Here is a 57,671-nt window from a genome sequence, read left to right on the forward strand (position 1 = left end):
ATCGTCGCAAACGGCTACTGGCTGGTCCTGGCATTACGGTTACGGCTCCGGCAACAAAAAATTGCGGACGCCAAGCGATTCGCTGCGAAAAAATAGAGGTGTAAGGCATGAAACGAGAAATTCAAGCATTTATTGACGCGGTCGAAGCCGATGAAATTCAACATTTCACGGCGGACACCACCGAAAAAGACTTTTTCAAGGATCCGGATGGCCTCATGGCACCCTTAGCGGCCTTCATCCGTGAACAAATTGGTCAGGATCAACTGGCCCAAGCCACGCTCAACGTGACCGACACGGACGTCTCCGTGCGGCTGGAGATGAGTGTAATCAATTTGCCAATGCAAGATAGTAAAACTATTGGTAAAATTATGGAAACCACTGATGAAGCCGACCTGAACGTGTACGCCGTCATCGAAACGCCAGATATCAACGTTTCTGGGCTACGCATCGACGCTTTGGCGCCTGCCACGACCTACGTGGATCAGGCCAAAGTCGCTGATCAAAGCCTCCATGACTGGTTAGGGCTTCAGATTGAAAAGCTCCAGGCAGCGGCGACCAACGAGGCCGCTACCGACGTGCCGAATGCGGACGTCACTAAACCGGCAGCTAAGAAAACGACGACTAAGAAGCCAGCCGCTAAGAAGACCACGCGCAAAGCAACCACGAAGCGCACGACCACTGCCAAGAAGCCCGCAACCAAGCGGACTACGACGAAGCGGGCAACGACGCGGAAGACCGCGACTAAGAAGTAGCCTTGTCTTTTGGGAGTAAGTGTGCTAGTATAGCTTCTATGCGATGAGTCGAGAAATCACGCGTCCCTTGCTTGCAAGGAGCGTCCGCACAAGCGGCTAGGTGAATTTGTCAGCAGGGCACATATGTCACCGTATTGTGACGTGTCTGATCTTGAGGGAATGTGGATTCCGAGACGGATCCGTTCGGGAGACTGAACGCTGTGTGAAAAACGTCCAATCAGTCTTGTACTGGTTGGGCGTTTTTTTTTGCGCTAAATTTGTGAAGTCAAATTACTTTGGTTTACAGACCATTCTGCCCAGTTAGTGACTTCCCCCTTGAATTCGTTAAGGGGGGCTTGCTATACTTAGCCCAGCACATTGGTGAGGGGCACTGACATATGGCAAAGAATACGAAACAAGAATTGTCGGCGGCACTGTTGACGCAGCTCCGGACAACGCCGGTTGATAAGATTACCATCAAATCCATCGTGACGGCCTGTGACCTGACGCGGCAGACCTTTTACAACCATTTCAGCGACATTTACGAACTGGTTGAGTGGACCGCCAAGCAGGCGACCGCCGAGTCACTGCAAAACGTGGCGGACTATGACAATTGGCAACAGGGATTCTGTAACGTGATGACCACGATTAAAGAGAACCGGTATCTGGTGCAGAACACCTACGAGTCAGCCTACCGTGACCTTTTAGAAAAATACATATATACGGTGCTGTACCAGTACATCATCGCCGTGGTTGAGCGCCAGGCGATGGGGATGCGAGTCGCTCAGAAGCACAAGGATTTTATCGCCCATTTCTACAGCCTGGCCTTTATCGCGCTCATTTTTGAGTGGGTCAAGGATGGGATGCAAGAGGACCCAGCCGACATCGTCGAACAAACGGGCGTGCTGGTGCAGGGAGATTTTCAGAAGGCCTTACAGAACTATGCCGAGTAATTGACAAAATCGGGGAGCTGTCAAAATTTTGACGGTTCTCTTTTTTTGTCAATTGTCTTGTTGGTGGGTGGGCCTTATCTTAAAGACAAGCACCTAATCCCAAACAAAGAAGGTCATCTTCATGAATATCTATCAGACGATGTATCATCCACTCAAACCCGCTGGCATCGACGACCGTCGGGCCAACATTGTTGGTGGTGGGATTGCTGGGTTAGCCACCGCGGTCTTTCTTATTGACGACGCGCAGATGCCTGCCCAAAACGTCACCATTTATGAAAAGAAACCGGTGATGGGCGGTTCCATGGACGGTACCAAGGGTAATCAAGGTTATCTGTGCCGGGCCGAACGGGAGCTGGAACCCTACATGGAATGTTTGTGGTACCTGTGCAGCAAGATTCCATCGCTCGAGAATCCCGGGCGCACGGTGCTAGATGACGTGGTCGACTTCAACCGCGATGAACCCATTCACAGCGAGGCACGGGTCATCGTGAACCAGGGTGAGATCGACAGTCATTATCATGATTATAAAATGAAACCCGAATACGCGGCCGCCATGGAAACGATTATCAATTCCACGGAAGAAGAATTGGCCAACAAACGGATCGATGAATTTTTCGACAAGGATTTCTTTAAAACCAACTTCTGGACCTGCTTCCACAGTCAATTAGCCTTCAAACACTACCACAGTGCCATCGAATGCCGGCGTTATTGGCAACGGTTCACCTTCATTTCCCGGCATGAATACCTGGAAGGGTTCGTCCACACTAAATATAACGAATACGATGCCATCATTTTACCAATCGAACGCTGGCTGATCGACCAAGGAGTCCACTTTGAAAACAACTTCAACGTGACCGACCTGGGCTTCTCCGATGCCAACAACACGGTCGATGAAATTATCGCGACTCAAAATGGTAGCGCTGCCAATGTGGCTGTGCAACGCCAGGACCTGGTCTTCGTCACCACGGGGTCCATCAGTGAAAACAGTACCTTCGGCGACAATCACACGGTGGCCGAAACCAACCGCGACACGCAGGACATGGGGACGTTTACCATCTGGCAGAACCTGGCCAAGAAGGACGCCAAGTTTGGTCATCCAGAGAAGTTCCTGGGACAGATCGACCAGACCAAGTGGATTTCCTTCTTCCCAACGGTCAAGAACTATCCGGAATTCTTCAAGCGCATCGAGGAACTCTCTGGCAGTCCAGCCGGGACCGGTGGCCTCATGACGTTCAAGGATTCCAACTGGGATCTTTCCTTTGAAATTCACCACAAGCCATTCTTCCCTTACCAAGCCGATGATGAAGAAGTGGGTTGGGGTTACGGCCTGTATGGCGAAAATGAAGGGAATTATATTAAGAAACGCATGTGGGACTGCACCGGCGATGAAATTTTGACGGAACTGCTGTACCACTTGGGCATGTTAGACATCAAGGACGAGGTACTGGCCCACACCTATATGTCGACGACCATGATGCCGTACTGTACCAGTCAGTTCATGCCACGGCAAGCCGGCGACCGGCCACTGGGTGTTCCAGAAGGTTGCACCAACCTTGGCCTGCTCGGGCAGTTCGTGGAAATTGACGATGACGTGGTCTTCACGGTTGAAACCTCCGTTCGGACTGGGTTAGAAGCCGTTTACAAGCTGCTTAATTTTGACAAACGGCCAATCGAGGTCAACCCGTCACGTTACGACGTCCGCTACCTGCTGCAACGGATCAAGCGGTTCCAAGGCATCACCGGTGACGTGACCGCCGCTGATTTGCCACAGGTTGATCCTGCCCAATTACCAGCACTGACGGCCAAGCTGTTGAAGCTGGTCAACGCCGTCCCACCGTACTATCAGATGTACCTGGGTCGCGACCAAACCATCCCCCAAAAGGCCGCGGTGTTGCATCCTAAGGCCCCGCACAGTAAGTAAAAACACACCTCCGCTGTAGATGCTGTGCGGACCTGTCTGAAAGTCGTCCCTTGTGGACGGCTTTTTTGTCGAGAAAACCAAGCCCCGACTAGTGCAGAACTGTGCTATCCTAAAACTATCTTGAATTTTGAGGGGACTTACAAATGGATAAAGGACGGGTGGCGGCCTTCACGGATGCCGTGGTGGCCATTGTGTTAACGATTATGGTATTGGAGTTCAAGACGCCAGAGGAGCCGACGTTTGCGGCGTTGGCCAGTGAGTGGAGTTATTTTGTGGCTTACTTGATTAGTTTCTTGTTTATTGGCGTGGCCTGGTACAATCATCACTACATGTTTGCGCTGACCAAGCGGGTGACCAAGAGTCTTTACTGGGTCAACAATCTCTGGATCTTGGTGATGGCAATGTTACCGGTGACCACGGCTTGGGCCGGGCGCTTTATCATGGACGTACAGCCGGAACTATTTTACTTCATCATCTTTACGTGCTGGACGCTGGCCTACGCCGCACTATCCTACACGGTGATGCGGGTCAATCATGAGCGGCATCCCGAGGTTGCGCGGAAAATTCGGTGTATGCCGGCCTACCGGGTTCACGTCAGTGTGTGGTTTTGGCTAGTTTGGGTCATCGTACTGGGCCTGATTTTTGTTTGGCCGCCAATCTCACTGCTCTTTACCTTAGCTGATCTTAGCATGATGGCGATTCGCACGTCGGATGATAGCGACAAATTGTTTTAGAGGGGTTTAACGACATGCAAGATGAAGTTTTTAATATTCCGGCCTATTTTTATTTGGGCTGGCTGATTCCGCTGTTCTTTGGCGGGGTCTTTACCATTAGTTACCGGATTGAAAAACGCCGACTGGGCAATGGTATTTGGTTTTCGCTCTTTTTCTATTCGTTTTTGGCGTTACTGGCGATGACGATTCTGGGAACCAATAACAAATGGCTGATTGTCATCAGTCTGGCCTTATTCGTGATTCTCCTGCTCCTGATTGGGGTGGTCTTTGCCCTCCAAGCCTTCCTGTTGCTGTGGAATGCCTGGATCGTTTGGAAACGGGAGAGCCACACGTTGGCCAACATGCTGACGTTGTTTCTGGGCATCGCCATTTTACTGGCGCCGTTTCTGACGTCACTGATGACGCGCTATCTGCCCGTGCCAGTGGCCTCAGGCATCAGTCTCTTTGCCGCGATGGTGATTTTCTACGTCTTATTCTGGTTCTACAATTACCTGACGATGCTGGTGATTTATCAATTTAATCATCCCCGGTATAAGCAGGATTATTTAATCGTGCTGGGAGCGGGCCTGTTAAATGGCAACGAGGTTTCCCCGCTGTTGGGCCAACGAATCAATCGCGCTTTGAAATTTTACCGCAAGCAATTGCGTAAGATTGGCCAAGGTCCCGTGATTATTTTCTCCGGCGGCCAGGGTGGCGACGAAACGGTTCCCGAGGGTGTGGCCATGCGCCAATATGCCATTGACCATGGCTTGCCACCTGAACGGGCGATTGCCGAGGATCAATCGAAGACCACCTACGAGAATATGGTCTTTTCCAAGAAAATCATTACTGACCGGGGGACTGTTCAGCCACGGGTGACTTTTGTGACCAACGGGTACCATACGTTCCGGGCGGGAATGATTGCGCGCAAGGCTGGTCTCAAGGCCAACGGGATTGGCGCACACACCGCGAAGTTCTTTCTGCCAAACGCTATTCTGCGCGAATACATTGCGATTTTCGTGGGAAATAAGCGCTGGCATACGGTGGCAGTTGGGCTGATGTTGGCGTTGACGCTGGTTCTCACCTGGGCCGAATACCACGGGTGAAACTGAGACTAGGTTGCGGTAGGGTTCGTTCCCGGCGGCGGGCTCAAGAAGGCCTGCTATGGGGTCGGTTCCAGCCTGAGACCCAGGCTTCCACCTCAACTTTGTGCCTGAGAAGCGGTCACAAAGGTTGTCCCGTGGTCTAGGTTGGGACAGAACCCCAACCAAGTCCACCGACACAGCTGGCCGTCTTGGCCCACCTCTGGTCACTGACACTGACCGCGCTGGTTCATTTTCACCAATTCTGTGATTGACGTTGGTAGCTAATCTGCATGGGGGTAACTTCTGTGCAGTGGGGGCAGTGTCATTTTAAATAGATGAACAGAAAATTCTTAAAAATTAGTCTAAAAAATATCGACCAGTCCAACCGGACCAGTCGATATTTTTTATTCGTCGCGATGTGCTTGGTAACTGGCAAATGCTGCGTAGCCGAGTGCGACTAGCAGGATGCTCCCCAAACCGTAAAATAAAATATTCCCCAATGCTACCATGACAGCATTCCTCTCTGTGTGACTTAACTTGTCATATCATAGCAAAACTTTATGGTAGGGTAAATAGTCTTAGGGGCAATGTAATATTACAATTTGTGAAACCGGGTTAACTCAGAGTTGTTATCCCAGGAAGGCACTGGGTTCGCCTATTTGACCAAATAAACGTGGTCCTGAACCAGGTCAATCTGGGTATAGTGACGGTTCAGGTCACGCGATTCCTTATTCTCTAACAAGTGGGCATGGTTCCAGAAGTCTTCGGACCCGGTGGCGCCGTGGGGTTCGCCCAGAACCACGAAGTCCACGTCCTTATCCGTGGCGCGAATCGCCTGCAACAGGTCCCAATCCAGTGGCAAGCCGTCTGGTGACCAGGACATGACAACCACGCCGACCTGGTCCTGGTATTTCTGCCAGGCATCCGTGGCGGACAGGGCCTCAATCGCAGTCAGGGGATGACGCCCAGTTTCATTTTCCGCGGTCCACGCCTGACTATCCGTGGCGTACACGGTCTTGTGCGCGTCACGCAGACCTTTTGAAATGTAGCCGTTACCCGCCATGACTTCCAGCACGGCCCGGTTACCGACAAACTTGGCCAGGTCACTCACGAACGGCGCCGGCGTGTAGGCCCACATGCCGTAGTGCGTTTCCAAATAATCCCGGAAGGAGCGCAAATCGTGGTCTAACTTTGGCAGCGCGTCGGATAGCGCGTTCCAAATCTTATCGCCGGTCGCGTCGCCAGCCGGGTAACGGGTATTGAGCTTTTGAAAAATCTGATCCTGACTGTCATCGGGCAGTTGAAGCAGGGGCATCTGTTGGGGCAGGTCGCCCGCCGCCAACATCTTGTCCGCTAAGAGCACGTTGCTGATTAAAATTTTAATGGACGGGTAGTCATTAAATTGGTGATAGTAGGCCGTCATGCGTTCAATGTAGCTGGTTTTCCGTTCGCTCAGTGGGGCGTGACGGACTTTTTTCTTGAGTTTTTGCAATTTCTTGGGATTCACTAGTGAGGTCCTTTCTGGTGCCTAACACCGATAGAAAAGGCCGGCTGATTAGCGTTCGCTGACCAACCGACCCGATAATTAATGGTCGTCTAAATGAAGATCCAATTCTTCTTGCTGGTTCGGTTCCGGCGTGGTGGCGCGGTTTTCACGGCCATGCAGGTAACCGTCGATCAACTGGTAAATTTCGTAGCGGTCACGGCCACTTAACAGTTCGCGGTTGAAGCTCAACTGCTTACCAGACAGGAAGAGGCGGCCGAGGTCGTACTCATCTCGTTCGGCTTTCCCCGTTAAGTAGTCCATGGTCACGTCAAAATACTCCGCAAGCTTCCGGACTTCCAGGAAGGAAGGGGTCCGAATACCCCGTTCCCAGTTGCCAATTTGTGACGCTGTGTTGGCATGCTCTTCCGGCTCGCCCGCTTGCGCATTGAGCGCCGTTGCCAGTTGTTCTAGTGTAATGTGTTGGCCTCTGCGCAAGGCCCGCAGTCGTTCTGAAAACATCCAACTCACCCGTTTCTTTCTAGTTTATGATAACTCTCATTATACCACTCTCTGTGGTTTTTAAGGGAAACTTGTCTGACTGGGTTAGGTCGTTGTTGGCCGCCTCCGGGCTGGTGAAAACTGGGTCTGGCCGCGTCCGTTCCCGGCGGCGAGCTCAAGACGCCCTGCTGTGGGGCCGGTTCCAGCCTGTGAAGCGGGCTTCCACCTCAACTTTGAGCCTGAAAAGCGGTCTCAAAGGTTGTCCCGTGGGCTAGGCTGAGAAAATACCTCAGCCAAGGCCACCGACACAGCCGGGCATCTTGGCTCGCCTCTGGTCACTTCCACGACCGGCCCAGTTTTCCCAGCCCTGCGGCTGACAGCGACGTACCCCCGTCCGACAGGTGTTATGCTGGTTTTTGTGAGTTGGCAGGTTAATTTGACTGGTGTTTGCGTTTCCGGCGGTGAGCTCAAGACGCCCTGCTGTGGGGCCGGTTCCAGCCGAAGGGCGGGCTTCCACCTCAACTTTGAGCCTGAAAAGCGGTCTCAAAGGTTGTCCCGTGGGCTAGGCTGAGAAAATACCTCAGCCAAGGCCACCGACACAGCCGGGCATCTTGGCTCGCCTCTGGTCACTCCTGCGACCGGCCCAGTTTTCCCAGCCCTGCGGCTGACAGCGACGCACCCTCGTCCGACAGGTGTTCTGCTGGTTTTGGTGAGCTGGCAGGTTGCTTCACTCTCATTTGTCGTGCGGGTGATAGTTTTTACCCACTAGATACTTGGCGGTTAATTTTTACTGTCAATAACTAGTTTAGTTCAAGCTCCTACTTCACCAATGGGTCCGTCAAACGCATGAACTCTGCGACGTCGCGCTTGATTAGCTTGACGCCGGCTTGCCAGAAGTCTGGTTGGGTCAGGTCGACACCCAAGTGCTTTTGGGCCAGTTCTTCGCTGGTCATGTTGGCCGTGTCCCGCAGTAGCGCGATGTAGTGGTTCTCGAAGTTGCCTTCCTGTTGGGCTTTGGCGTAGATGCCCAGGCTGAATAGGTAGCCGAAGACGTAAGGGAAGTTGTAGAAAGCTGGTTCGTCGATGTAGAAATGCAGCTTGCTGGCCCACAGGTGTGGCGAGTAGGTCGACAGGTCGTGACCGAAGGCTTCCTTTTGGGCGTTGAGCATCAGTTCGTTTAACTCGGCTGGCGTGACCAGTTTTTGTTGGCGTAACTGATAGAAGCGCGTTTCAAACAGGTAACGGGCACGGATGTTTAGGAACATCGCAACCGGGTTATCCATCTTGGCGTTCAACAGGGCAATCTTTTCGGCGTCGGTCTTGGCCGCCTTAACGTTGGCATCGGCGACAATCAGTTCGCCAAAGGTCGAGGCCGTTTCCGCCACGTTCATCGCGTAATCCTGGCGAAGCTGGGGCAGGTCGTCGATGACGCTGGAGTGAAAGGCGTGGCCCAGTTCATGAGCCAGGGTGGCCACGTCGTTCGGTGAGCCGGTGAAGGTCATGAAGATGCGGGACTCGTGGGTCTCTGGGGCACTTTCCATCCAGCCACCGGGCGCCTTACCAGCACGGTCTTCGGCCTCAATCCAGTTATTTTCAAACGCCCGTTGAGCCAGCGCTGCCATTTTCGGGGAGAACTCGCCGTAGTGTTTGATAATGAAGGCCGCCGCCTCGTCAAAGGTGAAGTGGTGTTCGGCACTGCCGGGCAGGTTGAGTGGCGCTTCCACGTCCTGCCAACCGGCGTGCTTCTTGCCTAACAAGGCCGCCTTACGGTCGAGGTAGTCCAGCAAAAATTGCTTGTTGTCGTCCACGACCTGCCACATGGTGTTCAGGGTCGCCGCGCTCATCCGGTTATCCTTTAACGGTTCGCGGAGAAAATCAGTGGTGCCATGAGCGGCGTATTCGGTCAACCGGAAGCCGGCCAAATGGTTCAGCGTGTCGGCAAAGAGTTGTTCCTTATCCGTCCAGGCCTGTTCCCAAGCTGGGAGGAGGGCCGCCCGGTAATCGGGGTCGGCGTTGCCCAGCAGATTGTTGTCGGCTTGACCGGCAGACAGGGTCGTCGGGTTACCATCGGCATCGTGAAACGGCACGTTAACGGTCGAGACCAGGGAGTCGTAATGACTGCTCCAAGCGGCCTTGCCGTCGAGGTTCAAGCGACTGATCAAGGCCTCAGTCTTGTCATCGAGTAGTTCCTTGCCGTCGTCGCGCATTTCTTTTAAGTTAAACGCGATGGGTTTCAGGTCGGGGGTGGCTAACATGGCCGTGAAATTGGCGTCGGGCACTTGAACCAACACCTTTTTCAACTTGCCACTAACGTTTTCCGCCTGGTTGGCTAGACCGCGGAGTTCGGCCTCCATGGGCGCCACGTCAGGGTTCGCGCTGTCCGCAGAACCGACCGCCGTGATGAACAGGCCGGCTTGGCCAATGGCTGCGCTAATTTCCTGTAGTTGCGTGATGAGTTTAACAAATTGTTGGTACTGGGGTGCATCGCTCGCGGCGTCCCAGCGGTCCAAGAGATCGCCCAACGACGCAATGGCCGTCTTGGTTTCGGTCAATTTCGTTTTCAACTGGGTGGAGTTGATACCGCCCGTAAACAGTGAGTCTAAATCCCAATTTAACGCATATTTCATGGCGAGGCCTCCCTATGTAAGTTGTGACCATTATAGCAAACTTCAAAACGATTGCGCTCACCGAAAGAACTTCGTATACTTACCAGAGGGAGAAATCTGGCAGCGGGCCGCGACTCACCAGTTACTGGCGGTCGGCTGGCAGGTGTTATTGCGGGGAAAGTTAACCGCAGTGCGTTGAGAATTGAGAAATTGGGAGGAAATGAACGTGAGTAAACGACTAAAGGGGTGGCTGATTGCCCTCGTGGTACTAGTAGTGCTGGTGTGTGGCGGTTTAGTCGGTGCCAGCCTGTACTTCTACAACATGACGGTGGCCAGCGGCAAGAAGGCGTTTGTGGCAACTAGCACCAAGCTGAAACGCACGGATCCGATGTACGACGCGAAAAAATGGTATCAAACGGTGCCCAAGCAACGGTGGACCGAAAAGGCTGCCGGCGCCAATTTAAACTTAGTGGCGGACTATGTGCCGGCCGCCAAGACCACCAAGAAGACGGTCGTGCTGGTTCACGGCTTCGGGTCTGATAAGGAAGCCATGGGTGGGTACGTTGCCATGTTCCATAAATTAGGGTATAACACGCTGATTCCCGACACCCGTGGGCAGGGTCAAAGCCAGGGGAAGGTCATCAGCTACGGGTATTACGAAAGCAAGGATTATTTGAAATGGGTCAACCAGGTCATCGCCAAGCAAGGCCAACAGTCCCAAGTCGTCCTGTTCGGGGTGTCCATGGGGGGCGCCACGACCATGATGACCAGTGGCTTGAAGACGCCGAGCCAGCTGAAGGCCTACATTGAAGATTGTGGGTACACGGATGCCCAGGCGGAGATCACGTATCAGGCTAAGCAGATGTACAACATTCCATACTGGCCGTTGGTGCCAATGACCAGCACCGTGGCGCGGCTCAAGGCCGGCTTCCATTTCAGGGACGCCAACGCCTTAGCTGCGGTCAAACGGAACCATAAACCGATGCTGTTTATTCACGGTGGTGCGGATACCTTTGTGCCAACGCGGATGGTCTACCAGGTTTACCGCGCGGATGCCGGGCCGAAGGAGTTGTTGGTGGTGCCGGGGGCCAAGCATGCGGCAGCGCTGTCGCACGCCCCCGCCCTTTACACCAAGACAGTCAAAGCCTACTTGGCAAAATACATTCACTAGGCCTGGTTATACTGGTCGTTGGTAGCGCCTCCGGGCTGGTGAAAACTGGGCCTGGTCGTGTCCGTTCCCGCCGGCGAGCTCAAGGAGCCCTGCTGTGGGGCCGGTTCCAGCCGAAGTGCGGGCTTCCACCTCAACTTTGAGCCGAAGTGCGGTCTCAAAGGTTGTCCCATGGGCTAGGCTGGGAGAATACCCCAGCCAAGGCCATCGACACAGCTGGGCACCTTGGCTCGCCTCTGGTCACTTCCACGACCGGCCCAGTTTTCCCAGCCCTGCGGCTGACGTTAGTGTAACCAGCAGTGAAAGTGGTTTGATGGAGGGATTGACTGTCGCCGGTGTGTTGGGGTGAAGTCCTGATATCAGTGGGTCTCAAAGGTTGTCCCATGGGCTAGGCTTGGAGAATACTCCAGCTCCAGCCAAGGCCATCGACACAGCGGTCGCCTTGGCTCGCCTCTGGTCACTGCCACGACTGGCCCGGTTTTCCCAGCCCTGCGGCTGACGTTAGTGTAACCAGCAGTGAAAGTGGTTTGATGGAGGGATTGACTGTCGCCGGTGTGTTGGGGTGAAGTCCTGATATCAGTGGGTCTCAAAGGTTGTCCCATGGGCTAGGCTGGGAGAATACTCCAGCTCCAGCCAAGGCCATCGACACAGCGGTCGCCTTGGCTCGCCTCTGGTCACTGCCACGACTGGCCCATTTTCACCAGCCCTGCGGCTAACGTTAGTGTCACCGGCAGTGAAAGTAGTTTACCGGTGGGCTGAATGTATTTGTTATGAATTAAAAGCTTGCGAGTGGACTGGGTTACCCGTACGTTGGGTACCCGGTCCACTTTTTATGTAGCTGAAAATAATGGGTCTAATCATCCCCGAACAACTGGCCAGGGCGTTATAATTGACGTTGTAAATGGATTCTTTACCCAATAACAACTTCACTCAAAGACGAGTGAAAGAAAAGAATAAGTCGCTTGCTAACGGGAAACAGCCTGTCAGCACCAAGCGATAGTGAAAATACGAGCACCACGGTGAGTGACCAGAGGCGGGTCAAAAATGCCCGGTTGTGTCGATGGTCTTGGCTAGGGTTCTTGCCTAGCCTAGTCCATGGGGCGACCTTTGAGACCGTCCCCCAGGCTCAAAGTCGAGGTGGAAGCCCGCCCCACAGGCTGGAACTGACCCCACAACAGGGCGGTTTGAACCCGCCGCCGGGAACGGACAGCCGATCACACGCCCCAAACTCATTTTCACTATCGTATCAGAGCTGACAAAAGGCGATTCCAAGCAAGCGGAAGGAGATGATTGGATGGAGCCGGAAATTTCGCACCAATATCGGCCCGTCACCGAAACCATCCTGACGCTGGGGGCGACCCTGGTCATGGGGATGATCGATGCGGACACCTTTCTGAATCATGGCGCCGTTTTCGTTAGCGCACAGACCGGGAACCTGGTTGTGTTTGTCGTGAAACTCGTCGAACATGGCTGGGGCGCCGCCTGGGTCAACGTGCCCGTTTGGATTGGGTACTTCCTGGGGTGTTTTGGCGCGCAGGGGCTAACGGAACACTTGGGCAAGGCCAACAAGCGCCAGCAGATGCGGTGGCTGATGCTACTGGACGTGGTGGCGTATATGTTACTGGCCAGCCTGCAGCACGTCATGCCAACGATGTGGCTGATTTTTCTACTGGGCATCATGGCCGGCTATGAGCTGACCGTCTTCCGCCAGGTCGGCGGTATCGGTATCAACAATGGCATCATGACGGGAAATACGAAGAATTTAGCCACCAACGCCTACCGTGCTTGGTTTGACGGCGACAAGGCTGCCCGTGCTAAGCAAAATAGATTGGCGTTAGTTCTGCTAACGTTTATTCTCGGCTGTGCCGTGGGCGCCCGTTTGGCCAACCTCACGCCACTGGGTGTGCTATGGATTGCCTCCGCTTTAAAATTAATTTTATTGGCGTGGCTCTTTGTTCCCGCCGCGATGGAGAAACCGGACGCATGATTGGTTTGGGTTGTGGCCGCAAATAGCGTATAATTAACGAGATAAGTGACCAACCCACCCGGCGCCTCGTCGGGACTGAAAACTAAGGAGCACGAATAAATTGTTAATCACAGGACTCGTTATCGGTTTCCTGCTGATTGGGCTGGTAGCCGGCTATCTGGTGCGCCAGCATAAACATCGTCAGGAACTTCTGGCGGTGCAGGAACAGGCCCGAGACATCATTGCTCAGGCCAACGCACAGACCCAGCAGCGTGTACAAAAGCTGCACGAAAAGAGTCGGCGCGAGACCTTAGCCTATCAGCAGTCTGTTAAAGATGAATTAACCGAACAAAAAAGTGACATTGCCGTTAGAGAACAGCGTCGTCAGCAGCGTGAACAACTGTTAGGCCAAATGGCCGTGCGGTTGGATGATCAAACCGCGATGCTCGACGAACGCAGCCAAGCCAACCGTGACCAGCGTCAAGCCATTCATGGATTGAAAGACCAAGCCACGGAATTAAGCACCAAGCGAGACGACACGTTGGCAGAACGGGCGGGGATGGATGAAAAGGCCGCACAAGACCACGTCATCCAACACACCGAAGAAGAATTGACCCGCGACCGCGACGTGGAGGTCAAGGCGTTGAACGATAACGCCGTGGCCAACGCCGAGAAATGGGCCAAGGACGTCGTGTTATCCGCCACCGAAAGTGGGCCACAAGACCTGCCGAAGGAACACATGGAACACACGGTGACCGTGCCCAACGGCGAGATTCGCAGTAAGATCATCGGCCGCGATGGCCAGCATATCCGCTTGCTGGAAACGCTGACTGGGACGGACCTGATTTTTGTGCCGGATGACAACACCACGTTGTTCATCAGCACGCATGACCCGATTCGCCGGGAAGTGGCCCGGGTGGCGCTCACCAACTTGGTGGCCAGTCGGCGAATTTCTGCCAACCAGATTGAAACCCAGGTGGAAAACGCCCAGCGTGACGTCAACCACAGCCTGTGGGAGGCCGGGGAACAGACCGTCAGCCTGCTACACGTGGGTTGGATGCACCCCGATTTGATGAAACTGATCGGTCGGCTCAAGTACCGGACCAGCTACGGTCAAAATGTCCTCTTACACTCGATCGAAGTGGCCCAGTTGACTGGCGCCATGGCCGCGCGGCTGGGATACAATACCCGTTTAGCACGGCGGGCCGGCCTGCTCCATGACTTGGGAAAGGCCATCGACCACGAAGTCGAAGGCACCCACGTGGAAATCGGGACGGAGTTTGCCCAGAAATATGGTGAAGAAGACGTGGTCATCAACGCGATTGCTGCGCACCATGGTGACGTCGAGAAGACCTCACCACTGTCCGACCTGGTTGCCGCAGCCGACGCCGTTTCCGGTGCCCGGCCTGGTGCCCGGAGTGAATCCGTTGAAGACTACATCAACCGTCTGCGGGCGTTGGAGAAGATTGCCAACGACCAAGAAGGTGTGGCCGAAAGCTATGCCATCCAAGCTGGTCGTGAGTTGCGGATCATTGTGAAGCCCAAGGAATTGGACGACACGGCCGCAGCCAACCTGACCCAAGAAGTGGCCAAGCAGATTGAGGCGACGTTGACTTACCCAGGTAAGATCAAGGTCACCACGATTCGCAAGTCCACGGCGGTCGAGTACGTCGGTGACGAAAAGAAAAAAGCCAAAAAGAAGAAAAAGAAAAAGGCCGCTAGCGCTAGTTAGTTGCCAAAGAAAAAGGGTTATCCGTAGCCAGCCACAATTGTGGTGGCGTACGGATAACCCTTTTTGTATGTAGCGTGTTTTTGAAATGTCTATTTGTCTAGTCAGAATGGACGCAATCCTCACCAACAGCAACGCACAGCGGGGTAAGCCAGTGTCAGCCGTGAAGGCGGCGCAAATGAGCTCAGCCGTGGGAGTTGCCTTAGCAGTTTACCGCATAGGCAACTGATAGCTTTGAGACGCGTTTCTTGCGGCTCAAAGTAAGCGCGGAGACCGTCCTTTGGCTCCGAGCGTTCGCCCACAGCGTACCGGCTCATTTGCACCGCCCGGTAAGGCGAATACAAGGCGCTACCCCCGAGGTTCGTTGATGATGGTGAAGTTGGCGTTGGCCGTGGCGTCGATGGTGGGGTGTTCTTGCAGATAATCCGCAATGATTTCACTCATCGCACCCTGACTCTCAGCAATGATCTTGTCGGCGCCAAACATGGCGTAGTGGCCCCCACCGACTGCGCGGTATTGGTTGAGCACGATGCGCAGGGGTTGGTCCGGCGTCACGGGTTTCCCGTGGTAGGTCAGCTGTTCCACACGTTGACCAGCGGGGTTTGCCACGTTCAACGTGTAATCGATGCCTTCGTACATATCGTAATTATATTGCCGGTGTTTCGGGTGGATAAAGGCCGGGTTCACAATGATTTGACCGTCCTTCACACTAAAGTAGCGCGCACTGACCTCTAAGGCCGCCCGCAAGTCTGCTCCGGTAATTTTCAGGAGGGACAGGCCGTTGGGGTACACGTAATTGGTCATGATATTGCGCATGGTGATGGGGTTTTCAAAGCCACGGGCCTCGTTGTTAAAGAGGGCAGTAGCGGAAATATCCGCGCCCATCGTTGCCATTTGAACTTTTTGAATAAATTCAATGTAGGGGGTCTCGTGAATCCGCGCGTCAAACGGGTCGTCAAAGGTCATATCGCCCTTGATGTGGCCGAGCGGTTGGTCCAACCAGTGGCCGACGGCATCGTTTAAGCCATTCGCAGCGGTCAGGACTTTTTTGTCGAGCGGCGCTTCCTGAGCGGAGACCAATTCAGAGTGGTGCTGGGTCACCGTGACCTTGCCCGTAGCGTCGCGGTCGAGGTCCAGGGTGATCTTACCCACGGCTTGGCCCCGAAAACCGGGTTGGGTCGTGGGAATATCAAAGACGTCGGTGGCGAGCTGGCGATGTTGATGGCCGGTGACCAAAGCATCGATGCCCGGAATGGCCTCTAAGATGTGGTAGGCTTCGTTTTCACCGACATGAATGTCATTGGGCTGGCCAGTGGTTAAATCGCGCTCAAAGCCACCGTGGTAGCACACAACGACCACGTCAGCCTGTTCCCGGATAATGGGCACGTATTTCTTGGCGGCGATGAAGGCCGACTCGAACTGCAGACCACTGATATTGGTGGCCTTTTCCCATTTGTACACGGCCTGAGTGGTTAAACCCAGCACGCCAATTTTAATACCGTCTTTTTCAATAATTTTGTAGGGCTGACCGTATTCGGGGTCGCCATTTTTATCCAAAATGTTGGCGCAGAGAATCGTGCGTTTGGCATCCCGAATGGCGGCCTGTAGGTAAGCCTGGCCATAATTAAATTCATGATTGCCGAGAATTCCGCAGTCATAATCAATCTGGTTATAAATGTTGAGCAGGGGCTGCGGGTCGCGGTCGGGTTGGACGCGCGCCACGTAGTAGGCCAACGGGGATCCCTCAAGGAAATCGCCATTTTCAATGGTTACAACGGGTCCCTGTTCCTTGGCAGCGGCTTGCTCGCGGGCGATGACCGTGGCCGCGCGGGCCAGGCCAAACCCCTGGTGGCTCCCCTTTTTCACGTAGTTCGTGGGGAAGACGTACCCGTGGGTATCACTTGTCGATAAAATTGTCAGCTTCATTAATTGTCACCCTCCAATAGGAAGTCTGGCTGGCCACGGGTCACGTAGACCAGTTGCTGGCAGACCGTTCGCGAAAAGACGCCGAAATCTTTAACGTGTTAAAGAAATTATAAGCTAGTTTGGGTTGCGTGTAAATTTTAGCTGGCCAAAATCGTAAATTTTTCCAATTTTCTCCCGCCGAAACGATTTGCAGGGGGCTGAATTTGCTTTTTGACACTCGCCTCCGGGATGGTGAAAATGGGCCTGGTCGTATCCGTTCCCGGCGGTGGATTCAAAGTGCCCTGCTGTGGGGTCGGTTCCAGCCTGAGAAGCGGGCTTCCACCTCAACTTTGAGCCAAAGTGCGGTCTCAAAGGTTGTCCCATGGTCTAAGCTGAGTGAAAAACCTCAGCTTAGACCATCGACACAGCTGGTCACTTTGATCCACCTCTGGTCACTCCCACGACCAGGCCCAGTTTTCCCATCCCTGTGGCTGAGACTGGTTTGGGGCCCGCCCCCTGAAAATCATTTCGTGGTGTTTGTCTGTATTCTGAGACTGCCAACTGGGGAGGGGTAGCCGGTTAAATAAGACGACGCGCTGTCACTTGAATTGGGTCCAGAGCAGTTTTCGGGTAACAAAAAACGGCGGCCAGACCTTAATCGTCTGCGTCGTCGCTTTGAGAATAACGTATCTTACGTTTGGAGTGGGCTGGTTGCAGTAGCAGTGCCGCCCTTTTTTTACTTGGAGGAGTAAAATTGGTAACTTATTCGTTTGTTTAGTCGTAAGTTATGCAATTACTATACCAACAATTTGTGAAGAAAATGTGACGGAAATATTACAAAGAGGCCGGAGCCACCGAAATCAGCGTGAAAACAAACGTCAAAGCCTATGATACCGGGCTAGACCAGTAGAAATTAAGAAACGGCAAAACGAAAGCAAAGCCCGTCACTTTCCCATTTCAATTTCACAAGCGATGGCAATACCAATGTATATTGAACGGCATCGAGAAATTAAATCACTGATTCAGGAATATTCTTAGACAAATTTGCAGTAGCAGAGGACAAATGGAGATTCCGGTTATTGCAAAGAGCAATTGATCAGTGCAGAACGAACTGCGGTCCAAACCGGTGTAAGCCGCAGGCGGATGCAAATGGGCTAGCGCGGTCAGTGTCAGTGACCAGAGGCGGATCAAAGTGCCCAGCTGTGTCGGTGGTCTTGGCTGGCGGTTGAAATTCAGACGTCCGTAAAAATTTAGGTGGATAGTGCGGGGCGAACGGCGGTCCAAACCGGTGTAAGCCGCAGGGCGGGTGTAAATGGGTTAAGCCGTGGGAGTTGCCTTAGCGGTTTACCGCTTAGGCAACTGCTATCTTTGAGACTCGGTTTATGAGGCTCAAAGTAAGTCTGGAGACCGCTCTTCGGCTCCGGACGTGCGCCCACAGCGTCACGGCCCATTTGCACCCGCCCGGAGGCGATGGTAACACACAAAGATTTTAGTCTGCAGCTGAGCTTTCTTGCATGTAGAGCATCTGGTCCGTCGACACCTGCTGGTACATCTCTTCAGCCAGCGCAGGCGAAACTTCCTTAGCACTCCGACGTTGCCGAATATAAGTGTATTCATACTGGAAGGCCTGGATGAACAATTCGTTTTGCTGGTCGGAGATTTCCTTGGAAGCAAAGCGCCGGTGCCGGGCATTGTAGTAGTTCCGCACGGCGTTGACTTCCGTTTGGTTGTCGACGCTGGAAATGTCCGTCAGGTAAGCGATGACGTCGTTGTACACGTCCTGTTCAATCTTGAGGTAGTTTTCTCGCCGGCGTTCATCGGCCGCGGGATCACGGCGGCGACGGAAGCGGCGTGGTTGGCGTTCTTGCTTGATGCGTTCGGCGCGTAACCGTTCTTGTTCCGCCGTTTGCGGATGTTGTTTCAACCACTTTTCCTGTTGCGCAATTCGCTGTTCACGGTGCTGTCGCCGGCTAAAGGCATGGGTCAGACGGTGCCAGACGAAGCGAATCCACAGCGTGGAATTGACGAAGGGATTGTTGTGACTCATTTGTGATTTCATCAGGAGAATCCGCACGTAACGGTTGGCAAATCCTTGGGAAATGGTGCCATTATCGGCGAGTCCTTGGACAGTATGAACTTCAATCTGAGTTGCGTGATTGAGAATTTCACTCATTTTCTGTCGGTCGGGACGTTCCGTGGTTGCCTGGCTGTTTAGCGTTTCAATCACGGCCTGTGTGGCACTAGGGGTATCCGGATTTTCTTGCGCTAAGCGTTCCGTCGCATAGGCTACCAAGGCTTTGCGTTCGCGTAGGGCCTCGGCTGGGTCGACGGCCACTTTCTTACTTGGTAGCAGCATTGGCATGATAAAGGTGGGCACGAGTAAACTTAAAATAATGACGACGGCCGCGATGAAAATCATGGAATTTCGGAACGGGAAGGCGTGACCGTTTAACGTGAGTGGTAGCGAGAAGGCCATGGCTAACGTAATGGTTCCGTGCACACCGGAGAGGGCACCAATGAGGGCGTTGTGCCGGCGGTCCTTATTTTCCGAACGAATCAGGGCCCAGTCGAAGCGAATCCACAGGTAACGCATTGCCAGCATCACCGCGTAGAGGATGACGGCCAGGAGCACGTAGGTGGGAATGGATTTGGTGCTGTCTCGTTGAATATTTACCCAGACGGTTGGCAGCGAAACGCCCAGCAGGACGAAGACGAAGCCGTTTAAAATGCTGGTGAGAATGTGCCAGGTAGAACGCGAAACCAGTTGGAGTTGGGTACTGGATAGGCGCAGTTGGTCGGTCGATATACTGAACATCAAGCCGGCAGCGACGACCGCTAAGATACCGGATAAGCCAATGTGTTCAGCGGCTAAATAGATAACGAAGGGGACTAAAATGTCATAAGGAACGATGACACTGGAGGAGTCCATCCCGCCACGGACCAGGTAGACCCGCAGCCAGACGGCAATCACCCCGAGAATCAAGCCAATCAGGAGTCCGCCGAAGAAGACGATGAGAAAGTGTTTGATCCCGCCGCCCAGGGAGAATTTCCCAGTGGTAAAGGCGGTCAGGGCCAGGCTGAAGGCAACCAAGCCGGAAGCGTCGTTGAACAGCGATTCCCGTTCCAGCATGCCCATGACTCGCTCGGGCACGGCCATATTGGCGGTGATGGAACCCACAGCGACGGCATCCGTTGGCGTCACGATAGCAGCCAGGGCGAAGGCCAACGCTAATGGCAGGGTACTGAGGACAGCGTGACTGAGGTAGCCTAGGAGGACGACGGTCAGGATGGCCAGTACCACGGCCATGGACATCACTGAGCCCATATTTTTCCGGAGCTCACCGGCGTTGGCATTGCGGCCGTCGTAGAACATTAACGGCGCAATGATCAGGAGCATGAAGACTTCAGGCTCGAGGATAAAATGATGATACAGGGGCACTAACGAGAGTAAGCCCCCCACAAAGATTTGGTAGAACGCCTGCGGAATGGCCGGAAAATAAGGGTAGATCGTATTGGCCACAATCGTCGCAAGGACTAGAAGCAGGACGGCATAGAAAATTTCCAAGTGAATCCCTCCAAATGAATAGAATCGTTGGTTCTTATTTTACGCCACTCGGTCCGGAAATAATGGAATAATTGTCTGCGAGTTTGGAAAAACTAATGTATAACCAATTTCCAGCGAATGGCTAGGCGGTCTAAAGCGATTAAATTGTGCGATATGAATAATAATGCTGATAAAATGAATATACATACAATTAGGCGAAAAAGAGACGCCCGGTAAGTATGTTCGTAAAAGTCCGTAACCTATCGGTGGATAATTGGTTGACTTGCAAAACTTTGTGCCCCCGTTACAGGCCGATATTTCGGGAATTAGCCCAGTTTATCACAAAGTAACGGGGGTGAACGGAAATGGTTGGGAATCCCAACCAACCCACTAAAAAATGTCGTCCCTTATTTAGAAAGTTTCCAAAAAAGGTTGATTATTCATTCAATTGTGGTAACATATAAGTTGGTTCTACTAGATAGTTCGATAAATTGTTTAGGTGAACTTTGTTATGTTGTCTGTTATCGTTACTCAATCCAACGATAAGGAAGTGCTGAATATGATTAATTTGTACATTGCACCAAGTAGCGCATCCAGTCGGAAAGCACGCGCTTGGCTGAAGGGACACGATATTGCTTTCAGTGAACGTAATATCAAGTCTAAGCCATTGAATGCTGCCGAAGTTAAACAGATTCTACGTTTAACTGAAAACGGAAGTGAAGACATTATCTCCACGCGATCCAACGTGTTTAAGGAACTGCACGTTGATTTGGACAGTTTATCAGTTAGCCAATTAGTTGATCTCGTTGTGAAGTACCCCGACTTGATCAAGCGCCCCATCATCTTTGATGACAAGCGGCTTGAAGTGGGTTACAACGAAGAAGAGATTCGGCGGTTCTTGCCACGGGATGTTCGGACCGCAGAACTCCATCACTTGGAATCACAATTAAGCTCATAGAATGGATCGATCAGTTCTCGGGGGAGTGCTGGTCGGTTTTTTATTGAAATGATTATAAACCACGTTCCGTTGGTCGAGCCTCAAGGTCGGCGAAAAAAATGTGGGACGAAAAGAAAAGCTGACTCGGAAATCCTTACGATTTCTTGGTCAGCTTTTTTGTCGTTGAAATTAGTGACTCGCTTTTAAATAGCTTTGGGCCATATGTGCGTATCCCAGTTGTTCCAAGGTTTCCACGATGGTAGCGGTAATGGTTCCGGTGGCTACCACGTTAAAACCAGCCAATTGGGCGACGATTAAGCTCTCTACCCGGTGCACAACGGTTGGGTCGTTGGTCAGGCTAGTGAGGGCTGTATGGATCTTTTTGGAATTGAACGGAGCGTGTTTACCGTCTGGGGTTTCCACGGTAAGACCGCTTGGGTCCATCGTCGTTTGTGATCTTCTGATAACGTCCATCGTCTCTTGCCCTCCTAGGTTTGCTGGCACTTCAGGTCGTCGGCTATCACCAACTTGAAAAATGCCCGTACACCCATCTTACGATGAATCCACCAAAAAAACAACTAGATATGGGGGTAAAAATTAGCTTAATTCTACATATGGTATCAAAACCACAGAGCGTGGTTAACCGTTTTTTCTGTTAGATACCTTTAAGGGTTTCCTGGGCGTGAATCGCTTGGGCCAGGATGGCGTTCGTCGGTGCCGGCACGTTGAGTTGGGCGCCTAATTTAGCGACGTAGCCGTTGAGAAAGTCAATTTCAGTTGGCCGCCGATTGGCCATGTCCTGATGCATGGAGGGGTAGTGCCCGCCGTTGGTTTCCGGTGAAAATTGGGCGGCAATCAGGTCCGTCACGTCCGCGGCATTGAACTGAATTTTAGCCGCGTCGGCCACCGCTTGAAATTCGTTGAGCACGGCATCGTTTAACGTCCGCCAGTTTGGCAGCGCACCAAACTCGCCAATATTGCAGTCGAACAGGGTGCAGTAGGTGTTGAGCACGCTGTTCAGACCGGCCTTTTTCCAGATGGCGGCCATGACGTTGGCGGCTTCACTGGCATGCAGGCCAGCACCGTTCAACGTGGCCAGGACGGCTGGCAAATTTGGAAAGGCGTCCGGCACGACGGCCTGCAGAGAAATGCTCCCGGTCCCCGTCACCTTGATGTGGCCGGGACCCGTCATGCCAGAGGACCAAACCGTTGTGCCGACCACGATTTGGGCCTTGGGCACGTGCCGTTCAATGGTTTCGACGTTGCCGATCCCGTTAGCTAGCGTCAAAACGGCCGGCTGATTGCTGAGAACATCGCCGAGATCTTGCAGCATCTGGTCCATCTGCATGGCCTTGGTAAACAGAATCACGAGGTCAAAGTGGTCAGTTACGTCCTGTGGTGCCATGGCCGTCATGGGATAGATGTGATCAGTCCCGTCATCGGTGGTCACAATCAGCCCGTCGCGGTTAATCGCCGCCACGTGGTCGGCCCAGTTATCAATCAGGGTCACTTGGTTACCGGCGGCCTGTAGCTTCACGCCAAACCGACTGCCCATTGCCCCAGCACCCGCAATCGCAATTTTCATGGAAAACACGCTCCTTGGTTATCAGTAAATTTATGTTGGAACCACTGACAATTAAGTTAACCAATCAATGTGGCACCAACATATAATGGATAACTTTAGTTTAGCAGTTTTCCGAGGTTTTGTGGTGTGAAGGAGATGCTGGGGAAGAAAGAGGGGACGACGTGTGGAGAGCTGGCGACTTTGAGGAGAAGGGAATTTAGAGATGCTAATTTCAGCGGCTGAAGGGAAAATTAAACCAAAGTACCAGTGACTAAGTGTAGAGTTCAAAAAGGGCGGTTCAAAAAGGGCTAGCAATTCAAGTTATCGTTGCGGGTCAAACCAGTGTAAGCTGCGGGGATGGTGAAAATGGGCTAGCGTGGCCAGTGTGAGTGACCAGAGGCGGATCAAAGTGACCAGCTGTGTCGGTGGTCTTGGCTGGCGTTTTGTGCCAGCCTAGCCCACGGGACGACCTTTGAGACCGCCTTTTGGCTCAAAGTCGAGGTGGAAGCCCGGTCTTCAGGCTGGAACCGACCCCATAGCAGGGCACTTTGAATCCGCCGTCGGGAACGACAGAACACGCCCACAGCGTCACAGCCCATTTTCACCATCCCGGAGGCGAAGGTAAACAAGTTTTACCCGCAAACGAGTAGATTGGTAATTGACATCCGCCGGGCACTAGGCTAACATGAAAATCAATCATTAAATGAGAAAATAATGAGAAAATTTATAATTAGGAGCGATGCGTATGCCAAAAGGTGTCAGTGCACAAGATCTTTTCAAATTAAAATCGGTGGCTCAGCCGTTAGCCGCTGCCGGCCAAGTCTTTTTCGTTGAAAATAGTATTGATGAGGCTGCCAATGATTATCGCGCGCAGCTCAAACGTGTTGACGCCGCTGGTCATACTCAGACGGTCGGTGCCAATGGCAAGCTCAACGTGCAGCCGGCAGTCGCTGGTGCGCAGCTCTTTTACGCAGCGACAGTTGGCGATGCGAAGGCCCAACTTTTCCAAGTGGCTTTAGCGGGTGGCGAGGCCAAGTTGGTCACCACGACCACGCCTGATGAGGCCGTGAATACGGTTATCGCTTCAGCGGATGGCACTAGCGTCTTCTTTAAAACGACAGAAACGGCTGAACAGCCAAAATTACCAAGTCCCCAAGCCTTCCCGCAAACGCGGCACGTGGACAAGCTCATCAACAAGGCCGATGGCTACGGCTGGTTGCCACTAGATGTGACCTACCGCTTACGCCGACTGGAAGTCGCCACCGGCGAAGTGACTGAGGTTTGCCAACAAGGCTTCGATTTTAGTTTGACCTCCGTCAGTGATGATGGCCGCTACGTCACGGTTTTACAGGACGATGACCCCGCCGATGAACGGAATTTTGCGCATGGTGCCTATAGTTTGGATACCCAGACCGGCGCAACAGTTGACTTGACCGCTAGCCTCGCCCACGGGCACTTTGAGGACGCCACGTTTGCGCCCGATGGGGTTCATGTAGCCTTGATTGGTGACGATGGCCAGGCTGGCCGGCATACCGTGGCGACCCTGTACCTGGGCAACCGCGAAACGGGTGAGCTGACCGACGTGACGCCAGACTTACAAGCCGACCTGGCGCCTGAATTTGCTGGCGACTTCGTGCAACAGGCTGGCGGTAAATTAGTTCGTTGGCTCAGTGCCGACCAGTTTGTCTTCGCCGCTTGCTTCCACGCCCATAGTCAACTCTACGTGGGGGATGCCAATGGCGTGAAATTAGTGGATGACACCGCGCGTCAGATTGTGGACTTCACCGTGGTTGATGAACAGACTGTCACTTTGGCCGTGTCTTACCAAGACAAGCCGAGTGAATTGGTGACGTTAAACGTGGCGACCGGTCAAGAGACCGTCGATTACGATCCCAACGCCGCTTACGAAGACACGCATGAATTTGCCCATCCACAGCGCTTTGATTTCGAATCCGAGGATGGTCAAGCGTTAGAAGGCTGGTATTTACCAGCGCAAACGACGGCGCCTAAGGAACCCGTCCTGTTGTACGTTCATGGGGGGCCACACGCCAACTATGGCGAAACCTTTTTCTATGAATTCCAAGTGCACGCCAGCCGTGGTTTCGGCGTGGTCTTCTTCAATCCTCGTGGGTCAACCAGTTACGGGCAGGCGTTTGAAAGCAACGTGAATGGTCACTACGGCGAGGATGACTTCAACGATGTGATGACTGGCCTCGACGTGGCGCTCGAGAAGTTTCCACAGTTAGACGCCGACCGACAATACATTGCCGGTGGGTCGTACGGTGGTTTCATGACGACCTGGGCCGTGGGGCACACCAAGCGCTTCGCCGCCGCGGTTTCCCAACGGGCCGTCACCAACTGGATCAGTTTATTCGGGACCAGTGATATCGGTTTTTACTTTAACCCAGAAGAACTGGACGTCGACCTCTTTGCTGAGGGCGGGGCGGAATCTTACTGGAAACAGTCGCCGCTGGCCTACGCGCAAAACGTCACGACGCCAATTCGCTTGCTCCACGGAGAGTGGGATATGCGGTGCCCAATCAGCCAGTCGGAAGAATTCTTCATCGCGGTCAAACGCAATGGGGTCGACGCCGACATGGTTCGCTACCCACAAAGCTTCCACGGCATTTCCCGTGGTGGCCTGCCAAACTTACGGGTCCAACGGCTGGACGACATGACCGAATGGTTCACGGCACATCCCTCTGTTCAAAAATAAGCGGGATTGCGGATGATTGGTCACCTGCGGCTTCCAGGGTTCCACCTGCTGTGGGACCGGTTCCAGCCAAAGGGCGGGCTTCCACCTCGCTTGGAAGCCACGAAAAGCGCGTGTCTTCCAAGTCGTCCCATGGTGTAAACGACCAAAGAACAGTCGTTAACACCATCGACACAGCTGGCGCCACCCTGGCTTCCTCCGGTTAAGATTGATTGTTATTTAGATAATTGTATTTTAAAAGGCACCACCACGGATTAGTCTGTGGCGGTGCCTTTTAAGGTACAATGAATCACTGTGTTGGCAGTGGTAGTAAGCTAAGCGGTCAATTTATGGCTACGAGCCAGACGAGCGCTCAGCCGTTGGACCGGTGAAAATGATTTCGCCAGAGTTAGTGACCAGAGGTGGGCCAAGCCGGCCAGCTGTGTCGATGGCCTTGACTGAGTGACTTTCTCAGTCTAGAGCATGGGACGACCTGAGAGACTGGTGGTCTGCCAGGCTTTCAGGCGAGGCGGAAGACCGCCCCTCAGGCTGGAGCCGTTCCCCACAGCAGGTCGACTTGAGCCCACCGTCGGGAACGAAATCCAGCGAACATTTTCACCAGTCCAGCAGGGCTAACAACCCGGTTTGGCCCGTACCCGATGGATTGGTTATGTACAGCCGGGGATGAGAGGCGTATCCTAGCAGGTGATGCTTTTTTCTTAGAATTGAATTGGTGAGTGCACTATATATGGATAAAAAAATAATTTCAGGATCGTTTTGGCTCTCGTTTGGGAGCATTTTTTCACGGGTGCTGGGAGTTGTCTACCTGATTCCCTGGTTGGCGATGATTGGGTCGCCCGCGCACCAAACCGTGGCTCAGGCGCTGTTTAACACGGCCTACACGCCTTATGCGTTGTTCATTGCGTTAGGGACGGCGGGCTTTCCGTCAGCGATTGCCCGGCGAGTCGCGTTCTTCAATGGTGAAGACAGTTTCATTAACTCCAAACACATTGCGTTTGCTGGGTTCGGCTTCATGGTGCTTTCCGGAATCATCTGTGGGGGCCTGCTGTATGGGCTTGCGCCGGTGCTGGCCGCCAACAGTCCGGTTAGCTCGGTGGCCAATGCCACGATAGCGATTCGCTGTCTGGTACCGGCAATCGTGATTTTGCCCTCGATGAGTATTTTACGGGGCTGGTTCCAGGGAAATGGGGATCTCAAACCGTTTGGGATTTCACAGTTGTGGGAACAGTTCATCCGAATCATTGTGATTTTGGGTGGCACCTACCTGCTGCTTGAAGTCTGGCACCAAAGTTACGTTCAGGCCGTCTTCATCAGTGTTGCCGCGGCGTTTGTCGGGGCGATTGCCAGCTACCTGTACCTGCTGGGCCACCTCTGGCGCCAACGGGGCACGTATCGGCAGTTGACGGCGCGGAGCCAGACCGGAAAGCAACATGCTGCTGGTCAGCTGTTAAAAATGATTGGTTACGAATCGATTCCCTTTGTGATTGTCGGGTCTGGGATTACCCTCAGTCAATTAGTGGATCAGTTATTCTTTAAGCAAATTATGCAGGGCCTGCTCCACCAGTCGGCGGCGATGACCCAGTATGTGTTCACGATTTTCTCGGCCAACCCCAACAAGATTACCACGGTGATTGTTTCGTTGGCGATGGCGGTGGCGGAAACGTCCTTGCCGCTGTTGGCCGGTAAACTCGGGAACATTAAGGAAAATCGTCCGCAAATTGGGGCGTTGTTAACGAATAATTTCCAGCTGTTAACATTTGTGCTGTTACCGCTAGTGATTTTGGTCAGCGTCTTTGCCTACCCAACCTACGGTATCTTCTTTAACTTCGATGGGGCCGGGGCCACGTACCTGGTCGCCAACGTTTGGCAGAGCCTGGTGTTAGGGTTGGCGTTGGACCTCCTGACGGTGCTACAGGCGCTGCGGATGAGCAAGAAGGCCACGACTTACCTATTGACGGGCTTGGGCATTAAAATTGTCCTGCAACTGCCAATGGTTTACTGCTTCCAAGGCTACGGGGCGCTGTTGACCACGGCGATTGCCTTTGGCTGGATCACAGTTGTTAGCTGGCGCTTAATTCGCCGGAGCTACGCGGTCAAGCTGCGGGCTATCGGACCGATTGCGCGGTTAAATTTGGTCTTTGCGGTCGCCGCCACGATTTTGGTCGACGGTTGCCAGTGGTTGATTGGGAATTTCTTCTTCACCAGTAAGTTACTGGCGATGGGCTACGTCGGCGTCCTGGGACTGATCACGTTAGGCATCTATCTGTGGTTAGCTAACCGGTTAGGCGTGTCAGAATTGATTTTCAAGCGACCGATAAAATTAGAATTACATCGTTAACAAGGTTTGGCTACTGGCCAAGCCTTTTTTCGTGCGACAAGTGATGAATGCTGATAACGTAGGGTTTGCAACCACTTTTGCAACGATTACGGGCGCAACTAGCCCGGGCAAAGTGCGGCTTGTTCGCTTTTGTTTGCTAGGCAGCCCGGTTGAATTTGGGTATGATGAGGACAGTCTAAGAGGGGATGAGAAGATGGAAAATCGGTTTAGTCAGCAGTTGGGAAAGCTTCGGCAACAACGGCAATTGTCACAGGAACAGTTAGCCAGCCAGTTGTTTGTTTCCCGGCAGTCAATTTCCAAGTGGGAGCAGGGGGAGACGTCGCCGGATTTAGATATGCTAGTGAAGGTGGCCAATGTGTTACAAGTTGACCTGAACGAATTGATTGGTGGTGAGCAGCCCCAACCGGCAGCGCAGACAACGACGGTCGAACACGAGGGGCCCCGTGATTACTTGCGGCGATGGAACGGGCGGCCGATGAATGGCTGGGAATTTCTAGCCGGTTACTGGTGGTTACTGTTTCCATTGATCGGGTCGATTGGTTGGGCGTTGCGGGTAATTACCGGCCATTGATGGTATTGGCTGGTATAAGTCGTGTAAAATAGTAAGATGTCTAGGTGAATAAACCCCTTAAAGGTTTGCGGACGAAGGACTTTAGGTCATCCGGTAACTTTTAAGGGGATTTTAGTGTGTGGTGAACAAATAGCTGGAAGGTGGTGAAGGCATGGATATTGAGTGAGTTCTGGCAGTTTGGGAGTGGCGGCATTGGTTTGGGTCGTTAAACTTTCTCTCGCCAGTATATCCCGGTCCTTGCGGCCTCCGAAACGTGTTCCACAGGACAGCTGGTTCCGCTTAACAACGCTAAGCAAATAGGCGGCTGTAAGGCTACACTAGTTTGAGTCGTTAGACATTCTCTCGCCAATATATCATATATCCGGGTCCTTGCGGCCTCCGAAACGTGTTCCACAAGGCAGCTCCTTCCGCTTAGCACCATTAAGAAAATAACCCAGGCCCGGGGTTATTCCCTTAATGCCACTAATGCTCGGGAGCTAACCGCCTTGTTCCACACTCTTAACCCAAAAATCCCCCGTCGCGACGTACGACGGGGGATACAGTTTATTTCATTTATGAAGGTTGGAACTGTTTATGAAGCTTAGATTAGTCGGCGACCACGTTACCAACGCGGGCGTAACCAACAGCGTGCCACCATGGGGCGTGAACGGCTTCGGTCACAACACCACGGTTTTGGGAATCAATCATCCGACCGTTACCAACGTACAAACCAACGTGGGAGATAGAACGCTTAGACCCACCGAAGAAGACCAAATCACCCTTCTTGATGTTCTTGTAGCTCACGTGCTTGTACTTGTTGTATTGGGCTTGGGCAGTCCGTGGAATCTGCTTAGAAGCACCCTTCTTGTAGACGTAGCTGGTAAAACCAGAGCAGTCAAAGCGGGAAGGACCAGTTGAGCCCCAACCGTAAGGCTTACCTAATTGGGCTTTGGCAACCTTGTGGATCTTGTCGTAAGAGATGGTGCTGTCAGCTTGGGCGGTAGCGGGTTGGGTAATAGCAAACCCGGCAATAGCAAATGCGATAGTGGCCATAACAGTCAATACGATATCAGTAAACGTCTTCTTCATAAATGTAAACAAACTCCTTAAGTTTTATTTTTTAGTAGTAAGTGTTACTCGTTGCGAATCAACATGCTTAATACTATCAGGGAGTTGTTACAGAAATGTCTCAAAGCAGTATCAATCGGATTAAAGTGAAAATTAAGTTTTGCAATATAAGTCGTTAATCAGCGGGATAGGCGTGTGGGAAATGCCGGTGGGCCGCCATTTCAGGGGTCAAAGTGATTTGTTGCAGCCGGTTGGTTGTTCGTGACATAAAGAAATATGTCAGCCGGGTTAAATCGATAATTCCCCGATAATGGGTGTAATTATGGTTACCTTGGTCGCGGCGAGCGGGGTCGTACGGTAAAATAACGGCCGCTAACCAGTCAAAAAGTTGGGTGACGGTGGCGTCGGTCGTGGCAATCGTGGGGGTGCCCCAGCGTTGAACGGCCATGTGGATGAAACGCCGAGTGGGGACCGGACCCGCGGGGAGTGGCGCGCCACTCGCTATGTAGGATTTGGCGGCGGCGATGGTGGCCGGGGTGAAGTCTGCGCCGGGAACGCCGAGAAAGTCGTTGAGATTTTGCAGGTGGGTGGCCAAGACCGGGGTGTTGGTCAGAACGGCGGCCGCGTCAGGCTCAGCGGTCAGTGGGCCGCCGGTGGGCTCGATGACCAGCGTCTGCCCCGACCGGTCACTGAGAATCCAGTGGAAGGGGTAGACGTACTTGTCCGCGCCCCATTTGCGACCGACGAGGGTCACGTGGGGCAGGTCGGCCACGACCTCGGCTAGCGTGGCGTGCTCGCCCAAGACCCAGTTGATAAAGTCTTGGGGCGTCAGGTTCGTGTGGCCGGGGACCGGGTCGTCGGCGTAATCGACGGCGCCGGGTAGGTAGAGCTCAGCACACGTGAGACCGTTTTCATTTACGCCATCGGCCATCAGGTACGCGGAAAAGTCCGCCGAGATGCGACCGCCGCCCAGTAAGGCGTAACGGGTGGTGCGCGTGGTATTCAGGGCCGTTTGCCAGGGGTAGTGCCGGGGCAGAAAAACCGGCCGCCAGGGTGTGGTCGTGGGAAAATCCATGGTTCGCCCAAAAAAGTGGTGGCCTGTCGCGGCCGTATAGGTTAGACTAGTACACACAAGGGATTCCTCCTTATTATAGGAAATTGACTTCAGTATACCATTGAAATTGGCCGGGACTGTGGCTTGTATTCCCGGCACGAATCTCGTAAGCTATTAGAGAGAAGATTTACCCGAATTTTGCGGCTTAACTCTGGAAGGGAACTGGGAAAATGAAATCGACATGGAATTTGGTGGGGATGGCACTCTGGCTGCTCGTCCTCGTAACGCTGGTCTGGATGGTCCACGACATGCGCGTGCGGCGGATTCGCCTCATTGTGAAGGAACACCACAGTTTTTCGTGGCAGAACTTTACCATTTCAACGATTGAGCTGGTCGTTTGGCTGGTGTTCTTCGGTGGGATGAGTTACACGACTTTCTTCCAAAACGTCAACCAATTGGGCGACCGGGTCAGTCAGACTACCCGTTACGAACCACTGGTCATCAATACCGGGAGTGGTAGCGGGTCCGCGTACTACGTGACCGTGAACAACAGTACCGGGAAGAAGCCCGTACAGACCTATACATACCTGACCGAAGGGGAAAAATACCAGGTCAGCAGTACCGACGCGACCGTTTCGGCGGGCAAGAAGGCCATTAACCTGCCGGCTTCGGCGTACAAGTGGAACACCAAGCAGGTGGCCAAGTATGATCAGCGGCACCAAAAGGCCTGGGTCGGCGTCATCGAAACGACCTACAAGAAGTCCTTCGTTAACGGCATCGGCCTCCACGCGGGCCGACTCGCCAACCGCTTCACTTTGATTCGGATTCCGGATCATTCGTTTATGATGAGTGAATAAAAATATCGCCTATAAATCCTTGATATAACAGGATTTATAGGCGATTTTGGATTCTCTACGTGATTAGTCGGTTTTGGTGAACGACTCTGGTATGCTGAAAATTGGAGGTATTAGTGGTGTGCATCTCCTTAACGTAAAACCACACGTCCTGACAGTTGATTTTACGTTAAGGCCTGCGATTCTTTATGGCAATTACCAATCCCAGAAGGATAACAAGAATCCAGATACTAATTTTCAGCAAATTAGTATTTTTTAAGCTAGCTGTTAAGATAATTGACAAGAACGCAACTACTCCCCAGATTAATTGCCAATGAAATCTCCACATTATTGCCAACCCCAACTCACTAAAGTAACTTTGTTTTTTACCAGCATTGTCTTAATTTTAATTCCGCCTGGAGCACTAGTAAAGTACCCTGCTGTATATAGTGCGAACTTTACGGCTGTAAAATCAATTTTACCACCAGGCATTAAAACGCCAGTCGCGCCAATTCCATATTTTAATCCGTTTGTTAAGTCTGATTTAGAAATATATGTGGTTGTATAGGCTCCCCTCTTAGTTACCTTGGTAACGCCTTTGTGGAATTTAGTAGATCTTGCGAGAGTGGACTCGGACTGAGTTACGTTTAAACCTGTTGAGAAGGGTGAGCTAGCTAGCCAGTTATTTATGTGGGTGAGGTAGGTTTCCAAAATATCGCGTTCACTGTCAGACATTGTTGATAATGTTGGTGAGGTTACGAAAGCTCCTTGTTCAGGAGAATACGCAATCTTATCTGAAATCTGGTTCAAGAAGGCAATATTATCAACCGAAATGGATAATTCTGGATTTTGTTGTTCTGCGTTCGTGACTACTATATCATTTGGTCCAGTTTGCTGTAACGATGATGCATAAACTGGTGAGGCCCCTACGCCAGCTAGAATGGTTGTAGCAGCTATCACGATACCAAGTGTTGTCTTCATTATTGTCTCCTCCTAGAATGTGTGCGGAGTTCGAATCTGATCTTCGCTAACTCGATACTAGAAGTTTTTTTGGCGGATAGTAAGAAGCTGCTCGTTGCGTAAAGGCTATGTAAACTGTTAGGTTCCCACCAATCATGATTTAATTGGATATAATTGTAACTGTTATGGGATTGGCTACAACGTTTATGTTAATAAAAATAAGGAAGTGAAATGGCATAATGGAAAACTTTGCTACGCGTTTGAAAATGGCACGTCTTGCCCAGGGCATTTCTCAAAGTGATGTCGCAGTTGCTTTACATATTTCTCGTCAATCTATTTCAAAGTGGGAGAATGGTCGCACATATCCGGATTTAGACAATCTTATTTTGCTGAGTCAACTATACCAGATTTCACTTGACGATTTATTACAACGTGATTTAAATTGCGTGAATCAGTTACAAAGTGATACGTATCGAGTCGATTGTCCAATTAACAATCGGCATTCAAAAAGCATCAATACGGGTATTTTACTTCTTGTGCTCAGTATCGTATCTTCTTCAATTTTGCCTCTAGGCTTAAGCATTCCAATATATGTTCTATGGCGTAATAATGCTAGGTCTAATAGTTTTTTTAAGATTAATATAATAACTTCCAGCATAGTTATTTTATTCAGTCTTTGGAGACTATATACCATTATTAGTGGTGCTTACACGCACATGTTATTTTGTCGATTTTTCTGAAGATTGCGGGGAGTTATCAGGATCACGTCAATTGTGTTTTCTGAATTGAATTGGCGGAACGAGGATTCGTGTTGGCTCTGGCAGTATTTTTATACCAGATTTGGCGCGACCAGCAAAAGCCAAAAAATAAGCCTTCCCTCAAACTCTAGACGGTTTGGGAAGACTCGCAACATGAGTTGAACTTAATCGGCTATTGCCCTTTTAACGGCTAGCTAATATCTGAGAAGTTGGTGTACGACCACCAGCTTCTTTTTGATTGGCTACAGTATAGCATGAAACTTTGGGATTAGCAGGTAACTTCTCTTGGTAAATTAGAACCAGAAAATGGTATAGACGGTATCGACCAGCAGCGTTGCGTAGGCGAAGACAACCATGTAAATTTGGAAGAAGGTCCCCAGCTGGCTGACCCGAACGTGGGTGGCCACTAGTAGGTTGTTTTGTCGGTAGATTTGGCGCAGTTGGCGTTTGGTCGAGAACATTAGCCATTGCGAAATCCCAACGGCGATGGCAAAAATCGCAATCAGACTCAAGACAGCGGTCGGTGAACCCACCCCAGGGAACATAACAATCCACAGCATTGGCAAAATAACGGCTGCGAGAAAGATGTATGAAGATACTTGTATCCGTGGTCGGTAGGCGTCATTCACGCGCTTCTCTGCCGGATGTTCTTGGAAAAATTGGTCCTGCGCAATGGTGTGACGGGCGAGGTCCTGGACACTGACGTCGTATTTTCCCGCTCGTAAACGGTTGTAAACGTGAATCAGGTAAAGTGTCAGGATGACAAAGACGACAACAAAAACAGCATAGACGATGAACACGGTTAGTAAACCCGTAAGCATGGGTGGTCCTCCTAAATGATTTAATGACTTATATTATAAGCGTCGTAGCGGAGAGAAGAAACTGGTGGACTAAAAAAGTCCGCTGGCAACTGAGCCAACGGACTAGGGGTGTTTAGATAGTATGGTGACAACGGGGTGACCCTATTTCTTGATGACTAAGGTCTTGTTCCCGGTGATGTAAGTGCCATTGGTGAGAACCAGCCGAGTGGTCAAGTTGTGCTTCTCAATCCGCTTGATTTTCAGCGTGGTGCCGCGCTTGTAGTGCCGCACCTTGCCGCTCAAGTTTACCTTATGGTAGGCGTTGAGGCCGTGATTACCGATGACACGGATAGTCTTGGGGTTGGCGTGGTAGTAAGTGTTACGGACAAAATTGGCATTGGCCGTGATGTAGCCGGTGCGGCCATCAAGGGAACGGACACGGTAACGGAGCCGTCCAGCATTGGACCGGGCGTAACCGGTGACAACAAATTGGGGCCGATTTGGCCGAGTCTGCTTGGTGTACCAGTGTGCCCGAGTAGACTTGGTGAAGGTTGGCTTGTTGTAGAGCGCAATCTTCTTGGTCGCGTAAACGGCTGAGCCCTTGACGGCAGAAACTTTGGTGGTGTCGGCTTGGTCGGCGGCGCCAGAGGTCGTGAGGGATGCGCTACTACTGGTTGCGGTAGCTGGGGTAGTGCTTGATGTGTTGCTGTTTGCGCTGCTTGAAATACTGTCAGCGTTACCTGAAGTCTTGGTACCGGGGTGGTCACTTGGTGTGTTGGCGGTTGCGTCGTTGGTGTAGTAGTAACTGACCGTGGCTGTATTATTCGTCTTGGCTGTGTCAATGTTTGCCGTTGCAGGTTTATTAGCGTCGCGTGTGTAGCCTTTGATGGGAACGTTCACGCCCTGTAGATCTGTAATTTCGGAAGCAAACAAGGGGTCATCGGCGCCGATTCCGGATTCGATTGTCTTGGTTTGAATGACATGGGTTGGATCCGCAGAATCATAAAAGTTTAAAGTAATCTTGACCGGATTTTTTGCGCCGTTGAGGGTCATATCGCCAGGGACATACTGATAATAATACTTATCGATATTCGCATATTCCCCGTTGAATAATAGACCATAAAAAACTTTTCCGGTAGTTGCATTAATAAGAATGGTGTCACTAGTCATGTCAACGAAGTTGTATCCTGGAAGTGCGTCTGCCAAAGAACCATCAGTAGAATCATAGTAAGGATAACTGTCATTTGTAGGATCAGGACTGACGATAGTAAGGTCATTACCCTTATTAGGAGTGGTGGGTTTCAGGATAAAAACGCCACTCCCAGAAAGCTCAGCATGGTCAGGAACTTCTGCAGTAACGGAAGACGTGTCCTGAGAACTGGCCCTCACATTAATAGTTGGTTGGTTAATGGCTGTCATCAAAGCGACTGAAAATAGCAGGAATGGAATGGTCCAAAGTCTATTTTTCATGATTCATACCCCTAGTGTATTTATTTGGTACCTAAAGTATAAGTCGTAAAATAAATAATAACAATATTAGCCGTCAATTGTTTATAATTTGCAACAGAAACCAAAAAAGCGGGACAATTTGATTGGAATTGTCCCGCCAGAATTAGGCGGCAATATTTAGTGATTGTCGCCGATTAAATTAGGTTAAAAGTCATTCGGATTGGCCGCTGCCGGCTCGTAGTCGTCCATCTGCGTATCGCGGTAGTCCCACCACTCATTCTCGTAGCCGAAGAAGCCGGCTTCCTGCATGGCCCGGTCTAAAATTTGGTAGTGCTTCTCCTGAGTCGCAGTCCGGGGATGGTCCCGGTGAGCGGCCACGGTGAAGTCATCGAATGGCGTCTGCATTTCCAATTCGTTGCCGTCGAGGTCACAGAGCGTCAGGTCAAAGGTCACGCCCTTTTGGTGAGAGAAATTGGGATTGGGCTTCGCCACAAACGAAGGGTCCGGGTAAACGTCATATAATTTTTCTTGAGCCGGGACAGGCCGGTAAGCGTCCCAAACCTTTAATCGGTAGCCCTGTTCGCGCAACAAAGCATTAGCCTTGGCGAGCTTCTTCGCCGTGCCGGTCCGTGCAATGGCGGTCGTGAAATCATAAATCACGTGATGGGTAAAATTGTCAGGGGTGGCATAGCGCAGGTCGACCAGAATGCTGGGGTCCAGCGCTTGAACGTTGGTAAAGCCAGTTTCGAGTTGTGTCATGGTGCACCTCCAAGTGAATTTATGCTGGGTGTCGGTTTTGTCAGCGCCTTATGAGTCAAAGGCACACAATCAATAAAAGTGTCAGCATAGCTGTTGTGACCAGTATACCGGGTTTCAAAGGGGAAAGCTTGTGAAGTGGCTTGGGAAAACCTGGTTAGGAATTTAACGAGGACTATCGACCAAATCCCATTAATAGATAGTAGTTGAACGATTGAACGACTAGTGGCGTCGGCCATTTTCTTTAACGCCAACCAGGGGAACCGGAGGCAGTCAGGTGCGGAACCCTGTGTCGGTGGTGTTGGCCGGGTGATTTTCCCGGCCTTACAGCACGGGCCGTCGTCAAGACTTGCGGGCTGGGCAAGGCTTGGCGACGAGGTTGGAGACCGTTTCTCAGGCTCCAGCCGTACCCCACAGGGTGGAAGTACCTGATTGCCGCAGGTGAAACGGAATTAGCGCAAAAGAAAAAACGGCCGACTCCCTAAGGAGGTCAACCGTTAGTCGGGAAACACGAAAGTCACTCAGCTCTCGCATCTCCCATTTTACGCGTTTTACGATATTTTCTAAGCAATATTTCTCGGTTGGTTAACTCACTAGCCAATCACCGGGCGTGTTCCAAATGATCCTGGGCGTAGATGCCAATGTCGGCCACGTGAATCGTGCCAGCGTGCTGCTTGCCAATCGTGGTCAACAGGCCAATCTTGTTGTAGGCCATGGTGGTCGTACTGTCGGCCACGACCGCGACGCCCATGACATCACCGGTGTCGGCGTTGATGCCTGAAGGCACGTCGATGGCCACGGTCTTGGCGTCCGCCGCGTTAATCGCGTTGATGGCATCCGCAAATTTACCAGTGACCTCACGCGACAGGCCCACACCGAAGATGGCGTCGACGATGACGGTGGCGTTGACCACGTGGTTCAGGTCGTTGGTCACCGGAATGCTGTAGTAGTTCGCAATTTTTAATTGTTGGCTGGTCTGCGGCGTGGCCTTGTCGGGGTTGCCCAGCAGGTAGATTTCCACGTCAATGCCGCGAATCTTGAGTAGGCGGGCGACCGCGATACCGTCGCCGCCATTGTTGCCGGTAGCGGCCACGACCACGACGCGGCTCAGGTCGAAGTCGTCATTTAAAATGTTGTTGAAAGTTGCCAAGGCGGCTCGTTCCATCAGGACTAGCGCGGGGATGCCGATCACGTTGATGGTGTGGGCGTCGTAGCGCTGGGCCTCGGCAATGGTAATGGCTTTACTCATAAAAATCCCTCCTTAGTAGGGAAAGGCGTGGCTAGTGGGATTCGGACTGCTGGTCACGGAGAACACGTGATGAAAGTAGCTGGAGCTGGGTGGTGATGTTGGCGTAGTCAAAGTCGCTGTCTGGCGGCGTGGCTTCCTGCCACCAGTCGTGGAGCACGGCAATGGCCTGTTTGACCAATTCTTGGCCGTCAGTGGTGAGCTTGAGACGCCGGTTGCGGCGGTCATCGGGATCGGTTTCTTTTTGTAGTAAGGACAGGCTGACGAGGTGCTGGACCATGCGGGCCATTAAGCCCTCGTCGACCGCCATCGTCCACGCGGCGCGCCGTTGATTGAGCTGGCTGGTTTCGGAGACCAGCACTAACAAATAAAATTCGGTGATGTTGACCGGCATTTTGTCGGCCTCCAGAATCTGGTTCATTGCCCGCTGAAACTGCCGGTGGAGGATGGCCAGGTTCGTGGTAAAGTCTAATATCGAGTCTTCCATGAGTCGCCCCACCTCCTAGTTTACTAATTAGTCATGTCCGGTACGTGGCACGTTGACAGGGCCTCCGGGCTGGTGAACGTTGACGTAGCCCCAACCGTCCAAACTGAATGAGAGACTTAAATCTAGACGGTTGCCGGTACCAGAACATAGTCGTTCATATACCCTTAGTTTACACCAGATTGCGGAGAAGGATAACGCTTTGACTCTATTCTTTGCCGGAACGTGCTAGAATAGCAATAAAACTAATTATAGGAGGCAACAAATATGATTATCCAAGTACCAACCGATATGGATGAGGTTCAGATGCGCCAGCTTCAGCTTAAACAGCAGGGGGAGGACGTGAGTGAAGACGTCATCATCCGGCAGGCCGTCCTGGATATTTTTCAAAATGTGCTCGACCAAATTGAAGACGGGCACTACGATACAGCGGATTGGGCCGGGGAAACCCTGACCGTTACCGACATTAATGGTGATCAGACCGCCGTGGTTCAGCCCCAGGGCGACTCGTTTGTGGCCGATTTTCGCGAAAATTCAGATGCCGCAGAAGACTATTTAGAACAACAAGCCATCAAAGCATCCGGCGCCCGATAAAATTATTTGGCCATTGGACTAATTTAGGACTAAAATAAAGGCGTAGCGCGCCCTTAGTGTAATGGATAGCACATGAGATTTCGGTCCTCATGATCCGAGTTCGACTCTCGGGGGGCGCATCGCGTATTTAGGTTAATTAGTCGTCTAAGACAACGAGTCTTTACTTAATATCTCTAACAACGGAAAGTTTGGTTGAGGTATTGGTTGAGACTCGTTGTCTTTTTATTTGAAATGAGAAGTAATTACGATTGACCTGTAGGAGTAAGCTGTATATCAAATTAAGAGAGTGGTATACAGCTTACTCTAATAACATAGCATGGGTCAGAGCAGTGCACAAAAATGGCCAGCTACAATTAAGTAGCTGACCACCTAGATAACTCATAATAACTAGTCTTCGGCAGTACCTAAACTAGCGACCGGGCGAACCGACCTTTCCTCAACTCTGAATGTTACTAGTTCATATCAAGATAGTCAATTTAAAATTTCCGCGTCTGGCCCTCAACCGTGATCCGGTCGCGGCCGCCTTCTTTGGATAAGTACAGGTAATGGTCGACCCGCTTGAACCAGCTGTCAAAGTCCAGGTCAGCCGGCTGCAGTGCAGAAATACCGACCGAGACTGTCACGGCTAATTTCTGCCCGTTGACATGGACCGGATGTTCCTCCAGCGTATTGCGGATAGCCGTCACGATGGTTTCGGCGGCGCTAGGTGACTCGTCTTCGAAGATAATAACGAACTCCTCGCCCCCGTACCGGAATAACTCGCCAGTGTCGGTATGACGGGTGAGCGCCTGGTTAAAGTGTTGTGCGACGTGCTTAAGGACGGCATCGCCAGTGAGATGGCCGTAGTCGTCGTTGAAGTGTTTAAAATGGTCAATGTCAAACATCGCCATGGTAATCGGCTTCGCGGGGTGCCGCTGGTAAACGCCAAAGACGCCGACCGTGGTCGTGTCAAAGTTGGCCCGGTTACGAACGCCGGTCAGCTCATCATAGTTGGCCGCCTGACTGAGCCGCGCAAAGTGGGCAATCATCAGGTTGATCCGGGTCACGAAGACGCGAATGATCCACATGTAGAGAATAAAAATCACGAGCACGTTGATCGCGTAAAACCAATGATACGGCAGGACTGACCAGATGATCACACACCAAGCCAGGCCATATAGGAACTGTAATAAGAGATAACGCCATTCGGATTCCAGCGCCAGGGCCTGGTGCCGGCTGATGTAGCCGACCACGCCGCCTAGCAGGAGGAGCATTAAAGCGAAGAGCCACCACAGTCGCGGACTGGCACCGAGGTAGAGGGACTGGCCATAAAAGACTAGTGGCATCAGGAGATTGACCACGGTCACCGCCAGTGTTTGCATGGCGTAGAGACTGAACAACAGAATAATTAGCTGGGCAATCACGTAGCCCCAGTCGGCCACACTCCCGCCATTTAGGGTCCAGAAGGTTTGACGCAACAGGACGACCCCACCGATGACGATAGCGGCTTCAATCAGATGCACGCCCACGGTATAAGCCTGTGACCGCCGAATGGTGCGCTGCGAAACCAGGTAAGTCATGACCAGCATAATGGCAATCAACCCGATGGTAATCAGGGCCATAATTACCGATTTTATATTAAAAAGATCCTGAAAAAAGTTTTCGAGAATTGACATCGATTCACCTGCTCAAAGAACTGTTCTAAGTACAGGTTTAAGCATACCATAAATGGGGGAAATGGTTTCATTGATTAATAAATATTTCGCCAAAATAGTGGCCATGTTGGGGAGAGTGAGGGAAATATGCGCGGGCAAACCCAAAAAGCCGCTAGCTGTAGGGACTAGCGGCTTGGGAAAATAAACGGGCGTACAAAAGAATACCATGGTTATGTAAGCGGTTACGTTTTTGCGAATGCCAATATCATGTAGAAGTGAAAAGACCCCCCAAAGGTTAAAAATGAGCGCTTGTGTCAGTGACCAGAGGCGGGCCAAAGTGGCCAGCTGTGTCGGTGGTCTTAACTGAGTGAATTTCTCAGTTTAGAGCACGGGACGACCTTTGAGACCGAGCTTTGGCTCAAAGGCGAGGCCCCAGACCGCTTCCCAGGCTGGAGCCGTTCCCCATAGCAGGCCACTTTGAGCCCGCCGCCGGGAACGAAAACCAAGCCCGTTAGTCATTTTTAACCGGCCCCAGGTTGAAGGGGACGTTGTTCATATGCAGCTCCTGCAACCGCTTCTCGCCCCAGTCATACATGCTATCGATGATGGGCAGGAGCGACTCACCCAGCGGTGTCAGGGAATAGGCCATTTTAATGCGGGGACCATCCTCTTCCTCCCGGCTGATCAGGCCGTCTGCGACCAACTCCTTGAGTTTCTTAGCGAGCTCCTTGTGCGACGCGTTAGGCAGCAGCGTTTGTAATTGATAAAAATAATACGTACCTTCGTGGCCTAAATGGTAGATGATGTTCACCTTCCATTTGCCACTAAACATGGCTAGGGTGAATTCCTTGCGACAAGTGTAATCGCCGTTCTTCAGCCTTTGCCGAACGAGTTTACGAACTGTATCAGTCACGTGAAGACCTCCTTTGACGGACCGGTAACTAAAAAGTGCGTTATTGTGGGACAGCCGATTAGGGCTTAAGCTAAGTGTATCAAAGTTTAGGAGGAAAAAATCATGACAAAAGTATATTTAACTGCCCAATTCCCTGAAGTTGCCCTGAAACAGCTGCGTGACAATCAGTTAGACGTTGAGAGTTATACCGGCGATGGCCTGATTTCACACGAAGAGTTATTGGCCAAGGCCGCCACTGCTGATTTTCTGATCACCACGTTATCCACGTTCGTTGACCAGGAGATTATTGATGCGGCGCCGAAACTCAAGCTGATTGCGAACTTTGGCGCTGGTTTCAACAATATTGATAGCGCTTACGCCAAAGAAAAAGGTATTCTCGTGACGAACACACCCAAGGTTTCGACGAACTCGGTAGCTGAATTGACACTTAGTCTGATTTTAGCCCTGAGTCACCGGATGGTCGAGGGTGACCAGCAGATGCGCACCGTGGGCTTTCCTGGCTGGGCACCGCTCTACTTCCTGGGTCATGAAATTACCGGCAAGACGCTGGGCATCTTTGGCTTAGGCAGTATCGGGAGCGAAGTGGCGCGCAAGGCCGGTAGTCTGGGGATGAAGGTCAGCTACTTCTCCCCACATCGTTTGGCTAGTGCGGATGAAGAGACCCTCAACGTGACCTACCAATCCTTTGATGACCTGGTTAAGAGCAGCGATTTTATCAGTATCAACGCACCGCTCACGCCAGAAACGAAGCATCAATTTAATGCGGAAACGTTTAAGCAGATGAAATCAACGGCCGCCATTATTAATGTGGGTCGGGGACCAATCTTGGATGAGGACGCCCTGTTAAAGGCGTTACAAACCAAGGAAATTGGTGGCGCTGCGCTGGACGTTTACGAAAACGAACCGCAAGTCGACCACGGGTTCACCACGCTGAAGAACGTCATTTTGACGCCTCACATTGGTAACGCGACGGTGGAAGCCCGGAACGCTATGGCCGACATCGTTGCCGGTAACGTGGTGTTGATGGCTAAGGGCCAAGATCCGAAGTATGTCGTCAATAAATAAGTGCTAAACAAGTTATTGGACCCGTCAACTTTCCTAGCGGAAGGCTGGCGGGTCTTTTTGTCGTGGTCTGGTTTTAATTTACTTTCACTGCCGTTATTCGACAAATTCTGTCGGAACGGGTTGCTAAACTGAAGGCGTCAATTGAAGTTAACCCAGCAATGGAGAGGAGTCGTTTGAAATGAAACCCACGTATGTCCCGGTCACTGACCGCGAGAAAATGGTGATTGGCTTGTTGACCGTCAGCCAACGATTGTCCGGCACCTTGCCCACGCCGGCCGAGTTTGATGCCAGCCTCCAAGCGTTGGGGGTGGCGCGCACGGAAGCGTTCATGGCGACCGTCGCCCGTTTATTTCCAGCGATGGGGGTGCGGCGATGACGACGATTCACCCGACTATCATGACCAAATCGGCCGTATTTCTAACGAATTTTTCAGGACGACATATGGTGTCGTGGGTGGTCGGTATACTGAAAAGTGACAAATCAATCTGAGGAGGATGCGCGATGGCAATACCCAAAATTCAAGGCGATGTGAACAAATTCATCCGGCATCACGATCTTTACCTAAACTTCGTGACCCAACAAACGAGTCAAGGCGAATCAATCGAGGCAGACGGGGAAGGCACGCTACTGACGCGGGGAATTCGGCGATTCGGTCAGGCCCATAATCGGTTTCAGCTGTACAACGAGAACGGTGAGGTGTACGTGGGTCCCTACCTCACGTCGCAGGATTTACAGCGCACCCTGGCGCGGTTCATGGCAAACGGCGTGGACAAACCGGCCTCGCGGTGGGACGCCGAGTTGGGAGTCCTGGTCTTTCTGATTCACGAGTTGAACCAGCAGGGGTTCGTGGTCACCGGGGGCGTGCAAGAAACCCAACATATCTGGCAATCCACCAACGATCGCTGGGTGGCGCACGAAGTCCTGGAGGCTAACGGGGAAGATTGGCTGGCAAAGATGCCGAATCAGACGGACTTCTTACGACCGAGTGACCTGCCCAAGGTACTGCTGACCACCACGGGCGACTACTACGCCGTGCGTGATCAACGCGGCAGCGTGGTGATTGACAACGTGCCATTGGAGAAGCTGGTTAGCGTCTTATTGGGGCTCCGGCTCGGCATTCCCGCCTGGGCATTGACGTCCTTATTGTTGGCGCCGCGGTTTTCCACGGAGTCGTTTGCCGATGCGCAGTTGGTGATCACCCGCAATGATTGTTCAGCTGCCCATGAAATTCGGACGCTGGCGGACTTTGATGCCGTTGCGGCGTTGCCAATCTTACACGATCACCAGCATCAGACGTACCAGTACCAATTTGATACGCCGCACGAGCAGTTGGGTGACCCGATGACGGCGTCTGTTTTTTGTGGGATGACGTCGTTTATTTATCACGGCATGCCCCTGCGCGACTTGACTGCCGATGAGAACCTGACCGCTTGGCTGGCCGACCTGGCGTTTAGCGCGGGCATGCGAATTTCCCTGCGCCAGCAACGGCAAGTGCACCAGGCAAGCGTGGAAGCACTGATTGTGACGGACGGGATAATCAACAAGCTACAGTTAAAGGAAAATGACGAACAACGGGGTGAAATCGAGACGGTCTACGACGTTTACGCCGGGGATGCGGACGACCCGATCATGTACGATTTAGCATTTGATGAACTGGTGACGGCCCTATTGGTGGTCGGCCAGATGCAAGGGATTTTGAAATTTCCAAACTAATTAGGAGGCGGCATTTATGAAGGGACGCGAACGCGCGGTTGACGTGCTGGTAAAGTTATTAGCGGGTGAAAAGATTACGACGGATACGAATGGTAAGGAAACTTATCAGGTCTCTGAACGAAGTCTGGAACGGGATACGAAGCTCATTCGAGAAACGTTGGCGGACAACGACTCAGCCTACCAGCTGCAGCAAAAGGGTAAGACGTACTGGTTAGCAAAGGACGGGGCGCTTTCGGCCGAGGAAATTCTTGCGCTGTTAAAAATTGTGATTGGGACCCGGTCACTGACGCGCGAAGAGCTGTTGCGGGTCAAGGACAATTTGCTCGATCTGGTCGCTGATACCGAACGGGGGGCGATTCAAAAATTGATCAGTAATTCACTGGTCCATTACACGCCGTTATTTTCCAATGGCGATAAGGAAATCTTGCCGTTGTTGAAGGACTTCGCCAACTGGGTCAGCCACAAGACGCCGATTAAGTTTCATTACCGCAGTAGTGTGCCCGATGCGCAGGGCCGAGCGCTTAGCAAGCCCGGTTCTGGCGTGCCGTTGAGCATTTACTTCGCCGATTTCTACTTCTACGTGGTGATGTACATTCCGGAAATCAATAAGAGCCTGGTGTACCGACTGGACCGTTTCCAAGATGCTCGTACCACCCGTGCCGTGGTGAAGGTGCCCGGCGATAAGAAAATCGATGAAGGCGCTTTGCGAAATAAGACCTACCTGTTGAGCGGCGGCACGGATATTCCGTACGAGTTCCGTTACTGGGGCTACCCGCAAACGGCGCTGGACAAGCTACCTAACTCCCGCATCACCGAGTGGAATCGTGAGGATGGCAGCGTCACCATCAAGGGGGACCACTTGGCATCACAGGGGGCACTGCTGTGGGTGCTGAGTCAGGGCGCCCAGATTCAGGTGGTGGCACCGCAGTCGCTGGTGGATTCCGTCAAGCACGAGCTCACGAAAACCATGAGTTACTACGACTAAACGGGTGCTTGGCAGCGCCTTACCAGTCGGCAAGAATGGGGCGGAACGCTGTGGGCAGGACGGCCGAAGCCAAAAGGCGGTCTTCGACCTCGCTTTGAGCCTCTAAGGGTCGAGTCTCAAAGTCGCCATTACCCTGTCGCCGGTCCCCGCCAACAGGGAAATCCCACGGCTGACCCCATTCTTGCCGACTTCACGGCTCACACTGGTTTAGATCGTCACTGGTGATTTTCCTGAACGGTTCCGTCTCAAATGTGATTTATCGTATCAATTGGTGGCAATAAAACCGTTATGCGGGGCGATTCAGTACCCTGCATAACGGTTTTATCTTGACGTTAAGTGTACAAAAACTGGCCCGGGAATTTTGTCCCGAGCCAGTTTTTATTATGCAATTTATTTTGTGATTTCAACCAACTTATTGTGGACGTCTTCTGCGTTCCAGTGGCCGTTGGCGCCTGAGTAGTGCTGGATTTGCGCGACCGGGCGCTTGGCGAACTTGGTCAGCGGTGCGGCGGTCTTGCCGCCCATGGCAATCAAGGTGGCGTCACTAGGCACGCCGAGTTCGTCGAGGTGGTTTTCCAGGTTGGTCACGTCGGCGGCTGTGATTTGGACCTTGGTGCTATCGCTTTCGACCGTGCCTGACAGGTCGGTCATGAAGGCGCCCCAGGCTGGCGTGTCGTAAGCAGCGGCGGCCAAACGGTAGTCGAGGCTCTTCTTTTGGCCATGGAAATTTAAAAAGTCGACGTCGGCTGGATGATCAACAGCGGCGTTGCCAGGGTTCATGCCCACGAGTACAAATTTGCTGGCTTGGAGGGCGGCGCCTAAATCGCTAGGTAATTCAGCCGCTGGGAACGTTTCGGGTTGGTAAGCGGCGCCAAAGGCTTGTTCGCGTTCTTTAGCAGTTTTGCCGGCTAAGGATTCAGTGGGAACGGACCAGATGGCCCAGCTATCAACGTTTGAAAATGCTAAGTTTGTCATAGATATCGACCTTTCTTTTGTCAGAGACGAACACTTAATTTTGTCACGTAAGTAGGACAGATAGGACAGTAGGGGCGAGTTCACGGAGGTCGTGTTTGCTTTTAGTGGACTAAACGATTGGTCGTTTTCCTTCACAACCCCTCATTTGTGGGTCGCAACCTTGCCTATCTGATGGTTCTAGCATAGCATTCGGGGGCGTCACATAATGTCGTTTGGGTGAGATGGGAAGGAGTTGTCGGAGAAATTTGTAAAAGTTGTGTAACGAGCTGAGAAATCAGCCGGTGATCGCGAATTTTAGCGCCGGGACCGGTATACTTAGGGTATACGTCAGCGTTTTCGAGGAGGATACGGGCAAATGGATTACCAGCAATTGAAATTGGGCAAGCATGGGCTACCGACGTGGGATGCCCTGGCACCAATCGTTTTGAAATTGGCGGAACAACAGACCGAATGGCATGGTCGTGCGTTAAATGCAGCGGTTGGCGATGAGCTGAATCTGCCGGCGACGTTACGGCAATTAACTTATCCCAACCAACAAAATATCATTGAAGATCGAGCTGGTTGGGCAGTTAGTGAGCTGACCACCGCCGGACTTTTGCGGCGTACCCGGCGCGGGTTTTATGGGGCAACTGATTTAGGCCGACAATTATTGCACGGAAATCAGTTGGTAGACCGGAATGTCATCCATCAACAGCCTAAATACATTCAACATCAACAGGACTTGCAGGAACGGCAAACCCGTAACCAAATTAGTCCAGCGCCGGAATCAGAAGTGGATGAAGCAGAAACCACGATATCCCTAGATCGACTGACTCAACAGGTGAAGGGCTACAACGCGGAGGTGGCCACGGATCTCCTCCAACGGATTCGAGAATCGGCGCCAGAATTTTTTGAAAACTTAGTGGTCGATCTGCTGTCGGCGATGGGGTATAAGGGCCCGAACGGTTCGGCCTGGGTGACACAGCTGAGCAACGACGGTGGTATCGACGGCGTGATTAATCAAGATGCGCTGGGGACCAGCACGGTCTATGTGCAGGCTAAACGTTACGAAGCGGAAAATACCGTTCAGCGGCCAGCTATCGATTCGTTTTACGGGGCACTGTCGCGAAACCACGCGGATCGGGGTGTCTTCATCACAACGTCAAATTTTTCTAAAAAAGCGGTGGAAACGGCCAAGGGCTTCTCAATCGTTCTAGTCGATGGCATTCAGTTAACGGAATTGATGCTCCAGTATCACGTTGGGGTTCAGGTGAAACGCCAGTTTGAAGTGTTTGAGATTGATCAGGATTTCTTTGAAGACTGAACACAAAAAAATCCGTACCGGCCCAGTTGGCTAGTACGGATTTTCAGTTATTTCGGCACTGATAATTGCCGAATAAAGTTGACGATGGCCGCTGGTTTGGTCTTTTGGGCATCGTGGCCCCAGAGACTGACCAGTGTGCCATTGGTTTTAACCCCGGGAACGAAGGTACGGTCCTGGTTGAGGCCGGTCGCGCTGATTTCGTTGAACAGGTTGGGCCGGTAAGAATCGCGCAGATAACTGATGAAGTATTGGTCGTGCGCGGCGTTGCCAATGTACTGGAACTGATAGTAGGTCGCGTAGCTATTGGCGTTAACGATGCCACGCTTGGCCTTGGCGAGGTCGCTGACGGACACACGCTGGGTGCGGCGGGTCGCTAACTCCTTCGTAGTCGCCCGGTTGCCGGACTGGGACCAGTAATTCACGGTGATATTTTTGTTGAGCTTACTCAGCTGACTCTTCAGGAGGGAGTCGTTCCAAACCACTGTGGTGAAGCCGCGCTTGTTTTGGGCCTTATTTACCTGATTGATGTAGGTGATCAGGGACTTGTACATCTTGTTTGTGCCGGGAACTTCATCGGCCCCCAGTAGAAAATCACGTTTGGGTTGTTTCTTAAAGCTAGCATCCAATTCGCCGTACAGCTTATTGGTCAGCGTCACGGACTGTTTCTTGGTGTAATCCAGGGTGTGACTGTCTAGTTTGACCTGGCGATAAAGTTTGGGATGAGACTTCTTGAGCTGGCGTAAAATGGCGCCGCTATGCGAAGGCATGTCCACGGCCGGGACCAGTTGCACGTTTTTACTGCGGGCATAACTGACCAGTTGCTTCAAGGTTTTCGGTGAGTGGACGGTCTTGGTGGCCTTGTTTTTCAAGTATTTAGATTGAAAACTCAGATGCTCGTTGTCACTCAGGTAGAGCACCACGTACGTGAATTTACGGTCGGCCGCGGCCTTGATCATCTGCTTGATGGCACTGGCCATCATGGGTTTGCGTCCCAAATCAATGAGCAGGCCCTGCTGTGTGGGCAGCGTCGATGCTTTGACGGCCGCCTGAGCGGGTGCCGGACGGTTAAAAAATAGGACCAAACTTAATGTTGCCAACAGGATGGTTAACCACCATCGATTCTTTTTGAACATCGCGCGCCTCCTAGCGTAAACGTTTTTTAGAGTTCCTTTTAGCATAGCGGTTCGAGTGAACTACCGTCAACGAGTTAGCTCGGTGGTCGTCAAATTTCGATGGTTTGACTTCGAGATTTGATTTGGCGGTGAAATTTTGGGATGGATTAAAAACAGCTAAGCCGGCTTGGGGGCTGGCTTAGCTGTTAGGCATCTAGTTTATTTTTGAGTGCTTCAGTGAGGGTTGCTGAAAAGTTAATATTAGCGGCAATTCCTAAGTCATTTAAGTATTTTGGAATACTCAATGTTTTCTTTATACTTTGATTATTTTCACGTTCACGCGCAATTTTAGTATCTACTTCAATTGGAACAAGTAGTTGCGTCGAGTCGTGTGGAATGGATTGGGGATTGGCGGGCTTAGGCAAAGCTTCATCGAAGTCTTCTGCAGTTAGTAAGTAACCCTGTAAGGCGTCAGTAGCCATATGGAGGGCGTCCGCAATGTCCTCGCCAAAGGTAGCCGCGTTAGGGGCCAAATCAGGGAAGGTCACCTCAACTTGACCTTTGCTATTAGTAGTAAATAAGGCGAAATATAGATATTTCATTTTTAAGCCTCCTTAGTTAAAGAGTTGGAGACGCACAAACAAGGCTCATTTGAGCCCAGCTTGTTTCCAGATACTGTTCAAAGTCCCTTTGGGGATATCTTTACTAGGATGTGGAACGGTAACAATGCCTGACTTTGTATCATGTTTAAAGTGCCAGTGATCACCAGTTACACGAACGCGATACCACCCGTCCTTTTTAAGTATCCGTAAGACCTCGCGAGAGTCCATAGATTTTCTCCTCATGGTACAGTCATAGAATAGCACGTATTATTATACGTATCAAGCAGAACGAATCTCATTTAATTTTAATTCACCCATTGATTTTTAATAATCAGCAGGCTATAATACACAACAATACTTATAAAACGTTGAAGAAAGTAGTAGCGAACCCGTTGGTGTCTAGGGAGTCACGTGAAGTGCAAAGTGACCACCACCTATTCGTGAAGGTTAATTCTGAGTTCGGTGGTTGAGAAGGCTGCCGTGGTTGCCACCATTACTGGGCTAGCGGATGTCAGTCCGTGATGAGTGTGATGGCCGCGGTCGTCACAAAAAGGTGGTACCGTTCTACTTGTAGAGCCCTTTTCCCGTAGTGGGAGAGGGGCTTTTTTGACATTTACGGGTAAAAATTAAGAGTTGGAGGAATTGATGATGGAAAAGACAAATGGAGCACCAAAACAAAGTTGGGGTCAATTATTAGTCGTCAGTTCCTTAATCTTCGGCATGTTCTTTGGCTCCGGCAACCTGATTTTTCCCGTTCATTTGGGACAGATGGCCGGGTCGAACTGGTTCATGGCCGCCTTAGGATTCGCCATTTCTGGGTCGCTATTCCCGTTGCTGGCCATCATGGCCGTGGTCGTTACCAAGAGTGACGGGCTGTTAGATTTGGCCCGTCCCGTGGGCAAGCACTACGCAGCTATTTTCCTAATTTTAGTCCACCTGACGATTGGACCGTTCTTCGCCACGCCCCGGACGGCTGCGACGGCTTACGAAATGGCCGCGGAACCCTTTATTCCCAAGGACTTTTCGACCATTGGCATGTGGCTTTTCACGGGGGTGTTCTTTGCCCTGACCTACGTCGCCGCCACGCACCAGGGCGCGTTACTGAAAATCGTCGGTAAATACCTCAACGCCGGGTTCCTGGCGCTATTGGCCATCGTCTTCCTGGTGGCCTTCCTTAAACCCATGGGTGGCTTGACTCAGGCGCCAACTGCGACCTATCAAGCCAACGCCACGATTGGCGGGCTACTCGAGGGCTACAATACCCTGGATGCGGTGGCACTGTTGGCGTTGAGCGTTACATTGATTCATGCAATTCGCGGCCTCGGTTACCACGGCCGGGAGCTGACCAAATTAACGGCGAAGGCTGGCCTCATCAGCATTTCGCTCGAAGTCCTGATCTACTTCGGCCTGGTCCTCTTGGGCGCCCTAAGCATGAGTCAGCTAAAATTGTCGGCCAATGGTGGAGTGGTGTTATCGCAAATCGTTGGCCACTACTTCAGTAGCGTGGGCACGCTGTTACTGGGCGCCTTAGTCACGCTGGGCGTGTTGACCACGGCGATTGGGCTGGTGTCCTCGTTTGCTCAGGACTTTCATAAATTGTTTCCCAAGGTCAGCTACCGGGCCTGGTTACGGGTCACGACGAGCCTGTCCTTCCTGGTGGCCAACGCCGGTTTGGATACAATCATCAGCTGGTCGTTACCGGTTTTGATGCTGATGTATCCGCTGGCCTTAGCACTGATCTTACTCTCACTCACGGTGTCCAAGCGGCCGTACGCGGGCGTGGTCTACAAAGTCACGATTGCCTTCACGGTGTTGCCAGCCGTGCTGGACATGCTAAATAGTGCGCCGGCCATGATTACGAGTTTGGCACCGATTCAAGCGGCGCTCGGCCTGTACCACCAGTTCATCCCGTTTGCCAATATGGGTTTGGGTTGGTTGGTCCCGACGTTGATTGGGTTTGCGCTGAGCTTAATTTGGAGCCATTTACGCTTTGCCAGTCAACGGGGGACGTTGGCGGAGCGGGAACGGTTTTAGGTGAGCAAATCAAATTCCGAAGAAAATCCTGTCAAATTTGATGGGATTTTTTGATTTAAGTGACAGATATTTGGCGAGCCGTTAATATGGGGACAGGTTATTCTGGAGAATAAAGTCGTTTTGTTAACAATTTGCTTATAATACCTAATTTTTTAACTAAAATCAGCTGTAATGTTCATTAATTCCTCTGAAGTGTCGCTTCGAACAGGTTATTCTTATATAATTAGGAAAGAAATTTCGGTAAAAAATGCGATGATAGGAGGAAATAACTGATGGCACAATATAGCGCGTCAATGGTTTCACACTCATTTTGGTTTACTGAATTCTCTCAGTATCTAGATCTGCTTGAGCAGGGGAATAGTGATGCTGACATTCGGTTTTTAGCAATCGAGGAGAACTATTTTCAGCAACAGTCGACCGCACGAGCACTTAGAATGGTGCAGACATTAAAGCGACGTGTAAATGTACTGGATGTCGATTATTTCGACCTATTTCCGTCGTTGGATTTAGCCAATCAAAAGCTGATTAATCTATCGACCAGCCTACAGTTGGATCCACTATTTGATGATTTTTTATATGAAGTCTATCGTAGTGAATTGATTTTAGGGGATGCAAAGCTGTACAGCTACGAAATTGAAGCATTCTTTAATCAAAAGCAAATTGAAAATCCTAAAGTGGCAGCTTGGACAGAACAAACGGTTCGCCGACTGGCTAGCACGTACAAGTCGTTTTTACGTGAGGCTGGGTTACTTGAAGAACAAAATGACTATGATCAGGTAAAGCGGCCATTGCTGGATATGAGACTAGAAGCGTTATTACATACTAAGGGACTGACCCGCCAATTGGCGGCATTTTTAGGGAGATAACATGACAAAGACAATGGAAAAACTCAAACACTTGCGAGAAAAAGTAGCCGATCCAGACTTTCAACAGAGCCGAGGACTGTCGAATGAGGTGTCATACTATATTTTAGCGTTTGATTCCCAAGACCAGCCGCTGGTGACGGAAGAGGTCAGCAATATGCGGCAGCAGTTGAATCGCGAAACTGTGGGCATGGATATTGTAGAATTTAATCTGTACCAAATCATGTGGCAGTTATTAGATGACATGGGGATTAAAGAGGATGTCCTGGAGATGGAGGCTAATGATGGGATTGATTACCTGATAGAGCAGCTAAACAATGCATTAGAGATGACCAGTTCTGAAAACCTATTCGTACAGTACATGCAGCAGCATTTGCCTGAAGAGCCCGTTATTGTGTTTGTTACGGGAATTGGAGAAATCTTTCCATTGATTCGGGCACATAAAGTTTTAAATACGATGCATCAGATCATCACGGATGTTCCGGTAGTCTTTTTCTATCCAGGGACCTATGACAGCCTAAGTCTCAGTATGTTTGGGGAGTCCAAAGAGGACAACTACTACCGAGCATTTCAAATCAACTAGGGGAGATTAAGCATGAAGATTAAAGATATTTTTGCCAAATCAATCGATCGTGATATTAAAGGTGTTATCACGATTGGTGATGAACAAGATGCCAATGTTAAGCAAGAACTTGAAGAGTACGTTGTGACCAAAGAACTTGATGGGCACTTTAAAGATTTCTTTGCGGCGTACGCAGAGGGAATTCAGCATGATACGACTAACATGGGCGTCTGGATTTCTGGGTTCTTTGGTTCCGGGAAATCTCATTTCTTAAAAATTTTAGCTTACCTGTTAGAAAATCGGGAAGTTGCGGGGAAGACAGCCTTAGACTACTTTGTTGATGATGCTAAAGTGCATGACCAAGGAACATTGGCTAACATGAAATTGGCAGCGTCAGTTCCAAATGAGGTTATGCTATTTAACATTGATTCTAAGGCTAAAAATGGGAATAAGTCTCAAAAAGATGCCATTCTCAACGTTTTCCTGCAAGTCTTTAACGAACAACTTGGCTTGTTTGGCGCTGACTTCTGGATTGCTGATTTGGAACGTGATTTGATTGCCCAAGGAAAGTATGCTGAATTTCAGGAGAAGTTTAAAGAATTAGACCGAAAACATCGTGATTGGCTCGATGCCCGAAACGCCTACGCTTTCTTGAAGGGAACGATTCAAGATGCACTGGTGGCAATCAATTTCCTGTCGGAAGCGGATGCTAGTGGCTTTATTGATCAACTAAAAAAGGATTATCCAATTAGTGTGGAGAGCTTTGCCAAGTTAGTTAATCAGCACATTGAGAGTCAAGGCGAAAACTACCATATGGTTTTCTTGGTTGATGAAGTGGGGCAATACATTGGCTCTAGCCAGCAGCGAATGCTGAACTTGCAGAGTATTGTCGAGGATTTGGGGACCTATACACACGGCAAGGCTTGGGTCATTGTGACCAGTCAGCAAGCAATTGACCAGGTGACTAAGAATATTAACGGCCAGGACTTTTCTAAAATTCAGGGGCGGTTCAATACCAGAATTGCCATGTCTTCTGCTAACGTTGACGAGGTCATTCAAAAGCGGTTGTTGGCCAAGACTGAGGCTAGTGAGCAGCTATTGGAAACCACATTCGATGAGAATCAGCACGTGATCAACAACCTAATTAGTTTTGATGGCAAGGAAGAGCGAAAACGATATGACAATGCGAAAATGTTCGCAGACATCTACCCATTTGTTCCTTATCAGGTAGTCTTACTTCAGGACACGTTGACAGCGATTCGAGAAAACGGATCCGACGGAAAACATTTAGCCAACGGTGAGCGATCAATGTTAGCGGTATTCCAGGAGTCTGCCCGTCGCCTAGAGGGGGAAGATACGCGGGCATTAGTGCCGTTTAGCATCTTCTTTCAGGGACTAAGCCATTTCTTGGACCACACCCATATGATCGTGATTCAACGGGCCCAAAACAACGAACTGATTAATCCTAGCGGCGAAGATAATCCGTTTGTGGTTCAAGTATTGGAGACGTTATTTATGATTAAATACGTCCAGGACTTTGAGGGGACATTGAATAACTTAGTCACTTTGATGATTGATTCAATTGATGCGGATCGAATTGAATTAGAGGCCAAAGTTAAACAGGCCTTACAGGTCTTGCAAGAGCAGAATATTGTTGAGAAGACTAGTAAGGGCTATGAGTTCTTAACGGATGCTGAACAGGATATTAGTAAGCAAATTCAACGGCAAGCGGTGGACTCTGGCGCAATCTCTCAAGCAATTGGGAATTACCTCTTTAGTACGGAGGCAATTTCACGGCGGTACACGTACCCTAAGTTAAAGAAGCAGTACACGTTTGTCTTCAATCAGTGGGTGGATGATCGGCCGGTTGGTCAAACCAATCAGGATATTAACCTGAAGATTGTGACCGCAATTAACGATGACAACCGAGATGACAGCGAGTTACGTCGGCAATCCGCCTCACCTGAACAGCCGCAAATTATTATTGATTTGCCGGGAGATTCCCAATATGTGGATGATCAGCAGCAGGTCCTACGAATTCAAAGCTTTATTTTCAATCCACTGGAACAGGCGCAAGATGCTCGTTCTCAGCGAATTATTGATGTGAAGAGAACGGAATTAAATGCTTTAAATGATAGAGTCGCTAAAGAATTAAAAGAGGTTCTACAACAGGCTAATATCTACGTTCAGGGTGACCGGATAGATGCTGGTAAGAAGGATTTCTTTACCAGTTTGGACCAAGCCGAGGAACAGTTAATTGATGAAATTTATCGTAATTTGAGTTACATTGACGTCGTTAAAGAAGAGAACGATGTTGTGGCCCTTTTCAAAGACACCAATGAATTGGTTAAGACAACCGAAAACGAACGGGCATTGCAAGCGGTCTTAGAACGCATTAACCGCGAGTATGCGGGGCATAACAAAATTTCATTCAAATCAATGTTAGAACGTTTCAATAAGATCCCATATGGGTATCGTGAAATTGATACGAAATGGTTAGTCGCCAAACTTTTCGCTGATGCTAAGCTAAAAGTTTATGTGAATGGTGAGGCGTTAAGTTTACAAGCGGGACTATCCGCTAACGAAATGGCTAAGTATTTCCTGAAGCGACAGTACCTGGATGCCGTTCAATTAGAACCGCGGCAGGCCGTTAGTGAGGGTAAGAAGAAAGACCTGCGCGACGTCGCCCTTGAGCTCTTCAACAAGCAAACATTCAGTGATAATGAGGACGATACGCTGATGCGCGAACTACAGGGTAGCATGGAGAATGCACGAAAGGCGTTAGATATTTACTTACGTAAGCCTAATTACTATCCTGGACAAGATGTTTTGCGGACAGGGCGTGACTTACTGACGCAGTTGTTGGCACAAAAGGATACGGATCGGTTCTATGATTTGGTAAGCCAGAAGCATGATGATTTACTGGATTGGCATGATGATATGGATGAGGACGGCATCAACGAATTCTATCAGAGTGAAACACAGCAAGAAATCTGGGAATCCGGCCACACCCAACAGGTTATCTATGATCGTTCCCAGAAATTTGTCACCGGGTCCGCAGTTAAGGAACTGATCGGTCAGATTGATTCTTTGATGAAGAAACGGCCACAAGGGAAAATCAAAGAGCTCAAGGATTTAGTTCAGAACTTCCGTGACGCATTTAGTGCGGAATTTGATGCTGGCTTAGGACGGGCACAACAAGATATTCAAAACGAACAGGCGGCGACGGAAGCTTACTGTGAAGATAAGCAGTTGACCACAGAGTTTGGTGACCGGATTCGTCAGGAGTTCTTGAGCCTGCTAGAAGACGCACGCGATGCGAAAACCTTGAATGATCTGTTTATCATTCCACAACAAGCAACCTCAGTTCGGGTGCGGTTGGTTGGCAAGATGGAGCAGCTGCTGAAAGAACGAGTAGTTGTGACGCCGCCGGTTCCTGACGAAGGTAATGGTGAAACAGGGGTTGATGAGCCAAGTGGAACGGATGGAAACACCCCTGATCCTTCTAAGGATGGTCCTAAACCCGACCCTAAACCAAGTGTTAAGGAGCCAAAGACGGTCAGTGTGAGGGCTCTGGGCATTAATCAATCTTGGAACTTGAATAGTTCAGCAGATATAGACGTTCAGATTGAAAAGCTGAAAGAGGCACTTCAACAGCAACTGAATGAAAATACGACAATTAAATTTGAACTGTAAGTATTTAGACAGAGTGAAGGAAGAGACTATGGACAAAACAGCGATTAAAAAGTTTGCGGTTGACGCACGCCGTTCACTCATCGAAAGCATTAAGTTAAAGGCTGCCTCCTTGGGGATTTCCGAGAAAGGCATAGCACCTAAACTGGCAATATCTACGTCTGAAATTGAATATTACAAGGACGAGTTGAATGGAATTACGGGTAAAGACATTGAGAAGCGGCAAAAGCTAGTTACAGAGTTAAAACAACGGGCCCAAAAGAATGATTTGGCAACCGCCTTTCATGATTTAGTAGAAGAGGTGGCCTACACCTGGTTCAACCGAATTATTGCGATTCGCTTCATGGAAGTGAATGACTACTTACCTAGTCGGACGCGTGTTTTATCGAGTACAGAAAACCGGAATGAACCGGATATTATGGTGCATGCCTTAGATGTGGCGGACGATTTGGGCGGTTTCTCACCGGCGGAACAGGATTTAATTAATCGGGCGTTGGATACAGAACAACCAACTGATTTAGATGCAGAGTATCAGATGTTGTTCATTAAACAAGCTAACGCTTTGAACAAGAATCTCCCATATTTGTTTGAAACAACCAATGATTATGCCGAGTTATTGTTCACTCCAAACTATCACGATGGCGTCATTCAGCATTTGATCACTGATGTTAGTGCCGATGATTTTAACGTGGCTGTTGGTGGGCAGGTGGAGATTATTGGGTGGCTGTATCAGTACTATAATACGGAGCCCCATGATCAGGTGGTGAACATCACCGGTGGTCCAGTCAAAAAGGCTGATATTCCAGCCGCAACACAATTATTTACCACTGACTGGGTCGTTAAATACATGGTTGATAACTCACTCGGCAAGTACTGGTTGGAGCGGCACCCAGACAGTAGTTTAAAGGACCATTTGGCCTTCTTATTACCAAGTAGGCTTGAATTAATTGGCGACAGTGAGTCAGTTGAAGACCTTAAAATCATTGATAATGCGATGGGCTCCGGCCATATCTTAGTTTATGCATTTGACGTTTTAATGCAGATTTACTCTGAACAGGGATATTCTTCTCGTGATGCCGCTACGCTTATCCTTCAAAAGAATCTATTTGGGTTAGAAATCGACAAGCGAGCGTACCAATTGGCCTACTTTGCACTGATGATGAAGGCCAGACAATTTAATCGACGGACTTTGCGTACTGGCAGTGTCGAACCTAATGTTTTTGTCTTCGAAGACACGGATGATATTTCTGAAGAGTTCATGGTACAGGTCCCAGCAGCTTCTCGTGATGACTTAGACGATATTGTTGACCGTTTCAGTAATGCTCGCGAATTAGGATCAATCATTCATTTTGACAGTCAGAAAAAGTATGACTTTGCTGAATTACGGCATGCTGTTGAGGCGGTCCAAGTGGATGACCTGGATATCTTTGGTTTTCAAGCCATGCAAGAGAAGTTGCGGCGTGTGCTGAAGATAGCTGAAATACTCTGTGATCACTACAACGTCGTAGTTACCAATCCACCGTATATGAATAAGATGGATTCAGCGTTAAAAAAGTATGTTAAGAAATATTACGCAGACTACTCTGGCGATTTATTTTCAATTTTCATCTTCAATAACAGCAATCTCACGAAACGTGGCGGTTACTCTGCTTTCATGACCCCATTTGTTTGGATGTTCATCAAAACTTATGAGAAGCTACGGAAGTATTTAATCGAAAACAAGAAAATCGATAGCCTGATTCAAATGGAGTATTCAGCTTTTGAAGAGGCGACTGTGCCAATTAATACGTTTGTTTTAAAGAACGTTC

General features: G+C 50.8%; 47 protein-coding genes and 1 tRNA gene (2 of these 48 cut by a window edge). 27 read left to right on the top strand and 21 right to left on the bottom strand.

Features of this window, described 5'->3' with window-relative positions; all coding sequences use genetic code 11:
- From ACEPST_RS06580 to ACEPST_RS06605, 6 genes are all read left to right on the top strand, one after another.
- Positions 1-96: the 3' portion of a hypothetical protein gene (locus tag ACEPST_RS06580; RefSeq protein ID WP_203643865.1), read on the top strand. It extends 327 nt beyond the left edge of the window; 96 of the gene's 423 nt are visible here — the last part of the coding sequence; its start codon lies off the left edge, out of view; the stop codon is at positions 94-96.
- A gap of 11 nt (positions 97-107) precedes the next feature.
- Positions 108-752 (top strand): hypothetical protein, encoded by a 645-nt coding sequence (locus ACEPST_RS06585; RefSeq protein ID WP_239064531.1) that lies wholly within the window; start codon positions 108-110, stop codon positions 750-752.
- A gap of 377 nt (positions 753-1,129) precedes the next feature.
- Positions 1,130-1,684, top strand: coding sequence for a TetR-like C-terminal domain-containing protein (locus ACEPST_RS06590; RefSeq protein WP_204121669.1), 555 nt, complete (start codon positions 1,130-1,132; stop codon positions 1,682-1,684).
- A 121-nt stretch (positions 1,685-1,805) separates the two neighbouring features.
- Entirely contained in the window at positions 1,806-3,605 is a 1,800-nt protein-coding gene (locus tag ACEPST_RS06595; RefSeq protein ID WP_204121670.1) for an oleate hydratase, read from the top strand.
- Between the two features lie 143 nt (positions 3,606-3,748).
- Positions 3,749-4,339, top strand: a complete 591-nt coding sequence (locus ACEPST_RS06600; RefSeq protein WP_204121671.1) for a TMEM175 family protein — start codon at positions 3,749-3,751, stop codon at positions 4,337-4,339.
- 14 nt (positions 4,340-4,353) lie between these two features.
- Positions 4,354-5,424, top strand: a complete 1,071-nt coding sequence (locus ACEPST_RS06605) for a YdcF family protein (protein ID WP_204121672.1) — start codon at positions 4,354-4,356, stop codon at positions 5,422-5,424.
- Positions 5,425-6,058: 634 nt separating this feature from the next.
- On the opposite strand, the gene ACEPST_RS06610 is transcribed toward ACEPST_RS06605, so the two are convergent.
- From ACEPST_RS06610 to ACEPST_RS06620, 3 genes are all read right to left on the bottom strand, one after another.
- Positions 6,059-6,910, bottom strand: a complete 852-nt coding sequence (locus tag ACEPST_RS06610; RefSeq protein WP_204121673.1) for an SAM-dependent methyltransferase — start codon at positions 6,908-6,910, stop codon at positions 6,059-6,061.
- 78 nt (positions 6,911-6,988) lie between these two features.
- Positions 6,989-7,408 carry a helix-turn-helix domain-containing protein gene (locus tag ACEPST_RS06615; protein WP_125765220.1) on the bottom strand — a complete coding sequence of 140 codons (420 nt, stop codon included), beginning with the start codon at positions 7,406-7,408 and terminating at the stop codon, positions 6,989-6,991.
- Positions 7,409-8,205: 797 nt separating this feature from the next.
- Positions 8,206-10,014, bottom strand: coding sequence for a M3 family oligoendopeptidase (locus ACEPST_RS06620; protein ID WP_204121674.1), 1,809 nt, complete (start codon positions 10,012-10,014; stop codon positions 8,206-8,208).
- A 199-nt stretch (positions 10,015-10,213) separates the two neighbouring features.
- Here ACEPST_RS06620 and ACEPST_RS06625 point away from each other — a divergent pair, with 199 nt between their 5' ends.
- From ACEPST_RS06625 to rny, 3 genes are all read left to right on the top strand, one after another.
- Positions 10,214-11,164 carry an alpha/beta hydrolase gene (locus ACEPST_RS06625; protein WP_204121675.1) on the top strand — a complete coding sequence of 317 codons (951 nt, stop codon included), beginning with the start codon at positions 10,214-10,216 and terminating at the stop codon, positions 11,162-11,164.
- Between the two features lie 1,291 nt (positions 11,165-12,455).
- On the top strand, positions 12,456-13,148 hold the full coding sequence (locus tag ACEPST_RS06630) for a YoaK family protein (RefSeq protein ID WP_204121676.1): 693 nt from the start codon (positions 12,456-12,458) through the stop codon (positions 13,146-13,148).
- Positions 13,149-13,248: 100 nt separating this feature from the next.
- Positions 13,249-14,859 (top strand): ribonuclease Y, encoded by a 1,611-nt coding sequence (gene rny, locus ACEPST_RS06635; RefSeq protein ID WP_204121677.1) that lies wholly within the window; start codon positions 13,249-13,251, stop codon positions 14,857-14,859.
- Between the two features lie 345 nt (positions 14,860-15,204).
- On the opposite strand, the gene ACEPST_RS06640 is transcribed toward rny, so the two are convergent.
- Both ACEPST_RS06640 and ACEPST_RS06645 read right to left on the bottom strand, forming a co-directional pair.
- The gene (locus tag ACEPST_RS06640) at positions 15,205-16,782 is read right to left on the bottom strand and encodes a bifunctional metallophosphatase/5'-nucleotidase (protein WP_204121678.1); all 1,578 of its coding nucleotides are present in this window, start codon (positions 16,780-16,782) and stop codon (positions 15,205-15,207) included.
- A 1,468-nt stretch (positions 16,783-18,250) separates the two neighbouring features.
- Entirely contained in the window at positions 18,251-20,326 is a 2,076-nt protein-coding gene (locus ACEPST_RS06645; protein WP_395390582.1) for a cation:proton antiporter, read from the bottom strand.
- A 538-nt stretch (positions 20,327-20,864) separates the two neighbouring features.
- On the opposite strand from ACEPST_RS06645, the gene spx reads away from it, so the two are divergent.
- The gene (spx, locus tag ACEPST_RS06650; RefSeq protein ID WP_125765213.1) at positions 20,865-21,263 is read left to right on the top strand and encodes a transcriptional regulator Spx; all 399 of its coding nucleotides are present in this window, start codon (positions 20,865-20,867) and stop codon (positions 21,261-21,263) included.
- A 168-nt stretch (positions 21,264-21,431) separates the two neighbouring features.
- On the opposite strand, the gene ACEPST_RS06655 is transcribed toward spx, so the two are convergent.
- Together ACEPST_RS06655 and ACEPST_RS06660 are read right to left on the bottom strand one after the other, a co-directional pair.
- Positions 21,432-21,716, bottom strand: coding sequence for an ATP cone domain-containing protein (locus ACEPST_RS06655; RefSeq protein WP_204121680.1), 285 nt, complete (start codon positions 21,714-21,716; stop codon positions 21,432-21,434).
- Between the two features lie 181 nt (positions 21,717-21,897).
- Positions 21,898-22,827, bottom strand: a complete 930-nt coding sequence (locus tag ACEPST_RS06660; protein WP_204121681.1) for a ketopantoate reductase family protein — start codon at positions 22,825-22,827, stop codon at positions 21,898-21,900.
- Between the two features lie 724 nt (positions 22,828-23,551).
- Here ACEPST_RS06660 and ACEPST_RS06665 point away from each other — a divergent pair.
- From ACEPST_RS06665 to ACEPST_RS06675, 3 genes are all read left to right on the top strand, one after another.
- On the top strand, positions 23,552-25,522 hold the full coding sequence (locus ACEPST_RS06665; RefSeq protein WP_395390583.1) for an alpha/beta fold hydrolase: 1,971 nt from the start codon (positions 23,552-23,554) through the stop codon (positions 25,520-25,522).
- A 724-nt stretch (positions 25,523-26,246) separates the two neighbouring features.
- Positions 26,247-27,857, top strand: coding sequence for a polysaccharide biosynthesis C-terminal domain-containing protein (locus ACEPST_RS06670; RefSeq protein ID WP_204121683.1), 1,611 nt, complete (start codon positions 26,247-26,249; stop codon positions 27,855-27,857).
- A gap of 193 nt (positions 27,858-28,050) precedes the next feature.
- Positions 28,051-28,428: a helix-turn-helix domain-containing protein gene (locus ACEPST_RS06675; RefSeq protein ID WP_204121684.1), complete on the top strand. Its 378-nt coding sequence runs from the start codon at positions 28,051-28,053 to the stop codon at positions 28,426-28,428.
- Positions 28,429-29,013: 585 nt separating this feature from the next.
- Here the strand turns inward: ACEPST_RS06675 and ACEPST_RS06680 are convergent.
- Positions 29,014-29,496 carry a C40 family peptidase gene (locus ACEPST_RS06680; RefSeq protein ID WP_203639643.1) on the bottom strand — a complete coding sequence of 161 codons (483 nt, stop codon included), beginning with the start codon at positions 29,494-29,496 and terminating at the stop codon, positions 29,014-29,016.
- Positions 29,497-29,650: 154 nt separating this feature from the next.
- Positions 29,651-30,607, bottom strand: a complete 957-nt coding sequence (locus ACEPST_RS06685) for a linear amide C-N hydrolase (RefSeq protein WP_204121685.1) — start codon at positions 30,605-30,607, stop codon at positions 29,651-29,653.
- Between the two features lie 152 nt (positions 30,608-30,759).
- Here ACEPST_RS06685 and ACEPST_RS06690 point away from each other — a divergent pair, with 152 nt between their 5' ends.
- A complete protein-coding gene (locus ACEPST_RS06690) occupies positions 30,760-31,386 on the top strand; it encodes an LVIS_2131 family protein (RefSeq protein ID WP_204121686.1) in 627 nt (208 codons plus the stop codon).
- Positions 31,387-31,710: 324 nt separating this feature from the next.
- Here ACEPST_RS06690 and ACEPST_RS06695 read toward each other — a convergent pair whose 3' ends face one another.
- Positions 31,711-32,343, bottom strand: a complete 633-nt coding sequence (locus ACEPST_RS06695) for a hypothetical protein (RefSeq protein WP_395390584.1) — start codon at positions 32,341-32,343, stop codon at positions 31,711-31,713.
- Positions 32,344-32,561: 218 nt separating this feature from the next.
- Here ACEPST_RS06695 and ACEPST_RS06700 point away from each other — a divergent pair, with 218 nt between their 5' ends.
- Positions 32,562-33,062: a helix-turn-helix domain-containing protein gene (locus ACEPST_RS06700; RefSeq protein WP_204121688.1), complete on the top strand. Its 501-nt coding sequence runs from the start codon at positions 32,562-32,564 to the stop codon at positions 33,060-33,062.
- Between the two features lie 311 nt (positions 33,063-33,373).
- On the opposite strand, the gene ACEPST_RS06705 is transcribed toward ACEPST_RS06700, so the two are convergent.
- From ACEPST_RS06705 to ACEPST_RS06725, 5 genes are all read right to left on the bottom strand, one after another.
- A complete protein-coding gene (locus ACEPST_RS06705; RefSeq protein WP_204121689.1) occupies positions 33,374-33,901 on the bottom strand; it encodes a hypothetical protein in 528 nt (175 codons plus the stop codon).
- Positions 33,902-34,042: 141 nt separating this feature from the next.
- Entirely contained in the window at positions 34,043-35,350 is a 1,308-nt protein-coding gene (locus ACEPST_RS06710; RefSeq protein ID WP_204121690.1) for a DUF5776 domain-containing protein, read from the bottom strand.
- Positions 35,351-35,533: 183 nt separating this feature from the next.
- Entirely contained in the window at positions 35,534-36,088 is a 555-nt protein-coding gene (locus ACEPST_RS06715) for a M15 family metallopeptidase (protein WP_204121691.1), read from the bottom strand.
- 598 nt (positions 36,089-36,686) lie between these two features.
- On the bottom strand, positions 36,687-37,334 hold the full coding sequence (locus ACEPST_RS06720) for an NAD(P)H-hydrate epimerase (RefSeq protein ID WP_125765202.1): 648 nt from the start codon (positions 37,332-37,334) through the stop codon (positions 36,687-36,689).
- Positions 37,335-37,365: 31 nt separating this feature from the next.
- Complete coding sequence (locus ACEPST_RS06725) at positions 37,366-37,818, bottom strand: MarR family winged helix-turn-helix transcriptional regulator (RefSeq protein ID WP_125765201.1); 453 nt, start codon at positions 37,816-37,818, stop codon at positions 37,366-37,368.
- Between the two features lie 264 nt (positions 37,819-38,082).
- Between ACEPST_RS06725 and ACEPST_RS06730 the strand changes: the two genes are divergently transcribed.
- On the top strand, positions 38,083-38,409 hold the full coding sequence (locus ACEPST_RS06730; RefSeq protein ID WP_204121692.1) for a hypothetical protein: 327 nt from the start codon (positions 38,083-38,085) through the stop codon (positions 38,407-38,409).
- 47 nt (positions 38,410-38,456) lie between these two features.
- A tRNA-Arg gene (locus ACEPST_RS06735) sits at positions 38,457-38,528 on the top strand.
- A 357-nt stretch (positions 38,529-38,885) separates the two neighbouring features.
- On the opposite strand, the gene ACEPST_RS06740 is transcribed toward ACEPST_RS06735, so the two are convergent.
- Both ACEPST_RS06740 and ACEPST_RS06745 read right to left on the bottom strand, forming a co-directional pair.
- Entirely contained in the window at positions 38,886-40,010 is a 1,125-nt protein-coding gene (locus ACEPST_RS06740) for a GGDEF domain-containing protein (protein ID WP_395390585.1), read from the bottom strand.
- Between the two features lie 544 nt (positions 40,011-40,554).
- Positions 40,555-40,956, bottom strand: a complete 402-nt coding sequence (locus ACEPST_RS06745) for a winged helix-turn-helix transcriptional regulator (protein WP_204121694.1) — start codon at positions 40,954-40,956, stop codon at positions 40,555-40,557.
- A gap of 102 nt (positions 40,957-41,058) precedes the next feature.
- Here ACEPST_RS06745 and ACEPST_RS06750 point away from each other — a divergent pair, with 102 nt between their 5' ends.
- From ACEPST_RS06750 to ACEPST_RS06765, 4 genes are all read left to right on the top strand, one after another.
- A complete protein-coding gene (locus ACEPST_RS06750) occupies positions 41,059-42,021 on the top strand; it encodes a 2-hydroxyacid dehydrogenase family protein (RefSeq protein WP_204121695.1) in 963 nt (320 codons plus the stop codon).
- Between the two features lie 178 nt (positions 42,022-42,199).
- Entirely contained in the window at positions 42,200-42,397 is a 198-nt protein-coding gene (locus tag ACEPST_RS06755; RefSeq protein ID WP_204121696.1) for a hypothetical protein, read from the top strand.
- Between the two features lie 125 nt (positions 42,398-42,522).
- On the top strand, positions 42,523-43,734 hold the full coding sequence (locus ACEPST_RS06760; protein WP_204121697.1) for a hypothetical protein: 1,212 nt from the start codon (positions 42,523-42,525) through the stop codon (positions 43,732-43,734).
- A gap of 16 nt (positions 43,735-43,750) precedes the next feature.
- Positions 43,751-44,719, top strand: coding sequence for a helix-turn-helix transcriptional regulator (locus ACEPST_RS06765; protein WP_204121698.1), 969 nt, complete (start codon positions 43,751-43,753; stop codon positions 44,717-44,719).
- A 390-nt stretch (positions 44,720-45,109) separates the two neighbouring features.
- Here the strand turns inward: ACEPST_RS06765 and ACEPST_RS06770 are convergent, their stop codons facing one another.
- Entirely contained in the window at positions 45,110-45,694 is a 585-nt protein-coding gene (locus tag ACEPST_RS06770; protein ID WP_204121699.1) for a hypothetical protein, read from the bottom strand.
- 355 nt (positions 45,695-46,049) lie between these two features.
- Here ACEPST_RS06770 and ACEPST_RS06775 point away from each other — a divergent pair, with 355 nt between their 5' ends.
- Positions 46,050-46,997, top strand: a complete 948-nt coding sequence (locus ACEPST_RS06775) for a restriction endonuclease (RefSeq protein WP_204121700.1) — start codon at positions 46,050-46,052, stop codon at positions 46,995-46,997.
- Positions 46,998-47,044: 47 nt separating this feature from the next.
- Here ACEPST_RS06775 and ACEPST_RS06780 read toward each other — a convergent pair whose 3' ends face one another.
- The 3 genes from ACEPST_RS06780 to ACEPST_RS06790 all read right to left on the bottom strand — a co-directional run bounded on the left by ACEPST_RS06780 (position 47,045) and on the right by ACEPST_RS06790 (position 48,954).
- A complete protein-coding gene (locus tag ACEPST_RS06780) occupies positions 47,045-48,130 on the bottom strand; it encodes a family 20 glycosylhydrolase (RefSeq protein WP_204121701.1) in 1,086 nt (361 codons plus the stop codon).
- A gap of 185 nt (positions 48,131-48,315) precedes the next feature.
- Positions 48,316-48,711, bottom strand: a complete 396-nt coding sequence (locus ACEPST_RS06785) for a type II toxin-antitoxin system HicB family antitoxin (protein ID WP_204121702.1) — start codon at positions 48,709-48,711, stop codon at positions 48,316-48,318.
- 45 nt (positions 48,712-48,756) lie between these two features.
- Entirely contained in the window at positions 48,757-48,954 is a 198-nt protein-coding gene (locus tag ACEPST_RS06790) for a type II toxin-antitoxin system HicA family toxin (protein ID WP_308440064.1), read from the bottom strand.
- Between the two features lie 405 nt (positions 48,955-49,359).
- Between ACEPST_RS06790 and brnQ the strand changes: the two genes are divergently transcribed.
- From brnQ to pglX, 5 genes are all read left to right on the top strand, one after another.
- Complete coding sequence (gene brnQ / locus ACEPST_RS06795) at positions 49,360-50,745, top strand: branched-chain amino acid transport system II carrier protein (protein ID WP_204121704.1); 1,386 nt, start codon at positions 49,360-49,362, stop codon at positions 50,743-50,745.
- A 272-nt stretch (positions 50,746-51,017) separates the two neighbouring features.
- Entirely contained in the window at positions 51,018-51,611 is a 594-nt protein-coding gene (locus tag ACEPST_RS06800) for a DUF1819 family protein (RefSeq protein WP_204121705.1), read from the top strand.
- Position 51,612: 1 nt separating this feature from the next.
- Complete coding sequence (locus ACEPST_RS06805; RefSeq protein ID WP_204121706.1) at positions 51,613-52,191, top strand: DUF1788 domain-containing protein; 579 nt, start codon at positions 51,613-51,615, stop codon at positions 52,189-52,191.
- A 12-nt stretch (positions 52,192-52,203) separates the two neighbouring features.
- A complete protein-coding gene (gene brxC, locus ACEPST_RS06810) occupies positions 52,204-55,866 on the top strand; it encodes a BREX system P-loop protein BrxC (RefSeq protein ID WP_204121707.1) in 3,663 nt (1,220 codons plus the stop codon).
- 13 nt (positions 55,867-55,879) lie between these two features.
- Positions 55,880-57,671: the 5' portion of a BREX-1 system adenine-specific DNA-methyltransferase PglX gene (gene pglX, locus ACEPST_RS06815; RefSeq protein ID WP_395409167.1), read on the top strand. The gene runs 1,724 nt beyond the window's last position; 1,792 of the gene's 3,516 nt are visible here — the first part of the coding sequence; it begins with the start codon at positions 55,880-55,882; its stop codon lies beyond the right edge, outside the window.

It is taken from the genome of Levilactobacillus sp. FUA 3915 (genome assembly GCF_044053135.1).
Taxonomy (GTDB): domain Bacteria; phylum Bacillota; class Bacilli; order Lactobacillales; family Lactobacillaceae; genus Levilactobacillus; species Levilactobacillus lanxiensis.

Coding starts and splice junctions, on each gene's coding strand:
- ACEPST_RS06690 (WP_204121686.1), top strand. CDS start 30,760: ATGAAATCGACATGGAATTTGGTGGGGATGGCACTCTGGCTGCTCGTC.
- ACEPST_RS06615 (WP_125765220.1), bottom strand. CDS start 7,408: ATGTTTTCAGAACGACTGCGGGCCTTGCGCAGAGGCCAACACATTACA.
- ACEPST_RS06790 (WP_308440064.1), bottom strand. CDS start 48,954: ATGAGGAGAAAATCTATGGACTCTCGCGAGGTCTTACGGATACTTAAA.
- ACEPST_RS06740 (WP_395390585.1), bottom strand. CDS start 40,010: ATGGCCCTGATTACCATCGGGTTGATTGCCATTATGCTGGTCATGACT.
- ACEPST_RS06625 (WP_204121675.1), top strand. CDS start 10,214: ATGAACGTGAGTAAACGACTAAAGGGGTGGCTGATTGCCCTCGTGGTA.
- ACEPST_RS06770 (WP_204121699.1), bottom strand. CDS start 45,694: ATGACAAACTTAGCATTTTCAAACGTTGATAGCTGGGCCATCTGGTCC.
- ACEPST_RS06715 (WP_204121691.1), bottom strand. CDS start 36,088: ATGACACAACTCGAAACTGGCTTTACCAACGTTCAAGCGCTGGACCCC.
- ACEPST_RS06590 (WP_204121669.1), top strand. CDS start 1,130: ATGGCAAAGAATACGAAACAAGAATTGTCGGCGGCACTGTTGACGCAG.
- ACEPST_RS06700 (WP_204121688.1), top strand. CDS start 32,562: ATGGAAAACTTTGCTACGCGTTTGAAAATGGCACGTCTTGCCCAGGGC.
- ACEPST_RS06765 (WP_204121698.1), top strand. CDS start 43,751: ATGAAGGGACGCGAACGCGCGGTTGACGTGCTGGTAAAGTTATTAGCG.
- ACEPST_RS06680 (WP_203639643.1), bottom strand. CDS start 29,496: ATGAAGAAGACGTTTACTGATATCGTATTGACTGTTATGGCCACTATC.
- ACEPST_RS06600 (WP_204121671.1), top strand. CDS start 3,749: ATGGATAAAGGACGGGTGGCGGCCTTCACGGATGCCGTGGTGGCCATT.
- ACEPST_RS06675 (WP_204121684.1), top strand. CDS start 28,051: ATGGAAAATCGGTTTAGTCAGCAGTTGGGAAAGCTTCGGCAACAACGG.
- ACEPST_RS06620 (WP_204121674.1), bottom strand. CDS start 10,014: ATGAAATATGCGTTAAATTGGGATTTAGACTCACTGTTTACGGGCGGT.
- ACEPST_RS06725 (WP_125765201.1), bottom strand. CDS start 37,818: ATGGAAGACTCGATATTAGACTTTACCACGAACCTGGCCATCCTCCAC.
- ACEPST_RS06800 (WP_204121705.1), top strand. CDS start 51,018: ATGGCACAATATAGCGCGTCAATGGTTTCACACTCATTTTGGTTTACT.
- ACEPST_RS06720 (WP_125765202.1), bottom strand. CDS start 37,334: ATGAGTAAAGCCATTACCATTGCCGAGGCCCAGCGCTACGACGCCCAC.
- brnQ (WP_204121704.1), top strand. CDS start 49,360: ATGGAAAAGACAAATGGAGCACCAAAACAAAGTTGGGGTCAATTATTA.
- ACEPST_RS06730 (WP_204121692.1), top strand. CDS start 38,083: ATGATTATCCAAGTACCAACCGATATGGATGAGGTTCAGATGCGCCAG.
- spx (WP_125765213.1), top strand. CDS start 20,865: ATGATTAATTTGTACATTGCACCAAGTAGCGCATCCAGTCGGAAAGCA.
- ACEPST_RS06630 (WP_204121676.1), top strand. CDS start 12,456: ATGGAGCCGGAAATTTCGCACCAATATCGGCCCGTCACCGAAACCATC.
- ACEPST_RS06665 (WP_395390583.1), top strand. CDS start 23,552: ATGCCAAAAGGTGTCAGTGCACAAGATCTTTTCAAATTAAAATCGGTG.
- ACEPST_RS06655 (WP_204121680.1), bottom strand. CDS start 21,716: ATGGACGTTATCAGAAGATCACAAACGACGATGGACCCAAGCGGTCTT.
- ACEPST_RS06640 (WP_204121678.1), bottom strand. CDS start 16,782: ATGAAGCTGACAATTTTATCGACAAGTGATACCCACGGGTACGTCTTC.
- ACEPST_RS06695 (WP_395390584.1), bottom strand. CDS start 32,343: ATGAAGACAACACTTGGTATCGTGATAGCTGCTACAACCATTCTAGCT.
- ACEPST_RS06750 (WP_204121695.1), top strand. CDS start 41,059: ATGACAAAAGTATATTTAACTGCCCAATTCCCTGAAGTTGCCCTGAAA.
- ACEPST_RS06780 (WP_204121701.1), bottom strand. CDS start 48,130: ATGTTCAAAAAGAATCGATGGTGGTTAACCATCCTGTTGGCAACATTA.
- brxC (WP_204121707.1), top strand. CDS start 52,204: ATGAAGATTAAAGATATTTTTGCCAAATCAATCGATCGTGATATTAAA.
- ACEPST_RS06785 (WP_204121702.1), bottom strand. CDS start 48,711: ATGAAATATCTATATTTCGCCTTATTTACTACTAATAGCAAAGGTCAA.
- ACEPST_RS06605 (WP_204121672.1), top strand. CDS start 4,354: ATGCAAGATGAAGTTTTTAATATTCCGGCCTATTTTTATTTGGGCTGG.
- ACEPST_RS06755 (WP_204121696.1), top strand. CDS start 42,200: ATGAAACCCACGTATGTCCCGGTCACTGACCGCGAGAAAATGGTGATT.
- ACEPST_RS06710 (WP_204121690.1), bottom strand. CDS start 35,350: ATGAAAAATAGACTTTGGACCATTCCATTCCTGCTATTTTCAGTCGCT.
- ACEPST_RS06670 (WP_204121683.1), top strand. CDS start 26,247: ATGGATAAAAAAATAATTTCAGGATCGTTTTGGCTCTCGTTTGGGAGC.
- ACEPST_RS06805 (WP_204121706.1), top strand. CDS start 51,613: ATGACAAAGACAATGGAAAAACTCAAACACTTGCGAGAAAAAGTAGCC.
- ACEPST_RS06775 (WP_204121700.1), top strand. CDS start 46,050: ATGGATTACCAGCAATTGAAATTGGGCAAGCATGGGCTACCGACGTGG.
- ACEPST_RS06705 (WP_204121689.1), bottom strand. CDS start 33,901: ATGCTTACGGGTTTACTAACCGTGTTCATCGTCTATGCTGTTTTTGTT.
- ACEPST_RS06585 (WP_239064531.1), top strand. CDS start 108: ATGAAACGAGAAATTCAAGCATTTATTGACGCGGTCGAAGCCGATGAA.
- ACEPST_RS06760 (WP_204121697.1), top strand. CDS start 42,523: ATGGCAATACCCAAAATTCAAGGCGATGTGAACAAATTCATCCGGCAT.
- ACEPST_RS06595 (WP_204121670.1), top strand. CDS start 1,806: ATGAATATCTATCAGACGATGTATCATCCACTCAAACCCGCTGGCATC.
- ACEPST_RS06660 (WP_204121681.1), bottom strand. CDS start 22,827: ATGAAAATTGCGATTGCGGGTGCTGGGGCAATGGGCAGTCGGTTTGGC.